Source organism: Sphaerotilus mobilis (assembly GCF_004216565.1).
In the GTDB taxonomy this organism is placed as follows: domain Bacteria; phylum Pseudomonadota; class Gammaproteobacteria; order Burkholderiales; family Burkholderiaceae_C; genus Sphaerotilus; species Sphaerotilus mobilis.
In genome coordinates this window covers 113191-154592 of record NZ_SGWV01000013.1, presented here as the reverse complement: position 1 = coordinate 154592, position 41402 = coordinate 113191, and the positions used below count along the sequence as shown (strand labels likewise).

Annotated in this window: 41 protein-coding genes (1 of these 41 running past the window's edge); 17 read left to right on the top strand and 24 right to left on the bottom strand. The window is 68.8% G+C overall.

Annotated features, from left to right (window positions below):
* The first annotated feature begins 225 nt into the window (after positions 1-225).
* Entirely contained in the window at positions 226-582 is a 357-nt protein-coding gene (locus EV685_RS19675) for a phage holin family protein (RefSeq protein WP_130483772.1), read from the top strand.
* Between the two features lie 24 nt (positions 583-606).
* Here EV685_RS19675 and EV685_RS19670 read toward each other — a convergent pair whose 3' ends face one another.
* Complete coding sequence (locus EV685_RS19670) at positions 607-2211, bottom strand: M48 family metalloprotease (RefSeq protein WP_242615687.1); 1605 nt, start codon at positions 2209-2211, stop codon at positions 607-609.
* 83 nt (positions 2212-2294) lie between these two features.
* Between EV685_RS19670 and moaC the strand changes: the two genes are divergently transcribed.
* Positions 2295-2825: a cyclic pyranopterin monophosphate synthase MoaC gene (gene moaC, locus EV685_RS19665; RefSeq protein WP_130483770.1), complete on the top strand. Its 531-nt coding sequence runs from the start codon at positions 2295-2297 to the stop codon at positions 2823-2825.
* A gap of 24 nt (positions 2826-2849) precedes the next feature.
* Here moaC and EV685_RS19660 read toward each other — a convergent pair whose 3' ends face one another.
* Positions 2850-4688 (bottom strand): PglL family O-oligosaccharyltransferase, encoded by a 1839-nt coding sequence (locus tag EV685_RS19660; protein WP_165396875.1) that lies wholly within the window; start codon positions 4686-4688, stop codon positions 2850-2852.
* 59 nt (positions 4689-4747) lie between these two features.
* Between EV685_RS19660 and EV685_RS19655 the strand changes: the two genes are divergently transcribed.
* From EV685_RS19655 to EV685_RS21240, 4 genes are all read left to right on the top strand, one after another.
* Positions 4748-5101: a hypothetical protein gene (locus EV685_RS19655; protein ID WP_130483768.1), complete on the top strand. Its 354-nt coding sequence runs from the start codon at positions 4748-4750 to the stop codon at positions 5099-5101.
* 82 nt (positions 5102-5183) lie between these two features.
* Positions 5184-6884, top strand: a complete 1701-nt coding sequence (locus EV685_RS19650) for a tetratricopeptide repeat protein (RefSeq protein ID WP_165396874.1) — start codon at positions 5184-5186, stop codon at positions 6882-6884.
* Between the two features lie 15 nt (positions 6885-6899).
* Positions 6900-8771 (top strand): tetratricopeptide repeat protein, encoded by a 1872-nt coding sequence (locus EV685_RS19645; RefSeq protein WP_130483766.1) that lies wholly within the window; start codon positions 6900-6902, stop codon positions 8769-8771.
* A 115-nt stretch (positions 8772-8886) separates the two neighbouring features.
* Complete coding sequence (locus EV685_RS21240) at positions 8887-9300, top strand: pilin (protein ID WP_130483765.1); 414 nt, start codon at positions 8887-8889, stop codon at positions 9298-9300.
* A 96-nt stretch (positions 9301-9396) separates the two neighbouring features.
* Here EV685_RS21240 and EV685_RS19635 read toward each other — a convergent pair whose 3' ends face one another.
* Together EV685_RS19635 and EV685_RS19630 are read right to left on the bottom strand one after the other, a co-directional pair.
* A complete protein-coding gene (locus EV685_RS19635; protein WP_165396872.1) occupies positions 9397-11070 on the bottom strand; it encodes a methyltransferase domain-containing protein in 1674 nt (557 codons plus the stop codon).
* Positions 11067-11744, bottom strand: coding sequence for a glycosyltransferase (locus EV685_RS19630; RefSeq protein WP_130483763.1), 678 nt, complete (start codon positions 11742-11744; stop codon positions 11067-11069). The genes EV685_RS19635 and EV685_RS19630 overlap by 4 nt, the downstream gene beginning before the upstream one ends.
* A gap of 143 nt (positions 11745-11887) precedes the next feature.
* Here EV685_RS19630 and EV685_RS19625 point away from each other — a divergent pair, with 143 nt between their 5' ends.
* From EV685_RS19625 to EV685_RS19605, 5 genes are read left to right on the top strand one after another with little or no spacing between them, the layout of a single operon-like run.
* On the top strand, positions 11888-13468 hold the full coding sequence (locus tag EV685_RS19625; RefSeq protein WP_130483762.1) for an ABC transporter substrate-binding protein: 1581 nt from the start codon (positions 11888-11890) through the stop codon (positions 13466-13468).
* A 27-nt stretch (positions 13469-13495) separates the two neighbouring features.
* Positions 13496-14476 carry an ABC transporter permease gene (locus EV685_RS19620; protein ID WP_130483761.1) on the top strand — a complete coding sequence of 327 codons (981 nt, stop codon included), beginning with the start codon at positions 13496-13498 and terminating at the stop codon, positions 14474-14476.
* A 46-nt stretch (positions 14477-14522) separates the two neighbouring features.
* Entirely contained in the window at positions 14523-15431 is a 909-nt protein-coding gene (locus EV685_RS19615; RefSeq protein ID WP_420820843.1) for an ABC transporter permease, read from the top strand.
* A 1-nt stretch (position 15432) separates the two neighbouring features.
* Entirely contained in the window at positions 15433-16443 is a 1011-nt protein-coding gene (locus tag EV685_RS19610; RefSeq protein ID WP_130483759.1) for an ABC transporter ATP-binding protein, read from the top strand.
* Entirely contained in the window at positions 16440-17471 is a 1032-nt protein-coding gene (locus tag EV685_RS19605) for an ABC transporter ATP-binding protein (protein ID WP_130483758.1), read from the top strand. The genes EV685_RS19610 and EV685_RS19605 overlap by 4 nt, the downstream gene beginning before the upstream one ends.
* Positions 17472-17583: 112 nt before the next feature.
* Here the strand turns inward: EV685_RS19605 and groL are convergent, their stop codons facing one another.
* From groL to EV685_RS19560, 9 genes are all read right to left on the bottom strand, one after another.
* Positions 17584-19227: a chaperonin GroEL gene (gene groL / locus EV685_RS19600; protein ID WP_130483757.1), complete on the bottom strand. Its 1644-nt coding sequence runs from the start codon at positions 19225-19227 to the stop codon at positions 17584-17586.
* Positions 19228-19365: 138 nt separating this feature from the next.
* A complete protein-coding gene (locus EV685_RS19595; RefSeq protein ID WP_130483756.1) occupies positions 19366-19656 on the bottom strand; it encodes a co-chaperone GroES in 291 nt (96 codons plus the stop codon).
* Between the two features lie 190 nt (positions 19657-19846).
* Positions 19847-20923 carry a DNA polymerase III subunit delta gene (gene holA / locus EV685_RS19590; RefSeq protein ID WP_130483755.1) on the bottom strand — a complete coding sequence of 359 codons (1077 nt, stop codon included), beginning with the start codon at positions 20921-20923 and terminating at the stop codon, positions 19847-19849.
* 13 nt (positions 20924-20936) lie between these two features.
* Positions 20937-21497 carry an LPS-assembly lipoprotein LptE gene (locus EV685_RS19585; protein ID WP_130483754.1) on the bottom strand — a complete coding sequence of 187 codons (561 nt, stop codon included), beginning with the start codon at positions 21495-21497 and terminating at the stop codon, positions 20937-20939.
* A 12-nt stretch (positions 21498-21509) separates the two neighbouring features.
* A complete protein-coding gene (gene leuS, locus EV685_RS19580) occupies positions 21510-24212 on the bottom strand; it encodes a leucine--tRNA ligase (RefSeq protein WP_130483753.1) in 2703 nt (900 codons plus the stop codon).
* Positions 24213-24334: 122 nt separating this feature from the next.
* Positions 24335-24775 carry an ExbD/TolR family protein gene (locus EV685_RS19575; protein ID WP_130483752.1) on the bottom strand — a complete coding sequence of 147 codons (441 nt, stop codon included), beginning with the start codon at positions 24773-24775 and terminating at the stop codon, positions 24335-24337.
* Between the two features lies 1 nt (position 24776).
* The gene (locus EV685_RS19570) at positions 24777-25448 is read right to left on the bottom strand and encodes a MotA/TolQ/ExbB proton channel family protein (RefSeq protein ID WP_242615686.1); all 672 of its coding nucleotides are present in this window, start codon (positions 25446-25448) and stop codon (positions 24777-24779) included.
* A gap of 2 nt (positions 25449-25450) precedes the next feature.
* Positions 25451-26260 carry a 4-hydroxy-tetrahydrodipicolinate reductase gene (dapB, locus tag EV685_RS19565; protein ID WP_130483751.1) on the bottom strand — a complete coding sequence of 270 codons (810 nt, stop codon included), beginning with the start codon at positions 26258-26260 and terminating at the stop codon, positions 25451-25453.
* Between the two features lie 55 nt (positions 26261-26315).
* Entirely contained in the window at positions 26316-26858 is a 543-nt protein-coding gene (locus EV685_RS19560) for an outer membrane protein assembly factor BamE (RefSeq protein WP_130483750.1), read from the bottom strand.
* A 126-nt stretch (positions 26859-26984) separates the two neighbouring features.
* Here EV685_RS19560 and fur point away from each other — a divergent pair, with 126 nt between their 5' ends.
* Positions 26985-27416: a ferric iron uptake transcriptional regulator gene (gene fur, locus EV685_RS19555; RefSeq protein ID WP_130483749.1), complete on the top strand. Its 432-nt coding sequence runs from the start codon at positions 26985-26987 to the stop codon at positions 27414-27416.
* Between the two features lie 19 nt (positions 27417-27435).
* Here the strand turns inward: fur and hprK are convergent, their stop codons facing one another.
* From hprK to hpf, 3 genes are all read right to left on the bottom strand, one after another.
* Entirely contained in the window at positions 27436-28401 is a 966-nt protein-coding gene (gene hprK, locus EV685_RS19550; RefSeq protein ID WP_130483748.1) for an HPr(Ser) kinase/phosphatase, read from the bottom strand.
* Positions 28402-28435: 34 nt separating this feature from the next.
* A complete protein-coding gene (locus EV685_RS19545) occupies positions 28436-28906 on the bottom strand; it encodes a PTS sugar transporter subunit IIA (RefSeq protein WP_130483747.1) in 471 nt (156 codons plus the stop codon).
* A 293-nt stretch (positions 28907-29199) separates the two neighbouring features.
* Complete coding sequence (gene hpf, locus EV685_RS19540; protein WP_130483746.1) at positions 29200-29547, bottom strand: ribosome hibernation-promoting factor, HPF/YfiA family; 348 nt, start codon at positions 29545-29547, stop codon at positions 29200-29202.
* A gap of 346 nt (positions 29548-29893) precedes the next feature.
* Between hpf and corA the strand changes: the two genes are divergently transcribed.
* Entirely contained in the window at positions 29894-30868 is a 975-nt protein-coding gene (gene corA / locus EV685_RS19535) for a magnesium/cobalt transporter CorA (protein ID WP_130483745.1), read from the top strand.
* Between the two features lie 4 nt (positions 30869-30872).
* Here the strand turns inward: corA and EV685_RS19530 are convergent, their stop codons facing one another.
* Genes EV685_RS19530 through EV685_RS19495 form a run of 8 tightly spaced genes read right to left on the bottom strand, consistent with a single transcriptional unit; the run spans position 30873 to position 38089 of the window.
* Positions 30873-31310, bottom strand: a complete 438-nt coding sequence (locus EV685_RS19530) for a nuclear transport factor 2 family protein (RefSeq protein WP_242615685.1) — start codon at positions 31308-31310, stop codon at positions 30873-30875.
* A 34-nt stretch (positions 31311-31344) separates the two neighbouring features.
* On the bottom strand, positions 31345-32118 hold the full coding sequence (locus EV685_RS19525) for an SDR family NAD(P)-dependent oxidoreductase (RefSeq protein WP_130483743.1): 774 nt from the start codon (positions 32116-32118) through the stop codon (positions 31345-31347).
* A 12-nt stretch (positions 32119-32130) separates the two neighbouring features.
* Entirely contained in the window at positions 32131-32673 is a 543-nt protein-coding gene (locus EV685_RS19520) for a DUF3833 domain-containing protein (protein WP_130483742.1), read from the bottom strand.
* Positions 32670-34049 (bottom strand): MFS transporter, encoded by a 1380-nt coding sequence (locus tag EV685_RS19515; RefSeq protein WP_130483741.1) that lies wholly within the window; start codon positions 34047-34049, stop codon positions 32670-32672. Before EV685_RS19515 ends, EV685_RS19520 begins: the two co-directional genes overlap by 4 nt.
* On the bottom strand, positions 34049-34660 hold the full coding sequence (locus tag EV685_RS19510) for a chalcone isomerase family protein (RefSeq protein WP_130483740.1): 612 nt from the start codon (positions 34658-34660) through the stop codon (positions 34049-34051). The genes EV685_RS19515 and EV685_RS19510 overlap by 1 nt, the downstream gene beginning before the upstream one ends.
* On the bottom strand, positions 34657-35907 hold the full coding sequence (locus EV685_RS19505; RefSeq protein WP_130483739.1) for an SAM-dependent methyltransferase: 1251 nt from the start codon (positions 35905-35907) through the stop codon (positions 34657-34659). The genes EV685_RS19510 and EV685_RS19505 overlap by 4 nt, the downstream gene beginning before the upstream one ends.
* A gap of 59 nt (positions 35908-35966) precedes the next feature.
* Positions 35967-36761 (bottom strand): DUF1365 domain-containing protein, encoded by a 795-nt coding sequence (locus tag EV685_RS19500; protein ID WP_130483738.1) that lies wholly within the window; start codon positions 36759-36761, stop codon positions 35967-35969.
* The gene (locus tag EV685_RS19495) at positions 36758-38089 is read right to left on the bottom strand and encodes an NAD(P)/FAD-dependent oxidoreductase (RefSeq protein ID WP_130483737.1); all 1332 of its coding nucleotides are present in this window, start codon (positions 38087-38089) and stop codon (positions 36758-36760) included. The genes EV685_RS19500 and EV685_RS19495 overlap by 4 nt, the downstream gene beginning before the upstream one ends.
* 475 nt (positions 38090-38564) lie before the next feature.
* Between EV685_RS19495 and EV685_RS19490 the strand changes: the two genes are divergently transcribed.
* The 4 genes from EV685_RS19490 to EV685_RS19475 form a co-directional block, all read left to right on the top strand.
* Positions 38565-39506 carry a MerR family transcriptional regulator gene (locus EV685_RS19490; RefSeq protein WP_130483736.1) on the top strand — a complete coding sequence of 314 codons (942 nt, stop codon included), beginning with the start codon at positions 38565-38567 and terminating at the stop codon, positions 39504-39506.
* 144 nt (positions 39507-39650) lie between these two features.
* Positions 39651-40238, top strand: a complete 588-nt coding sequence (locus EV685_RS19485; RefSeq protein ID WP_130483735.1) for a cytochrome b — start codon at positions 39651-39653, stop codon at positions 40236-40238.
* Positions 40239-40270: 32 nt separating this feature from the next.
* Positions 40271-40855, top strand: a complete 585-nt coding sequence (locus EV685_RS19480) for a YceI family protein (protein ID WP_130483734.1) — start codon at positions 40271-40273, stop codon at positions 40853-40855.
* Between the two features lie 64 nt (positions 40856-40919).
* On the top strand, positions 40920-41402 hold the 5' portion of the coding sequence (locus EV685_RS19475; protein ID WP_130483733.1) for a YceI family protein. It continues 87 nt past the right edge of the window; only the first 483 of its 570 coding nucleotides appear in the window; the start codon lies at positions 40920-40922; its stop codon lies beyond the right edge, outside the window.

Sequence of the window (41402 nt, the reverse complement as noted above, 5' to 3'; positions counted from 1 at the left end):
CTTCACCATCACCCGCAACCCGTCGGAGATGGGCCGGCTGCTCAAGGGCCTGCTCTGATCGATCTGGATCAGCCTTGATCCGATGAGGCGGATCACCCGGTCCGCCTCATCCGTCACGAGGGCCCCGCGCTGCAAGGCGCGGGGCCCTCGGCGTTGGTGGGGCGGCGACCGGTCGACGGTCCATCGCCCACAATCGCGCCTCACGCCACTGCCCGACCTCACGCCATGATCAAGCTCCTCGTGCGCTGGTTCCTGCTCGCGGCCGCCCTGCTGCTGGTCGCGAACCTCGATGTCGGCGTCAGCGTCGGCAGCTTCCGCTCGGCCCTGCTGGCCGCTTTGGTGCTCGGGCTGCTCAACGCATTCGTGCGGCCCATCCTGCTGCTGCTGACCCTGCCGGTCACTTTGGTGACGCTGGGCTTGTTCCTGTTCGTCATCAACGCGCTGATGTTCTACGGCGCGGCCTGGCTGCTCGACGACCTCACCGTCGCGAGCTTCGGCTCGGCGCTGCTGGCCTCGTTGATCTACAGCGTCTGCGGCATGGTGATCGACGCGGCGCTGTCGCGGCTCTTCAGCGAGGCCTGAGGCCCAGCGCACCGCACCGCGGGTTCACTCGCCGCGCCGCTCGTCCTGCAGCTGCTGGCGACGGCGCTGTTCGACGACCTTCAGTCGGGCGTCGATCACCGCACCCTCGATCGGGTCCTGCGCCGACTGGCGCTGACCAGCTCGCAGCCGGTCCGCCGCACCCTGCCAGTCCCCCACCGCCGCATGGGCCTCGGCATCCGCGCGCAAGGCAGCCAGCGTCTGGCCCCGTGCCCGCTGCAGCTGCGACAGGTGGTCCCAGGCGCCGGCATCCTCCGGGTGTCCGGACACCCAGACCTGCAGCGCGTCGACCTGGCGGCGCAAGGGCTCGTCGGCCAGCGGCACCTGAGGCCGGGCCGCGATCAGCACCTGCGCCACTTCCAGCATGCCGGCGCGGCTGCCGTCGTCGATGCGGGCGCCTTCGAGCGACTGCAGCAGCGCGATCGCTCCGGACAGGTCGCCACGCGCGATGAGCGTATCCAGCCTCAGGACGACCACCGCGCGGCTGGCCGACTCGTGCGGCGCGGCCAGCTCACGCGCCCGGGCAAGGGCGAGGTCGGCACGCCCCCACAGCTTGAGCCGCGTGGCCGCGAGCGCCACGGCACTGGCGGTCGCCAGCGAGGCCGGCTCGCGTGTCGTCGGCAAGGCCTGGCTGGCCAACTGCTGCTGGGTGGCGTCGCGCAGGTCCATCAAGGCCCGCGCACGACCCTGCATGGCCGCATGCAACCAAAGCGCGGAGGCGCCGCCCGAACCGGCGGTCTGCGTCGGCGCCGCAGCGGCATCGACGCCCAGGCGGTTGCGGGCATCGGCGATGCGCTCGCCAGTCAGCGGGTGCGAGCGCAGGTAGGGAAAGGCGTTGCTGTCGGTCAGGCGGGAGGCGCTGGCCATGCGCTCGAACATGCCGACCATGCCGATGCCGTCGTAGCCGGCCGCCTGCAGGATGCCCGAGCCGATGCGGTCCGCCTCGCGCTCCATGTCGCGCGAGAAGTTGAGCTGGCCCTGGATCGCGACGGCCTGCCCGCCGAAGACCAGCGCCTGCGCCGCGTCCGGGCTGCGCGACAGCGCCATGATGCCGAGCACCGTCGTCGCCAGCGCCAGCATGGAGCTGCGCCGGCTGCTGCTCATCATGCGGGCGATGTGACGTTGGCTGACGTGCGACAACTCATGCGCCAGCACGGAGGCCAGCTCGTCACGCGTCGACGTCATCGCAACCAGGCCCATGTGCACGCCCACATGCCCACCGGGCAGGGCGAAGGCGTTGATCGTGCGGTCGCGCACCACGAAGGTCTGCCAGGCCAGGTGCTGAGCCAGGTCTTCCGGGACGTCGCCACGCGCCTTGGCGGCGGCCAGCAGCGGTGACCAGAGGCGCTCGATGTACTCGACCAGCAGCGGGTCGTCGACCACGTCCGGGTCACGGCGCAGCTGCTGCATGATGCGTTCGCCCAGCCGGGCCTCGGCCGGCACCGACAGCTCATCACCGGCCTCGTCGCCCAGGGCGGGCAAGGCGGAACCGTTCGTGACCTGTGCCATCACGGGCTGCGGCGCGGGCAAGGCCAACAGCACGGTCGTCAGCACGGTCGTCAGCAACGTCGTCAGCAAGGGGGCGATCGCGGCAGTTCGGGAAGTCGGCAAGGGCATGTCCGGGCGGGGCGCGAGCCCGTCAAAAAGGTCCGCACCTATGATGCACCGGATCCAAAGCACGGTCGTTTCCACCCATGTCCGCATCCTCGTCTTCCCCCTCCCCGGCCGCCTTGGCCACACCGCCCGAAGCGGGCGCGCTGACCCACTTCGACACCCAGGGCCAGGCCCACATGGTCGACGTCGCCGCCAAGGCCGTGACGCACCGCGTCGCCACCGCCGGCGGTTCGATCCGCATGTTGGCGACGACGCTGGCCCTGATCACGCAGGGCAATGCAAAGAAGGGCGACGTGATCGGCATCGCCCGCATCGCGGCGATCCAGGGCGCCAAGCGCACCTCTGACCTCATCCCGCTGTGTCACCCGCTGCCGCTGACCCGCGTCGCGGTCGATTTCCGCATCGACGCCGACCTGCCCGGCGTGCACTGCACGGCCACCGCCGAGACGCTCGGCCAGACCGGCGTCGAGATGGAGGCGCTGACCGCCGTGCAGGTCGGCCTGCTCACGATCTACGACATGTGCAAGGCCGCCGACAAGGGCATGGTCATGACCGACATCCGCCTGCTGGAGAAGCAGGGCGGCAAGAGCGGGCACTGGAAAGCGGCTTGACCGACCCGACCGGCTGACGCGCGATCAGGGACGCAGGTCCCGGGCCGTCAAGGCTGGATCGGGGCCGCACGGGAAGGCCGTGGGGTCGCCCGCCGTGCGGTCCTCGCACGGGGCGAAGAACGCGGCCGCTGCCGGGTTGCGGAACTCGCGCAGCCGGGCCGCGACGTGTTGGGCCCGGGCCTCGTCACCCCGCCCGTGCAGCGCCCGGGCGTAGGCCACCATCAGTCGGGTGTCGAGCAGGTGGAAGAGCGGGCGCTCGAAGTCCTCGAACACCTGCTCGGGCTGCGGCGCCATGGTCACCCGGGCGTAGTCGGCGTGATGGCCGAAGAGCACGCTGCGCTGGCCCTGGGCGATGCGCTCGGCCAGCGGTCCGGGACGCCCGCCGGGCACCAGGCCGGGGTCGAAGACAACGGCGACATCGTGGTACTGGCGCGCCGCCTCGATCGCCCCCAGCAGGGCCGTCGCCGAAACCGCCAGCAGCAGCAGCCTGGCCATGCGCACCGGCAGCGTGGCAGCGGCGGGCACGTCGCGCGAGGTCGAGCGCGGCTCGGCCTGAGGCGCCAACCCGGCCAGCCAGCCGGCGATCAAGGCGGTGGGCAGCAGGAAGTAGACGTACCAGAGCGGGTACTCCAGCAGGCTGTGCACCAGCACCAGGACCAGCAGGAAGGCGGCGCAGCGGGCCGACTGCGCGCGCAGCGCGTCGGCCTGCGTCAGCGCGCCGCGCAGCCGCCACACGAACAGCGCCGCCAACGCCAGCACCAGCAGCAGAAAGGGCAGGCCCAGGTCGACCGCCAGCTCCAGCACGATGTTGTGGGTGTGGTCGAAGAAGGCCACCGGGCGATCCGGGAACGGCGTCATCGACCAGGCGAAGTTGAAGGTCCCGGCGCCAACGCCCGTCCACGGGTGCTGGGCGATCAGCGCCAGCGTGTTGGCCCAGATCTTCCCGCGCGAACTGCTCGCATCGCCGTGCAGCGTCTTGCGCAGCTGGTCGTCGCCGTAATACATCTGGCCCTGCAGCTGGGCCCATTGCTCCATCGCCCACCAGCCCAGCAGGTAGACGGCGATGCCCGCGACCATCGCCAGCCGCACGCCCCGCGACAGCCGCCGGTCGACCACGCCCCAGATCGCCAGCAAGGCGACGCCGACCATGCCGGTGCGCGAGGCGTTGAGCACCTCCGCGCCGACCAGCAGCGTCAGCAGCAAGGCCGTCACCGGCCAGCGCCAGCCATGCCGGTGCGACAACCAGACCGCCGCTGCGCAGGCCCACAGCAGCAGCGTCGACAACTGGTTGGGCTGGCGCATGTTGCCGATCGCGCGCCCTGGCGTGGTCGTCGCCGCGACCCAGCGGCCGTCGGCCAGATCGGGCGCGAAGACCTGCACGAGCGACACCAGCACGCTCAGCAGCCCCGCCACCAGCAGGCCGACCAGCAGGCCATGCCACCAGAGATCACCCGCCCCATCGGCCTCGCCCGACCCGGCCCAGGTCCGCGCGCTGCGCCCGGCGATCCAGGCCAGCACGGCGGCCAGCAGCAGCGTGGCGATGGGGATCAGGCGCTGGCCGAGGGGCGCGTCGGTCCAGCCCTGACCGACGGCCAGCAGCAGCAGCAGCGCGATCAGCACCTGCAGGGCGTTCCAGCGTGCGCCACGCGTCGCCCGCGACATGACCACGTCATGCCGCACCGCTTGCCACGACAGCCGCCAGACCAGCAGCACCAACGCCAGCCCGGCGAACGACAACCACTGGTTCAGGAAGGTGGTGGTCGGCGAGAAGCTCGGTGCGCACAGGAAGGGCAGCGCAACCGCACCGGCCAACAGCGGCATCAACGGGTCGGTCGCCGGACGGCTCTGGGACAGGGAACTCATGGGCGGCCATGCTATCTTCATCGCCCCTCCTCACACTGCGGGCCACGCGCGCCGAGACCATGCCGCTGAACTTCCTGCGAGGCCTGTTCGGGTCCAACGAGATCAAGTCCCTGGCGCAATCCCTGGCCACCGAGCTGGCCCGCCGCTACCCGCCGACGATGGCCAGCGGCCAGGGTCGCAAGCTCTCGCCGCAGGCGGTCACCAACATCCTCGAAAGCGTCATCACCAAGGCCGTCACCAAGACCCAGGAATGGCGCCTCGGCGTGGTCGGCAAGGCCCGCCTCGGCAACGCGCTGCGCTGGGAGATGAAGGAACGCGGCTACCCCGAGCCCTTCATCGAGATGGTGACCGAAGCGCTCGTGGTCTACATGACGCGGCGCGCAGCGGGACCGGTTTCGGACGGCAAGCGGTGAGGGTGAGATGGGGTTGTTGAAGTCGCTGGTGCAGGACGTCTTCGGGCGCGGAAAGCGCCCAGAGGCCGTCGTCGAAACCGCCTTGCAACGAGCCGATGAACACGCGAGATCGGGCGACGAAGCCCTGGCACAGGGTCGTACCGACGACGCCGAAACCCACTTCCGCGCCGCACTCGCCGCCAAGCCTGAACATGCGCGTGCGCAAGAGGGCCTGGGCCTGACCCTGCTGAAGAAGCGTCGTCTGGACGACGCCTTCTTGCACCTGGAGATGGCCCACAAGCTCGATCCGATGAATGCCGAGATCCTGGTGCACTGGGGGTTGGTGGAACTGGAGATGGGCAACTTCGAACTGGCCAGCCGCCGTTTCGGACATGCGATCGAACGCTCCCCGGGCAATCCTCACGCCTGGCTGAACCTGGGACTGGCGAGCTTCAAGCTCGGGCAGTTCGCGAACAGCGTCACCCAGTTGGAGCAGGCCGTCACCTTGAGCCCGGACCATGCCCTTGCCTGGAGCAACCTGGCCCTTGCAAGACGGCAGGCGGACGACGTGCAAGGCTCCCTCGACGCTGCTCGCCGGGCGATCGAGCTTCGGCCCTCGCAAGGGCGCTTCTGGGTGATCCAGGGCGACCTCCAGGCCGATGCCGGTGACTTCGCCGCCAGCGATCGATCCTTCGAACAGGCCCGCGTCCTGTCGCCCGGATCTGCAGAGACCGAGATCGGGCTCGGAAAACTGCGCATGTCGCAAGGTCGTCCCGCCGAAGCAGAAGCCGCCTTCCGGCTGGCCTTGTCGCGTGAACCGACCAACGCGGATGCCGGCGGCGGCCTCGGCCAGTTGCTGCTGCAGCAAGGACGTTGGGCGGAAGGCTGGACACACTACGAAGCCCGCCGCAGGACGATTCCGGGTCCCGTGCGATCCGTGCCCGTGCCGGATTGGGATGGCCAAACACGCGCGGGCGAACGTCTGCTGGTGCATGCCGAACAGGGTCTGGGCGACATCATCCTGTTCGGCACCTGCCTGCCTGACCTGATCGCGGCCGGCGTCGATGTCATCGTCGATCTGCCGGCCCGACTGGCGCCCTTGTTCCAGCGCTCCTTCCCGGCCGTGACGATCTGTCCCGACGATGGTCGACACAACGGCGACACATGGCTTGCGCGCTTGCCACCGTTCGATCGGCACGTGCCCATGGGCACCTTGCCTCGTTGGTTGCGGGCATCCGACCCGCAGTTCCCAACCGAATCGACCGGCTACCTCCGCGCCGACCCGATCGCCGTGCAGCGCTGGCGCGAACAGCTCGCGCACCTGCCCAGACCGATCATCGGCCTGAGCTGGCGTGGCGGCTTGTTGTCGACGGCCGGGCGGCAACGTTCGCTGGATCTGGTCGAGATGATCGAAGGCTTGAAGCACACAGGCGCCAGCTTCGTCTGCCTGCAATACGGCAACGTCGCCGACGAACGGGCCCACGCCGAGGCCGTGACCGGCATCCGGGTGCACCCAGGCATTTCCGGCTATGGCGACCTGGACGACATGGCGGCCCTGAGCTGCGCCGTCGACACCGTGCTGACCGTGTGCTCGACCCAGGCCCATCTGTGCGGCGCGCTCGGGCTGGACGCGACGGTCCTGGTCCCCGTCAATCCGAGCTGGCGCTACGGTGCCGAGAGCCCTCGCATGGTCTGGTATCCCAGCCTGACCTTGATCCGACAGACCGAAGCGGGCAACTGGCAGGGCCCCTTGGCCGAGGCGGGTCGAGCCCTCGCTGCCAAGTCCGTCCGGCACCCGGCGTGATCGGATGTTGCCCAAGTGAACCGACTGCTCCAGCAGCTGCGCCGTGCCTTCGGCAAGACGTCATCCGCAGTCCCATCGACGAAGGAAGACGCCGAGTCCAGCCATCCGTCACTGCGCGGTCCAGATCCCGTGACGCTGGCCGCCCTGGCCAGCGCCAGCGGGCACGCGCCGGGATCTGATGCCAACGGAACCGTGCTGGACGACCTGCTGAGCGACTGGCGCAAACAGCATCCGGACGAGGCGGACGATCGGCATCTGCGGCTCTTCGACGCTGCAAGCCTCAGGCTGCGGGGCGAGCTCGACGAGGCGCATCGACGCTGCGATCTCCTGATGTCAGACCCTGACGTGGCACCCGCTGCGGTCCAGCTCGAACTGGCCTTGATCGCGCTGGCTCGCCACGACCTGTCGACCGCGATGGATGCACTGAACGTCGCGGTCACCCTGGATCCCGATCTGGGCGTCGGCTGGCTGAAGCTGGGGGAAGTGCAGATCCGGCTGGACCAGTTCCAGGACGCCGAGACCACCTTGCAGGAAGCGGCGCGCTGCCTGGTTGGCGAGCCCCAGGCGGACGCCTGGTACCTGCTGGGTGAAGCCCACCGGATGCGCCGACGCTACGCCGAGGCAAGCGCCGCCTACGAGGCCAGCCTGGCCATTCAACCCACCCGGCGGCAGGCATTGATCGCGCGCGGTCATGTTCACTTGATGGCGGAAGAAGAAGGACAAGCACTGGCCTGCTACGAGGAGGCGCTGCGGCTGTCGCCGCAGGTTCCGCCCGACGTGAAGCTCAACATGGGGTCGATCCGACAGAACCTGGGCGACTTCGACGGTGCGCGCGCCATGTTCGAACGTCTGCTGACGGAGCGGCCCGGTGACCATGCTGCACGTTGGTACCTGAGTCAGCTGGACCTGCTGCAGGGCCGCTGGGTGGCTGGCTGGGCCAACTATTCGGTCCGCTTCCGGGCCGGTGCCGTGCCCTATCGGCCCATGCCCTATGCCAACTGGGATGGCCGCCCCCTGGCGAACGAGACCTTGCTGGTGCTGGCCGACCAAGGGCTGGGCGACGAGATCATGTTTGCGTCGTGTCTGCCGGACCTGCAAGCCCGCGCACCCAAGACCATCGTCGAGTGTGAACCGCGACTGCTGGCCCTGTTCAAGCGCTCGTTTCCAGGCCTGCACCTGATCGCCACCGAACGCGAGAAGAGCACCGACTGGCTGATCGGGTGTCCAACCCCGACATGGCAGATCAGTGCGGGCGACTTGCCTCGGTTCTTCCGGCAGTCAGACGCTGACTTTCCTCGCCACGAAGGCTATCTGAAAGCAGACCCGGCGCGCGTCGAGCACTGGCGTCAACGCCTGCGGGCCAGCAGCCAGGGCCGGTCTGTGATCGGCATTTCCTGGCGAGGCGGCCTCGTCGGCACTCGGACCCAGGCGCGCTCGATCAGCGTCAACGAGTGGCGGCCCATCTTGTCCTGTCCCGGCCTGCACTTCGTCAACCTGCAGTACGGCGATTGCGGGGCCGAACTGGCCGAACTTCAGGCCACACACGGCATCACCATCGACCACCACCCGGACGTCATCGCCGACTACGACGAGACGGCCGCCCTGGTCTGTGCACTGGATCTGGTGGTGAGCGTGTGCACGTCGATCATCCATTTGACGGGGGCTCTCGGACGACCGGTCTGGGTGTTGACGCCCCACTCGCCGGGTTGGCGCTACACGGCCGATCGGACCCAGCTGCCCTGGTATCCCAGCAGCCGGATCTTTCGACAGCCGCGCGCCGGTGACTGGGGCAGTGCCTGCCACGAACTGTCAGTTGAATTGCACGCACTGACGAGAAGTGTCAGTCCCGACCTCGACAAGGGGCCGGAAGTCGGCGCCCAAAGTTGAATTGATCGGATTTCCACCCCCAGATTGCGGGATCTGCGCCGGGTACGGGGCTTGCTGTCCACTCCATCACGACCGGGGCGTCCCGGACCCGATTCCCTAGACCGGAGGAAATGTCATGAAGTCTGTCCAACGAGGTTTCACCCTCATCGAACTGATGATCGTGGTTGCGATCATCGGCATCCTGGCCGCGGTTGCGCTGCCTGCCTACCGCGACTACACGCTGCGCGCGAAGGTCTCGGAACTGCTGCTGGCCGCCAGTTCGACCCGCACCGCCGTGACCGAGAACTCGCAGAACGCCGGTTTCACGAACGGTTCGGGCATCACTGCGCCGGGCGCAGGCGGCAAGGTTGCCAGCGCCTCCGTGGGGGCCAGCGGCTTGATCCGGATCGAAGGCGTCTCGGCCGAATTCGGTGCAAACGCTGTTGTCGTGTTGCTGACCCCGAGCTGGAACGCCGGTGCCTCAACGGTCGTCTGGACGTGCGCCGTGTCCCCGACCAACCTCGAACCGTCGTCCTGCCGCCAGGACTGATCCAGCCGCTCGAAGGCTGATCACGCGGCCCGCGATTGGCGGGTGCGCGTCCACAGACGCCCCTCTGGCAACAGCGGGGCGTTTTGCTTGGTGGGTTCAGTTCTCAGGGCGTCGGCCGATCATGCGCACGTCCCGCTCGGGTCGATGCGTGCGCGGGAGCTCATCGACGATCGACACCAGCCCGACCCGTTCCAGCAACTTGCGCAGCTCGTGCTTGGAATAGCACCAGCGGTGCAGCATGGCCTCGTTGCGGTAGCCCGGGTCGCCAAACAGCCCGAACAAGGTGAGTTGCATCGGCGCCGGCGTGCCCTGGGCGATGTGGTGCTGGAAGATCGCCAGGATCTTGTCCAGGCAAGGCATTTCCAGCACCAGCGCACCGCCCGGCTTGAGCACGCGCTGCCATTCCCTCAGGCAATCCTCGACCGCCCAGCGCGGCAGATGCTCCAGCACGTGATAGGCATGGACCTCGTCGGCGTGGCCATCGGGAAAGGGCAGCGGGCCGGTCACGTCGGCGATGACGTCCGGCGACAGCCCCGACCAGTTCTGGTCCAGATCGACGTTGACGAAGCCGGGCCATATCTTGGCCCCGCAACCCAGGTTGAGCCGGATCCGCCCCTCGTCGCGATACACGGCGAGTTCCAGGACCTCACGGCTGGCCAAGCTCGCTGCCGGGTCGGTCTGGAAGGCTTCAAGCCAAGCCTGCGCCACCGCCGGCACACTGCAACGCTCCTCCACCACACGCTGACCGGCGACCAGCGCGGCCTCGACGTCGTCGGGATGGCTGCGCCAATGGCGCAGACCGTCGATCGGGTCGTCGACCAGGCTGACGTGTGCGGCCCAGGGCCGGTAGGCCGGCAAGGGGCTGGCGACGACCCAGCGGCCGGCGTGCAGCGCATCGGTCAGGCGGTTGGCGGTCTTGACCGCCTTGCGCGGATCGTCCGGGTCCGAGGGGATCAGCACGATGTCGCAGCGCTCCAGCGCGGCCCATTGGGTCGCCTCGTCCCACGCCAGGCAACGGGCCTGCAGTCGACCTTCGCTGCGGCGTGTGACGGCCGTCAGCGCCTCGACGATCTGTGGCAAAGGCTGGGTGACGACCTCCAGCGACATCGGAACTTCCGCCGCTTGGCCGACCAGCGCCGGCAACCAGTTCGCCATCGCCGGCCAGTTGACGGGGTGCCCGAACCACAGCAGCTGGAGGCGCTCACCGGCGGCCTCGCTGCCACGCCACCAACGTGTCAAGGCCGATCCTCCCGGCACCGCGAGATGACGCACGCGCGGCCGGTCATGGGGCGAGCCCAGCGGGTCGCCCACGACCTGGGCGACACCGCCGCAGACCGCGAGCAGGCGGGCCTTCATCGCCTCGGACCCCACCACCCGGACCTGCGCCACGTCGGCCAGGCCGCGCCAATAGGTGCCCATCTGCGGGTGATCGAAATGGTCGTCGTTGAAGTCAGCCACGACGCGGGCACCCTGCCCGGCCGCGACGCGGGCCTGGTCAAGTAGCTGGGTGCCGCGCTGCTGATACCGCGCGAGATCCCGCCCGGGCAGAAACTTGCCGATCACGACGATGTCGGCATCGCCAGGACGATCGGTGGCCAGCCAGGCATCGAGTTCGACGAAGCGGACCTCATGGCCGAGGTCGCGCAGGCCCTCGGCCGGCAGGATGACCCGGTAGCGATAGGACGCCAGCGGCGAGGTGTGGCCGCCCTGTCCGTCGTCCTGCAGGCCTTCGATCACCCAGATGATGCGCATCGATGCGTCCACGTTCACCCCCGCTGATCCACCCGCAACATCGCCTCCCGCTCCGCCCGCCATGCCGGCCCGTGCTCGCAATCCACGTACTCGTGGAAGTAGGGCCCGCCGATCGTGAAGTGAACGTTGGCGGCGTCCTCGCGCGGGGCGTCGTAGCCGACCAGGTGGTTCCAGGTGGCGGGCAGCGGGCCGATCTCGGCGTCGTCGGACAGCCACTTGAACTGGTGCAGTTCCAGGCCGCTGGCGGTGTTGACGAACTCGGGGGTCAGGGCGCGGCAGCGGGCGTTGTTGAACAGCATGACGCTGGACCAGTTCTTCTTGCCGTAGGCCGACTGCGGAGCGCCAAGGAACTTGACGGTCTCGGCCGGGCGGTGGTCGTGCTGCACGCACATCACGGCATAACGTTCGTCGCGTTGGGCCCAGAGGCGGGCGATGTCCTCGCGCACCAGCATGTCGCAGTCCATGAACAGCGACCAGCCTTCGTACCCACTCAGGTGCGGCACCAGGAAGCGCGAGAACGAGAAGTCGGTCGACTGCAGCGGATTGCGCTCGCGCCACATCAGGCCCTGCAGGTTGTCCAGCGCCAGCGGGACGAAGGCGACCGGCTGGCTGGATCGCGCCAGGATGCTGTGCGTCAGCACATGCCAGGCAACCGTCTCGCGGGGGTCATAGCCGATGAAGATGCGGATCATGGTGCGGCTCTTGCTCAGGCTCTTGCCGAGGGTGTGGGCGTTGAACGACCACTCTAGCAGCGTCAATCCGGCCGGCCCCCAAGGCTGATCCAGGGCGCGCTGGGTATCCTCGCCACTCGATCATTGACCTGGGATAGACGACCATGACGTTCCGCTTCGCTCTGATCGCTGCCACCGCCGCAGCCGCCACGCTGGCCTCGGCCGGCCTGCAGGCCAAGACCTTCAAGTGGACCAGCGCCGCCGACATCCCGACATGGGACGTGCACTCGCAGAACAACGCGCTGGCCAACGGCATCCATGCCGCTGTCTACGAATCCCTCGTCTACTACAACAGCCGCACCTTCAAGCCCGAGCCGGTGCTGGCGACGGCCTGGAAGCAGCTCACGCCCACGCAGCTGCGCCTCACGCTTCGCAGCGGCGTCAAGTTCCACGACGGCTCGGCCTTCACCGCCGACGACGCGGTCTTCTCGATCGAGCGGGCCATGAGCAAGACCTCGAACTTCGCGGTCTATGCGCAGGGCATCGACCGCGTCGTCAAGGTCGACGCCGGCACGATCGACATCTTCACCAAGGACCCGAACCCGGTGCTGCTCAACCAGCTCACCGAACTGCGCATGATGAGCAAGGCCTGGGCCGAGAAGAACAACTCGGTCGCGCCCAAGGACATCAAGACGCCCGAGGAGAACTTCGCCCACCGCAACGCCAACGGCACCGGCCCGTTCCAGCTGGTTTCCTGGCAGCCCGACCAGAAGCTGGTGCTCAAGCGCAACACGGCCTGGTGGGGCAAGGCCGAGGGCAACGTGACCGAGGTGGTCTACACGCCGGTCAAGTCGGTCGCCACGCGCATGGCCGCGCTGCTGTCCGGTGAGGTCGACTTCGTGCTCGACCCGAGTCCGCAGGACCTGGCGCGGGTGCGCGGCGAGTCCTCGCTGAAGGTGATCGACGGGCTGGAGAACCGCACCATCTTCCTGGGCATGGACCAGTCCCGCGACGAACTGCCCGGCAGCGACGTGAAGGGCAAGAACCCTCTGAAAGACCAGCGGGTGCGCCGCGCGCTCTACCAGGCCATCGACATGGACAGCATCGCCCGCGTGACGCTGCGCGGCCTGGGCCAGCCCACCGGCACCCTGATCGCCCCGCAGGTCAATGGCTGGACCAAGGCGCTGGACAAGCGCCTGCCCTTCGACCCCAAGGCCTCGCAGAAGCTGCTGGCCGATGCCGGCTACCCGAATGGCTTCGAGGTCGACTTCGCCTGCCCGAACAACCGCTACATCAACGACGAACAGATCTGCCAGGCCATCACCGCGATGTGGGCCCGCGTGGGCGTCAAGGCCAAGCTGCGCACGCAACCGCTGGCAACCTACTTCCCGATGATCCAGCGCTACGAGGCCAGCATCTACATGCTCGGCTGGGGCGTGCCGACCTTCGATGCGCTCTACAGCCTGCAGTCGCTGGTGCGTTCGGTCGGTGCCGGTGGCGACGGCAACTACAACGTCGGGCGCTACTCGAACCCGCAGGTCGACGCGATGGTCGAGCGGACCAAGAAGGAGACCGACCTGAAGCTGCGCACCGAGCTGCTGACCAAGGCGCTGCAGCTGCAGGCCGATGACGTGTCGCACCTGCCGCTGCACAACCAGGTCATCCCCTGGGCGATGAAGAAGAACATCGACGTGGTGCACCGGGCCGACAACCGGCTCGACTGGCGGCTGGTCAAGGTCAACTGAAGCCGGCCCCGCCACGAGCGCGCGCCGATGCTGGCCTTCATCCTGCGCCGCCTGGCCCAGGCCATCGTCGTGATGGCGGTGGTCTCGGCCGTCGCCTTCGCCTTGTTCCAGTACGTGGGTGACCCGGTCACCTTCCTGCTGGGGCAGGACGCCACCGCCGAAGAGCGCAACCGCATCCGCAACGAGCTGGGTCTGGACCAGCCGGTGCTGGTGCAGTTCGGCCAGTTCATCTGGAACGCGATGCGCGGCGAGTTCGGCATGAGCCTGCGACAGGGCGTCAAGGTCTCGCAGCTGATCGCCGAACGCCTGCCCGCCACGCTGGAACTGGCCTTCGTGGCCGCCGCGCTTGCCTTGCTGGTGGGCGTGCCGATGGGCGTCTATGCGGCGCTGCGGCGGGGCAGCGCGCTGGCGCAGGTCTTCATGACGATCTCGCTGCTGGGCGTGTCACTGCCGACCTTCTTCATCGGCATCCTGCTGATCCTGGTGTTCGCGGTGAACCTGGGCTGGTTCCCGAGCTTCGGCCGCGGCGAGGTGGTCGACCTGGGCGGCTGGAAGACCGGTCTGCTGACCCTCAAGGGCTGGCACCACATCACCCTGCCCGCCGTGACGCTGGCGATCTTCCAGCTCACGCTGATCATGCGGCTGGTGCGCGCGGAGATGCTGGAAGTCCTGCGCAGCGACTACATCAAGTTCGCCCGCGCCCGCGGCCTGAGCGACCGCGCCATTCACTTCGGCCACGCGCTGCGCAACACGCTGGTGCCGGTCATCACCATCACCGGGCTGCAGCTGGGCGGGCTGATCGCCTTCGCCATCATCACCGAGACGGTGTTCCAGTGGCCCGGTATGGGCCTGCTGTTCATTCAGGCGGTGTCCTTTGCCGACATCCCGGTGATGGCGGCCTACCTCTGCCTGATCGCGCTGATCTTCGTGGTCATCAACCTCGTGGTCGACCTGCTCTACCTGGCGGTCGACCCGCGCCTGCGGCTGGACGGCCGCAGCGCCCACTGATGCCCGGCCCGCCACGCATGACGACCCGACAAGGAACTCCCACGTGATCGCGCCCCTGCGCCGCTGGCTGGCCGGCGACATCGGCCACAGCTTCAGGTCCACGCCCAGCGCCATGCTGGCCGCGCTGCTGGCCTTGGCCTGCCTGGTCGCCGCCTTCGGCGCGCCCTGGCTGGCGCCGCACGACCCCTTCGACCTGAGCACGCTGGAACTGGGCAATGCGCGCCTGCCGCCGGCCTGGCAGGACGGCGGCAACACCGCCTTCGTGCTGGGCACCGACGACCAGGGCCGCGACATCCTGTCGGCGCTGATGTACGGCGCGCGCATCTCGCTGGTGGTGGGGCTGGCCTCGGTCGCCCTGTCGGTGCTGATCGGCGTCACGCTGGGCTTGCTGGCCGGCTTCCTGGGTGGCTGGATCGACGCGCTGCTGATGCGGCTGTGCGACGTGATGCTGTCCTTCCCCGCCATCCTGGTCGCGCTGCTGATCGCCGGTGTCGGCCGGGCGCTGTTCCCGAACGCGCCGGGCAGCCTCGCCTTCGGGGTGCTGATCCTGTCGATCACGCTGACCGGCTGGGTGCCCTATGCCCGCACGGTGCGCGGCTCCACGCTGGTCGAGCGGCAGAAGGAATACGTGCAGGCCGCGCGTGTCACCGGCGTCGCGCCGCTGGCCATCATGCGACAGCACGTGCTGCCCAACGTGATGGGACCGGTGCTGGTGCTGGCCACCATCCAGGTCGCCACGGCCATCATCACCGAGGCCACGCTGTCCTTCCTGGGCGTGGGCGCGCCGCCGACCTCGCCGTCGCTGGGCACGCTGATCCGCATCGGCAACGACTACCTGTTTTCGGGTGAATGGTGGATCACGCTGTTCCCGGGTCTGGTGCTGGTGCTGATCGCGCTGGCGGTCAATCTGCTGGGCGACTGGCTGCGCGATGCGCTCAACCCTCGCCTGCGCTGACATGACGGCCACCCTCAACCCCCCTGCCCCGCTGCTCCAGGTCGAGAACCTGGTGGTCGAGTTCCCTGGCCGGCGCGGCACGCTGCGGGCGCTGGACGGCGTCTCCTTCTCGATCGCGCCGGGCGAGATCCTGGGCATGGTGGGCGAGTCGGGCGCGGGCAAGTCCTTGACCGGCGCGGCGGTGATCGGCCTCTTGGAGCCGCCCGGTCGCATCGCTGGCGGGCGCATCCTGCTGCATGGCGAGCGCATCGATGACCTGCCGCCCGAGCGGCTGCGGCGCATCCGCGGCAAGCGCATCGGGGCGATCTTCCAGGACCCGCTGACCTCGCTGAACCCGCTCTACACGGTCGGCCGCCAGCTGGTGGAGACGATCCAGACGCACCTGCCGCTGAACGCCGCTCAGGCCCGCGAGCGCGCCATCGAGTTGCTGCGCGACACCGGCATCCCGGCGCCCGAACAGCGCATCGACCACCACCCGCACCAGTTCTCCGGCGGCATGCGCCAGCGGGTCGTGATCGCGCTGGCGCTGGCCGCCGAGCCCGAGCTGATCGTGGCCGACGAGCCAACCACCGCGCTGGACGTGTCGATCCAGGCGCAGATCATCGGCCTGCTGCGCACCGTCTGCCGCCAGCGCGGCGCGGCGGTGCTGCTGATCACGCACGACATGGGCGTGATCGCCGAGACCTGTGACCGGGTGGCGGTGATGTACGCCGGTCGGGTCGCCGAGATCGGCCCGGTCGCCTCGGTCATCCACCGCCCGGCCCATCCCTACACCGCCGGCCTGATGGCCTGCATCCCCGACATGGTCCGTGACCCACGCGAACGCCTGAACCAGATCGACGGCGCGATGCCGCGTCTGGACGCCATTCCGGGCGGCTGCGCCTACCACCCGCGCTGCCCGCACGCCGGCGACGATGCCCGCTGCACCACGCAGCGCCCGGCGCTGGTCGCCGCGGGTGCCACGCAGGCGGCCTGCTGGCGGCATGACGTCCGCTGGGGGACGTCAACATGACGCGCACGCCACCCGCGCAGGAGCAGGACACGTCGGCGCTGGTCTGCGCCGTCGACCTGACCAAGCGCTTCGAGGTCTCCGCGCCCTGGCTGGACCGGGTGCTGAGCGGCCGGCCGCGCCAGTGGCTGCAGGCCGTCGACGGCGTCAGCTTCGAGATCGAGCGCGGCCGCACGCTGGCGCTGGTCGGCGAATCGGGTTGCGGCAAGAGCACGGTGGCGCGCCTGCTGGTCGGCCTGTACGAGGCCACGCGAGGACGCCTGGTCTTCGACGGCCAGGACGCGCAGGCCGCCTATGCCGGACCGCCCGATGCGGCACGCGCGCTGCGGCGGCGCATCCAGATGATCTTCCAGGACCCCTACGCCAGCCTCAACCCGCGCTGGCGGGTCGAGGACATCGTCGCCGAGCCGCTGCGCGTGCACGGCCTCGGCGGGGACGATGTGCAGAGGCGCGAACAAGTCGGCGCGCTGCTGACCTCGGTCGGCTTGGCGGCGGCCGATGGCGTGAAGTACCCGCACCAGTTCTCGGGCGGCCAGCGCCAGCGCATCTCGATTGCGCGGGCCATCGCGACGGCGCCGGACTTCCTGGTCTGCGACGAGCCCACCTCGGCGCTGGACGTCAGCGTGCAGGCCCAGGTCCTCAACCTGATGAAGGACCTGCAGCGTGCGCGTGGCCTGACCTACCTCTTCATCAGCCACAACCTCGCGGTGGTGCGCCACGTCAGCGACACGGTCGGCGTGATGTACCTCGGCCGGCTGGTCGAGCTGGCACCGCGCGACGCGCTGTTCGAGGACCCGCGCCACCCCTACACCCGCATGCTGCTGGCGGCCATCCCGACGCTGCACGACACCGGTCGGGCCCGCACCCCGGTGCTCGGCGAGGTGCCCAACCCGCTCAACCCGCCCAGCGGCTGCACCTTCCACCCACGCTGCCCGCAGGCCGACGCACGCTGCCGCAGCGAGCGGCCCGAGCTGCGCCCGGTCACCAGCGGGCGGGCGACGATCCGGATCGCCTGTCACCAGGCGGCCTGAAGCCCCCACAAGCAAAAGGCCCGCGACATCGCTGTCGCGGGCCTTCTTTCTGGCGCAGAGGCTCAGGCGATGAGCCACCGATCGGGTCAGACCCGGCCGGTGGCTCCGGACATCACATGTCCATGCCGCCCATGCCGCCCATGCCACCCATGCCGCCCGGCATGGCGGGGCCGTCTTCCTTCGGAGCCTCGGCCACCATGCACTCGGTGGTGAGCATCAGCGAAGCGACGGACGCGGCGTTCTGCAGCGCGGTGCGGGTCACCTTGGTCGGGTCCAGGATGCCCATCTCGATCATGTCGCCGTAGGTGTCGTTGGCGGCGTTGAAGCCGTAGTTGCCCGAACCGGCCAGCACGGCATTGATCACCACGCTCGGCTCGCCACCGGCGTTGCCGACGATCTCGCGCAGCGGGGCCTCGATGGCCTTCAGGACCAGCTTGACGCCAGCGTCCTGATCCGGGTTGTCACCGGCGATCTTGCCGGCGGCCTGACGGGCACGCAGCAGGGCCACGCCGCCACCGGCGACGATGCCTTCTTCGACGGCGGCACGGGTCGCGTGCAGCGCGTCTTCCACGCGGGCCTTCTTTTCCTTCATCTCGACTTCGGTGGCAGCACCGACCTTGATGACGGCAACACCGCCGGCCAGCTTGGCCACGCGCTCTTGCAGCTTCTCGCGGTCGTAGTCGCTGGTGGCTTCCTCGATCTGGATGCGGATCTGCTTGACGCGGGCTTCGATGTCCGCGGCAGCGCCGGCGCCGTCGATGATGGTGGTGTTTTCCTTGCCCACTTCGACGCGCTTGGCCTGACCCAGGTCAGCCAGCGTGACCTTCTCGAGCGACAGGCCAACTTCCTCGGCGATGACCTTGCCACCGGTCAGGATGGCGATGTCTTCCAGCATGGCCTTGCGACGGTCGCCAAAGCCCGGCGCCTTGACGGCGACGACCTTCAGGATGCCGCGGATGGTGTTGACCACCAGGGTCGCCAGCGCTTCGCCGTCGACTTCTTCGGCAATGATCAGCAGCGGACGGCCAGCCTTGGCCACTTGCTCCAGCGTCGGCAGCAGATCGCGGATGTTGCTGATCTTCTTGTCGAACAGCAGGACAAACGGGTTGTCCAGCAGGGCGACCTGCTTCTCGGGGTTGTTGATGAAGTAGGGCGACAGGTAGCCGCGGTCGAACTGCATGCCTTCGACGACATCGAGCTCGTTGTTCAGCGACTTGCCGTCTTCGACGGTGATGACGCCTTCCTTGCCGACCTTGTCCATGGCCGAGGCAATGATCTCGCCGATCGAGTCGTCGCTGTTGGCCGAGATGGTGCCGACCTGGGCGATTTCCTTGGACGTGGTGGTGGCCTTGGAGGCCTTCTTCAGCTCGATCACCAGGGCGGTGACCGCCTTGTCGATGCCGCGCTTCAGGTCCATCGGGTTCATGCCGGCGGCCACGTACTTCATGCCTTCGCGCACGATGGCCTGGGCCAGCACGGTGGCGGTCGTGGTGCCGTCACCGGCGTTGTCCGAGGTCTTGGAAGCGACTTCCTTGACCATCTGGGCGCCCATGTTCATGAGCTTGTCCTTGAGCTCGATCTCCTTGGCGACCGAGACACCGTCCTTGGTGACGGTGGGGGCGCCGAACGAGCGCTCCAGAACCACGTTGCGACCCTTGGGGCCCAGGGTGACCTTGACCGCGTTGGCCAGGATGTTCACGCCTTCGACCATGCGGGCGCGGGCGTCAGCGCCGAAAACGACGTCTTTTGCTGCCATGTGAATACTCCGAATTCTTGGGTGGGTTCGTCGCGGAGAGAGCCGGACCGCGTCCAGGCTTCCCGGACAGGTCCGAGCCCCCGCGAGGGGAATGACGAGGATCGCGGCACCGCCACGACCGCCGCCAGGGGACTCAACTTACTTTTGCACCACGGCGAAGAGGTCTTCTTCGCGCATGACGAGCAGTTCTTCGCCATCGACCTTGACGGTCTGGCCGCTGTACTTGCCGAACAGCACGCGGTCACCAACCGCCACGTTCAGGGCGACGAAGTCACCCTTGTCGTTGCGCTTGCCCGGGCCGACGGCCAGGATCTCGCCCTGGTCGGGCTTCTCGGCGGCGTTGTCGGGGATGATGATGCCCAGGGCGGTCTTGGTCTCGTTTTCGAGGCGCTTGACGATCACGCGATCGTGCAGGGGACGAAGCTTCATTGCATCTCCTTGGAGTCGTACAGGGTGCGGTGGGTCGGTGCGCAGGACGCGAACCGGGGTAACGCGTTCGACGGCGGGACGGGGCCGCGAGGCTGTCCGCCATCGCTAGCACTCACCGATGTCGAGTGCTAACGGAATCAGATTATAGGAACGGTCCCCGCCGTTTCAAGAGGCCCGCGTGATCTAACGATCAGAGGTGCAAGGCCAGCGGCCGGGCGCTGCGGCCGGACTGGACCGCGTCGATCGTCATCAGCACCAACTGCCGCAGAGCGCCGTAGGGCTCGCTCGGCCAGCCAGGCTGGCGCAGGCCCTTGACGATCCCGTCACAGGCGTGTGCGGCCCGCACCAGCGCGTCGGCACGGGCCGGGTCGAGCTGAGGCGCGATGCGCTCGAACAGCTTTTCCTTGACGCCCCAGACGCGCGCCTCGCGCAGCGCCATCGGCAGCGGCCGGCCGCCCCGCAGCGCGGCGGCGACGCGGGCGAGCGCGCGCAGGTCCTCGGCCAGCGTCCAGTGGACCAGCACGGCGGCCTCGCCCTCGGACTGCAGCCCTTCGAGCATGCGCAGCGCGCGCGCGGCCTGACCGGCCAGCACCGACTCGCCGAGCTTGAAGACGTCGTAGCGGGCGACGTTGAGCACCGCCGACTCGATCTGCTCGAAGCGGAGCACGCCGGGCGGGTGCAGCAGCGCGAGCTTGCGGATCTCCTGGACGGCGGCGAGCAGGTTGCCTTCGACGCGGTCGGCGAAGAAGGCCAGCGCGCGCTGGCCGGGCTCGCCGTCCTCGACCCGCTGCTGCTGCGCGGCCAGGCGCTGGGCGATCCACTGCGGCAGCGCGCGGCGGTCAACCGGCTCGACCTTGACGCTCACGCCGGCGCCGTCCAGCGCGGTGAACCAGGCGCTGGTCAGCTGGGTGCGGTCCAGCCGGGGCAGGCTGATGACGGTGACGGTGTCCTCCGGCAGCGCCTGGGCATAACGCTGCAGCGCCTCAGAGCCGTCCTTGCCGGGCTTGCCCGAGGGAATGCGGATCTCGATCAGCCGCCGATCGGCGAACAGGCTCAGCGCCTGGGCCTCGCCCAGCAGGCCGGACCAGTCGAAGTGCGCGCCCGCGACGGTGTGCACGCTGCGTTCGCTGTGGCCAGCGGCGCGGGCGGCCGCGCGGAGGGTGTCAGCAGCCTCCTGCACCAGCAGCGGCTCGTCGCCGTGGATGACGTAGAGCGCACGCAAGCCACGTTGCAGGGCGGCTTCGAGCTGGTCGGCGCGCAGTTGCATGGTCGTGATCCGTTCAGCGCGGCGCCGACGCGGGAACGGCAGGTGCGGCAGGCGCGGCGGACGTGGCCGGCGTGTCCGCCGTCAGGGCCGCCAGCCGGCGCAGCACCTGGCGGGCCATGTCCTGGTGCATGGTGCGGACGAGGAACTGCTGCTCGTGCGCCTTGGCCAGCGCGTCGTTCTCGGCATAGCTCATCTCGCGCGACTGCATCAGCGCGGTCGGTGCGATCAGCTCCGCGCCGTCGGGCCGGCGCACGCGGAAGGTGAAGGACGCACGCAGCGTCAGCTCGCGCACCTGGCCGGCGGCGGTGAGCGTCGCCACCACGGGCAAGGACTGGTCCAGCACCGATTCAAGCACCAGGTCGGAGGCGACCGGCGTGGCCGCGAGGCTGGCTCCGGGGCTCATGCGCAACTGCCGACGCAGCTCGTCGGCCAGCGCCGAGTCATGCCCGAAGCCGGCCAGATGGACCCGCTTGAGCGTCAATTCGGGCGGCCGGCGCAGCTGGAAGCCGCAGCCGGCCAGCGCCACGCCGGCCAGCCCCGCGATGCCGGTCAGACAGGCACGGCGCGTGTTCATCGGCCTGCGGGCTCAGGCCACGACGTTGACGAGACGGCCCGGCACGACGATGACCTTCTTGATCGGGCGGCCCTCGGCGAAGCGGGCGACCTCTTCGGACGCACCGGCGATCGCCTCGATCGCCGCCTTGTCGGCGCTGGCCGGCACGGTGATCGCGCCACGCGTCTTGCCGTTGACCTGCAGCACCAGCTCGATCTCGTCGCGCACCAGCGCGGCCTCGTCGACAGCCGGCCACGGCGCGTCGAGCAGTTCGCCCAGACGGGTGTCGTAGCCCAGCTCGTTCCACATCACCTGGGCGATGTGCGGGCAGGCCGGGTAGAGCGCGCGCAGCAGCACCGAATAGCCCTCGCGCATGACGGCGGCGCTGGCCGCGCTGGCGTCAAGCTTCGCGCCTTCGAGCGCATTGAGCAGCTTCATCGCACCGCTGACCACGGTGTTGTATTGCATGCGCTCGTAGTCATGGCTGATCTGGCGCAGCACGGTGTGGACCTCGCGGCGCAGCGCCCGCGCGTCGCCGGCGATGTCGGCGGCCACGGAGGCGATGTCGGCCGCGCCCTGAAGCACCGCCTCGTGTTTCGCGCCATAGCCCCACACCCGCTTGAGGAAGCGCTGCGCGCCCTCCACCGCCGAGTCGTTCCACTCCAGCGTCTGCTCGGGCGGCGACGCGAACATCACGAACAGGCGGGCGGTGTCGGCGCCGTGGGAGTTGATCAGGTCCTGCGGGTCGACGCCGTTGTTCTTGGACTTGGACATCGTGCCCACGCCCTGGTAGTCGATCGCGCTGCCATCGGCCTTGAGCGTCGCGCCGATGATCTTGCCGGTGGCGTCGAGCACGTTGTCGACGTCGTGCGGCCAGAAGTACTCGATGCCGCCCTTGTCGGTGCGGCGGCTGTAGATGTGGTTGAGCACCATGCCCTGCGTGAGCAGGCGGGTGAAGGGCTCGTCGACCTGGACCAGCTTCAGGTCGCGCATGACCTTGGTCCAGAAGCGCGCGTAGAGCAGGTGGAGGATGGCGTGCTCGATGCCACCGATGTACTGGTCCATGCCGCTGCCGCCAGCGGCCTGGCCCGATCCACGCATCCAGTAGCGCGTGCCGTCGCCCACCATGGCGTCGCTGTTCTGCGCATCGCAGTAGCGCATGAAGTACCACGACGAATCGACGAAGGTGTCCATCGTGTCGGTCTCGCGGCGTGCGGGCTTCGCGCAACGCGGGCAGGCGACGTTCAGGAAATCGCTGCGCAGACGCAGCGGATTGCCGCTGCCATCGGGCACGCAGTCGATCGGCAGGACAACGGGCAGGTCCTGCTCGGGCACCGGCACCGGGCCGCAATCGTCGCAATGGATGATGGGGATGGGCGTGCCCCAGTAGCGCTGGCGGCTGATGCCCCAGTCGCGCAGGCGCCAGGTCGTCTTCTTCTCGCCCAGGCCAAGCGCGCCGAGCAGCTCCGAGACCTTGGCCACCGCCTGCTTGTGGGTCAAGCCGTCCAGCACGCCGGAGTTGACGCAGACGCCGCGCTGCTTGTCGCCATAGGACTCGGCCCACGCATCGGTCGAGTAGGCCTCGCCTTCGATGGCGACGACTTGCTGGATCGCCAGCCCGTACTTCTTTGCGAAGGCGAAGTCGCGCTCGTCGTGCGCCGGCACGCCCATCACGGCGCCGTCGCCGTAGCTCATCAGCACGTAGTTGCCGACCCAGACCTCGACCTGGGCACCCGTCAGCGGGTGGGTGACGAACAGGCCCGTGGCGAGGCCCTTCTTCTCCTGCGTGGCGAGTTCGGCCTCGGTCGTGCCACCCTGAGCGCATTCGGCGATGAAGGCCGCCAGCGCCGGGTTGCTTGCCGCCGCATGGGTGGCGAGCGGGTGTTCGGGCGCGACGGCGCAGAAGGTCACGCCCATGATGGTGTCGGCACGGGTCGTGAAGACATGCAGCTTGCCGCCCTGGATGGGCAAGCCGTCCGCGCCGCGGATGTCGTGCGGGAAGGCGAAGCGCACGCCCTCGCTCTTGCCGATCCAGTTCTCCTGCATCAGCCGCACGCGCTCGGGCCAGCCGCTCAGGTAGCTCGGGTCGTCCGGGTTGGCCACGGCCGACAGCAGCTCCTCGGCGTACTTCGTGATCGCCAGGTAGTAGCCGGGGATCTCGCGCTTCTCGACCACCGCGCCCGAGCGCCAGCCCTTGCCGTCGATGACCTGCTCGTTGGCCAGCACGGTCTGGTCAACCGGGTCCCAGTTGACGACCTGGGTGCGGCGCTCGGCGATGCCGGCTTCCAGCATCTTCAGGAACAGCCACTGGTTCCACTTGTAGTAGCTCGGGTCGCAGGTGGCGACCTCGCGCGACCAGTCGATCGCCAGGCCCATCGCCTGCATCTGGCGCTTCATGTAAGCGATGTTCTCGCGCGTCCACTTCTCTGGCGGCACGCCGTTCTTCAGCGCGGCGTTCTCGGCCGGCAAGCCGAAGGCGTCCCAGCCCATCGGCATCAGGACGTTGTGGCCCTTCATGCGCAGCTGACGGGTCAGCATGTCGTTGATGGTGTAGTTGCGCACATGGCCCATGTGCAGCTTGCCGCTCGGGTACGGCAGCATCGAGCAGGCGTAGAACTTGGGCTTGAGCTGGCCCGCGGCGTCGCGGGCGTCCTCGACGACGCGGTAGGCATCGGCCGCTTGCCACTGCGACTGGGCAGCAGCTTCTACGGCGGCGGGATCGTATTTCTCGTTCATGGTGCGCGGACTGGCAAGAGGAGGCGGAGCCGATGGGGGCGAGCCGGGGCGGGTCGGCGAAAGCGGCGGATTATCGACGCCGAGGTCGCCCCGGAAGGGGTCTGTCGGCCAGTGGCGGGCGGTCAGCGGCTGGCCGCCGCCGCGACGGGCTCGGTGACGAAGGCGATGCGGTTCAGGCCGGCCTGCTGCAACTGGCCGATCAGCTGGGCGACGAGGCCATACGGCGTGGCCTGGTCGGCCCGCAGCTGGACCTCCGGCCGCTCGGACTCGGCCCGCTGGCCGAGCTCGGCGATGCGGCGGGCGAAGGCGGCGTCCTCGACCCGTTCCTCGCCGAGGTAGAGCGCGCCATTGGCCTGCAGCCCGACCTGGATCGCGGCGGGGGTCTCGACCTGCGGCTTGGCGCCGTCGGCCTTGGGCAGGTCCAGCTTGAGGCTGGCGCCCATCAGCGGCGCGGTGATCATGAAGATGACCAGCAGCACCAGCATCACGTCGATCAACGGGGTCATGTTGATCTCGCTCATCGGCTGCGGCTGGCTGCGCCGCTCCAGACGGCCGAGGGCCATGTCAGTCGTCCTGCCCGGTCGACGACGCCGAGCCGGGTGCGAACAGCTCGCGCAGGTCGTGGGCCCAGCCTTCGAGATCGGCTTCACAAGCGCCCAGCCAGCGGCCGAACAGGTTGTAGGCCAGCACGGCCGGGATGGCCACGGCCAGACCGGCGGCGGTCATGATCAGCGCCTCGCCGACCGGGCCGGCCACCTTGTCGATGCTGACGCTGCCCGAGGCGGCGATGCCCACCAGCGCGTGGTAGATGCCCCAGACGGTGCCGAACAGGCCGATGAACGGGGCCGTCGCGCCGATCGAGGCCAGCACGACCTGACCCTGTTGCAGCTGCGCGAGCACCGCATGCAGGGCGTCGCGCAGCCGGCGCGTCAGCTGAGCAGGGGCTTGCGCGCCAGCGGCCAGCGAGCCACCCGACGGCGTCGCGCGGGCGGCCTCCAGCATCGGCAGCAACACGGCCTCGCGGTCACGTTCGGCCAGCAGGCGGGCACCGGCGGCGAGGTCGGGCGCGTCCCAGAAGGCCGGCACGATCCGACCCAGGTCGCGGCGCGCGCGCTGCAGCACCCAGGTCTTCCAGAAGATCAGCACCCAGGCGCTGACCGACATCACCAGCAGCAGCAGCGCCACCGCACGGCTGACGCCGTCGCCCTGGGACCAGACGAGCTGCAGCGCGTTCACGGTCAGGCGAAGCCGAGCACGTCGTTCATGCCGTACAGGCCACTGGCCTTGTCCGACATGAAGCGGGCGGCGCGCAGCGCGCCTTGGGCATAGGTCGAGCGGCTGGACGACTTGTGGGTGATCTCGATGCGCTCGCCGATGCCGGCGAACAGCACGGTGTGGTCGCCGATGATGTCGCCGCCGCGGATGGTGGCGAAGCCGATGCTCGACGGATCGCGCTCGCCGGTGATGCCCTCGCGGGCGTAGACGGCGCAGTCCTTCAGGTCACGGCCCAGCGCCTGGGCCAGCACCTCGCCCATCTTCAGCGCGGTGCCGCTGGGCGCGTCGACCTTGTGGCGGTGGTGGGCCTCGATGACCTCGATGTCGTAGCCGTGGCTCATCGCACGGGCGGCCATGTCCAGCAGGCCCAGCACGACGTTGACGCCGATGCTCATGTTGGGCGCCAGCATGATGGCGATGTCGCGCGAGGCGGCCTCGATCTCGGCCTTCTGCGCGTCGCTGAAGCCGGTCGTGCCGATGATCATCTTGACGCCCAGCTCGCGGCAGACGGCGAGGTGCGCCATCGTGCCTTCGGGCCGGGTGAAGTCGATCAGGACGCGTGATCCGGCCAGGCCGGTCTTCAGGTCGGAGGTGATCGCCACGCCGCTGTCCTGGCCCAGGAAGGCGGCGGCGTCTTGCCCTTCGGCAGGGCTGCCGGCGCGGTCCAGCGCGCCCGACAGGCGGCAATCGTCGGCAGCCATCACGGCCTCGATCAGCATGTGGCCCATGCGGCCGGTGCAGCCGGCCACGGCGATCGGATATTGGTCGGTCATCAGGGGTCCCCGCAGCCACACGGCAGGTGGCCAGAACAGTGGGTGTAGATCGGGATCAGCGAGCCGGCAATGGCTCCAGAGGGGGATAGGCACGCGCCGGCGCACTGGCCCCGGCGGCGGGCGCGGCGATCGCCGCCGCCGGTTTGGGCAGGGGCAGCGCACGCAGCTGATCGTCGCTGAGCGCCAGCGGAACGGCCTTGCCATCGACCTTGGAAACGTCAATGGCGTCGACGAACTCGCGCTCGGAGGGCAGCTGCGGGGCCTCGAAGCTGGCGACCTTGTCACCCTGGAACAGCACGGTGACGTGACGGCGCTGCGCCGCCGCACCCTGCCGGCGAATCGTGAAGACGTAGTCCCAGCGGTCGGCGTGAAAGATGTCAGCCAGCAGAGGCGAACCCAGCAGGCTGCGGACCTGTTCGCGGCTCAGGCCTGGGCGCAGTTGTGCGGCCATCTCCTGCGTCACGACATTGCCTTGCACCACCTCCATGCGATAGGGGGTGATCAGGCCGGCAAAGCGCCGATCGGGGTCGGCGGAGGCGGCGCAGCCGGCCAGGGTGACGGCGGCCAGCAGGGCAGCGCCGGCGGGTGCGAAACGCATCGATAGGGACCGGATCACGAGAGCCTCAGGGTGGTTGCCGGCCTGGCCGTCGGGGCCGGTTCATGCCGATATGATCGACAAATTCTAACGAGGCGCGTCCGCGCGCCCCTCCCGACCTGCCGACCCATGACCAACGCGGATGAACTCAAGAGCTCGGGCCTGAAGGCCACGCTGCCGCGCATCAAGATCCTTGAGGTCTTCCAGCGCGCCACCGAGCGCCACATGACCGCCGAGGACGTCTACAAGCTGCTGCTCGCCGAAGGCTCGGACATCGGCCTGGCCACGGTCTACCGCGTGCTGATGCAGTTCGAGCAGGCCGGCATCCTCTCGCGCAACCACTTCGAGAGCGGCAAGTCGGTGTTCGAGCTCAACGAGGGCCAGCACCACGATCACCTGGTCTGCATGGACTGCGGCCGGGTCGAGGAATTCTTCGACCCGCAGATCGAACGCCGCCAGCACGAGATCGCGCTGGAGCGTGGCTACCGCCTGCAGGAACACTCGCTGGCGCTGTACGCCCAGTGCACCAAGGTCGACTGCCCCCACCGCGCCTCGAAGTAAGGCTGGGCGCTCGCCCGCCTCAGAGTCCGGCGTCGCCCTGGTCCATCAGGTCGCGGTGGCGACGGATGAATTCCTGGTAGGTGTCGATGCCGCGTAGTTGCAGCACGGTGTTGCGCACGGCGGCCTCCACCAGCACGGCCAGGTTGCGGCCGGCGTCCACCGCGATCACCACCTTGCGCACGGGCATGCCGAGGATGTCCTCGTACAGCGGCTCGTAGGGAATGCGCTCGAAGTCGCGGTCCAGCGTTTCCTTGCGCACCAGATGCACGATCAGCTTGAGCCGCATCTTGCGGCGCACCGCCGTCTCGCCAAAGATGGCCTTGATGTCGAGCAGGCCGATGCCACGCACCTCGAGCAGGTTGCGCAGCAGTTCGGGACAACGCCCTTCGACGGCGGTCTGGGCGACGCGGTAGAGATCGACCACGTCGTCGGCCACCAGGCCATGGCCCCGCGAGATCAGCTCCAGCCCGAGTTCGCTCTTGCCCAGGCCGGACTCACCGGTCAGCAGCACGCCCAGGCCAAGGATGTCCATGAAGACACCGTGGCGCGAGGTCCGCTCGGCGAAGTGCTGACCCAGGTAGCCGCGCAAGATGTCGATGCAATGCCCGGCCGATTCCTGCGTGCAGAAGAGCGGGATCTCGGCGCGTTCGCACATCGCCACCAGCTTCTCAGCGGGCACGCATCCATCGGCCACGATCAGCACCGGCGGCTCCAGCGTGACGATGCGCGAGATGCGCCGGCCTTGGCGTTCAGGATCGCTGTCCACGTGATCGAGGTAGGACACCTCGCGCCGGCCGAGGATCTGGACGCGGTAGGGATGGATGTAGTTCAGGTAGCCGACCAGGTCGGCGGCGGACTGCGCATCGCGCACGGCCACTTCATCGAAGCGGCGCTCGGGCGCGGCGTGGCCGGCGATCCATTCCCACTTCAGCGCGACGCGGTGGGCATCGAACAGCGCCTCAGCGCTGATGACGGTGGGTTTCACGCGCGGGCCACGGCGGAGTGGTCGGCGAGGTCGGTCAGGCGACCGACTTGAGGGGTTCCCAGCGGCTGATCAGCTCGTGGACCTTGGCGGCCTCGGGCTCGGTCTTCAGTCGCTCGCGCAGGTCGCGGTCGGACAGCAGCTCGGCGATTTCAGACAGGATCTCGAGGTGGCGCTGCGTGGCCGCCTCAGGCACCAGCAGAAAGATCATCAGGGAGACCAGCTCATCGTCCGGTGCCTCGAAGGCAATGGGCTGTGCCACGCGAATCACGGCAGCGAGCGGATTCTTCAGGCCCTTGATGCGCCCGTGCGGGATCGCCACCCCATGCCCCAGCCCGGTCGACCCCAGCCGCTCGCGTGCGAAGAGGTTGTCGGTCACGGTGGCTCGGGCCACGGCGTGCTGGTTCTCGAACAGCAGACCAGCCTGTTCGAACGCGCGCTTCTTGCTGGATGCGTCCACCTGCACGAGAACATTGCTGGCGGGCAGGATGGCGGCGAGTCGGTTCATCGGGATCGAACGCCGGTTTGGGCCTGGGCCTTGGCGGGCGTCTCGGTGGGGACAAGGAAAATGATTATAGGAATCGACACCCCCGGCGGGCGGGTGGCATCCCTCACGTGCTCAGGCGTTCAGCGCAAGGTTGCCGCGTTGCAACAAACGTTTGCAACTGGACTGGGAAAAGCATCACACCCTCGGCCCTGAGGCCATGCAAAGGCGTCCGGACATGAAAAAAGGGCCCGAAGGCCCCGCAGTCGTCAGGGTTGCCCGGCGTGCCTGGAAGGCCCGCCGAACCTGCGCCGCACTCAGATCACGTCACCGGTCGCATCCAACCGCTTGGCGGTGGCGTGGTGGTGATCCTGGAGCTTGTCCTTGTGGCGGACAACCTGGCGATCGAGCTTGTCCATCAGCTGGTCGATCGCGGCGTAGAGATCCTCGTGGGAGCTCTCGACGAAGATGTCCTTGCCCTTCACATGCAGCGTCACTTCCGCCTTCTGCCGCCTTTCCTTTTCCTTCAGTTTCTCGACCGTCAGCAGGACGTTCACATCCACGACCTGGTCAAAGTGCCGCGTGACCCGGTCCAGCTTGGTGAGAACGTACTCACGCAGGGCCGGGGTCACTTCCAGGTGATGTCCACTGATCGTCAGGTTCATGAGGCCTCCATAGAGGGGTGGTGGGGGAATCTCTGGCGGGACCCCTGCGGCGCGGGCCCTCGCCTTGCCTGTCTTGTGTGACTTGAGTGTGACCCCAACACCTGACCCTGGCAAGGTCGGAAACCGGTGCCGCACCAGCCCTGTGCGGGATTGCACTGGGCGCACTTCTTTCGCGCTACGCTCCGTGTTTGCGAGCATTCAGCGACCCTCGAAAGTGCGCTGGCAGGCCTTGCGGCCACCCTGCCGGACCATGCCCGGACAGGGTCGGTTTCAGGCGGTCACGATGCGATACTCGCCGGCTTTGTGCGGGGTCCGGCAACGCCACAGGTCGCCCCCAGGAGCCTGCATGCTCAACGTCTTCACGCTGGTCAATGGCCGGCTCTACCAGGTCGAGATCGAGGCCGCGATCGACAAGCCCGAGGCCACTGCCACGCTGGCGCCGGTCTGGGTTGATCTTGAGGCACCGACCGAACAGGAGAAGTCCTGGGTCGAGCAGCGATTCGGCCTGCGCACGCCGGCCACCGAGGTCGGCGAGGACCTGGAGGAATCGGCCCGCTACTACGAGGAAGACAACGGCGAGCTGCACATCCGCTCGGACTTCCTGATCGACGACGACGACACGCCGCGCAACGTGCGCGTGGCCTTCATCCTGTTCAACAACGTGCTGTTCTCGGTCCATGCCGAGGACCTGCCGGTGTTCCGCCTGCTGCGCCTGCGCGCGCGCCGCATCCCGGCCCTGATCGAGGATGCCAAGGACGTGCTGCTCAAGCTCTACGACGCCGATGCCGAGTATTCGGCCGATGCGCTCGAGGGCATCTACGACAACCTGGAGCGCGTCAGCGCCGGTGTGCTCAAGCAGGAGATCGACGACCGCGCCGCCGGCGAGGCGCTGGCCGCGATCGCGCGCGAGGAAGACCTCAACGGCCGCATCCGTCGCAACGTGATGGACACGCGCCGCGCGATCAGCTTCATGATGCGCAGCCGCATGCTCAATGCCGAGCAGTTCGAGGAAGCGCGCCAGATCATGCGCGACATCGACTCGCTGGACTCGCACACCGCCTTCCTGTTCGACAAGATCAACTTCCTGATGGACGCCACGGTCGGCTTCATCAACATCAACCAGAACAAGATCATCAAGATCTTCTCGGTCGCCTCGGTGGCCCTGCTGCCACCCACGCTGATCGCCAGCATCTACGGCATGAACTTCGAGTTCATGCCCGAGCTGCGCCAGTCCTGGGGCTACCCCTTCGCGCTCGGCCTGATGGTGGCCTCGGTGGCCGCGCCGCTGATCTACTTCCGCCGCAAGGGCTGGATGCGCTGAGCCCTCAGCGCGACGGCGTCGCCAGACGGCGGCGCAGCCAGCGCATCAGCGCGCCGATCAGCGGCAGCTTCTCGTGCAGTTCCTCGGCCGCGTCCCAGTAGTCGCGGTGGACCGCGATGCGCCCGTTCGCGTCGAGCTTCAGGTGTGAGGCGCCGCGGATGCACTGGCGCGCACTGCCGTCCGGCGCGCGCCGCAGGGTGGTCGACTCGAACACAAAATCCCAGGTCAGGAAGGCGTCGTCGCCCTGCACCACCGCATCACGCACGATGAAGCGCGGTGCGGTCATGGTGTCGAACATGTGGCCGAAGATGGCGGCGATGGCCGGTGGGCCGCGGACCTCGTTGAACGGGTCCTTGAAGACCGCATCGGGCGTGTAGATGGCGTCGATGCGCGCCAGCTCGGCGCGGCTCAGTTGCTCGAAATAGCCGATCAACACGGCCATGCGTGGATCCGGGTGGCGTGCAGCGGCGCTCATCTCACAGTCCCGTCGCCTTGCGGATGGCCTTGAAGTACAGCCCCGGCGGCAGCAGGCCCAGCAGCTTGAGCGTCCAGGTGAAACGCTTGGGGAAATGGATCTCGAAGTCGCCCCGCGCCCAGCCGGCCAGCATCGCATCGGCCGCAGCGGCTGGCGAGATCAGCGCGGGCATGCGGAACTCGTTCTGCGCGGTCAGCGGCGTCTCCACGAAGCCCGGGTTGACGACCGACACGCCGATGCCGCGGTCGCTCAGGTCCAGGTAGAGGACCTCGGCCAGGTTCTGCAGCGCCGCCTTGGTCGGACCATAGGCCAGCGCCTGTGGCAGGCCACGGTAGCCGGCCACGCTGGAGATCAGGCTCAGGTGTCCGCTGCCCTGCTGCAGCAGCACCGGCAAGACGGCATCGAGCAGGTGCAGCGCGCCCACGTAGTTGACCTGCTGGTGGCGCAGCATGTCGGCCAGGTCGAACGCGGTGGCCCGTTGCGCACGGTAGGTGCCGGCGCAGTAGACGACCAGGTCGATGCGGCCCCAGCGGGCCCGGATGGTGTCGGCCGCACCGGCCAGCACGCCCGGCTCGGTGACATCCAGCGGCAGCACCAGCGCGTCGCGGTGGCGCTGCCCGAAGGCGGCCAGCGCCTCGCCATCGCGGGCCGACACCGCCACATGTGCGCCGCGCTCGGCCAAGCGCTCGGCACACGCCCGGCCGATGCCGGTGGAGGCGCCAACGAGCCACACCACGCGGTGGCGCCAGTCACTCATCGTCGGGTTCAGGGCCATCGCGTCGTTGCCTCAGGGCTTGTAGAAGGACAGGGTGACGTCACCCAGGTGGATGCCGAACTTGCTCATGGCGGCGCGGTTGAGCATGACCTGCCGATCCATCAGGTACATCCAGTCGTCGAACTGCACATCCCAGGTGCTGCCGTCGACCTTGAGGCGCAGCGTATACCGCCAGCGCAATGCGTTGCCGGCGGACTCGCCCTGCGCCTCGCCAACGACATCGTCGGCCCGGCCGATGTAGCGGCCCTCGGCGGTGCGCTGAAGGCGCCAGACGCGCCGTTCCTTCTCGCCGTCGCTGTAGACGAAGTCCTCTTCCAGCACGCCCTGGTCGCCTTGCCAGGTGCCCTTGAGCTGGACGACGAAGCGGCGTTTGACGGCGCCCGAGCGGTCGGTGAACACGCCGTGCGCGACCAGGTTGCCGTTGAAATAGTCGCGCAGATCCAGCGCGGGCGTCTCGCGGGCGTAGTCCTGCACCTGGGGTCCGGCGCAGCCCGCCAACGCCAGTGCGAGGATCAGCAGCCATCGGCGGCCCAAGGCCAGCAAGGTCGTGTTCATCGGGTCTCCAGAGAGATCAAGGGGGGTGTCGGTGGATGGATCGCCGCCGCGCAACGCCACAACAGCGCGGCAGCGGCCAGCTTGAGCAGGCAGGGCAGGACGGCGTAGGCCAGGCTCAGGGCGGTCAAGGCCGACGCATCGGTGACGCCGGGCCGGTAGCCGGCCAGGTCCAGCGCCGGCAGCACCAGACCGGCCGACAGCGCCAGGTTCATCTTGGTGGCGGCGTTCCACCAGCCGAAGCAGGCGCCCTCGCCGGCCACCTCGGCGCCCCGGTCGGCAGACCCGCCCACCGGGGGGTGGCTCACCGGCTGAGCCCGTCGTGCCACACCGGCCAGCAAGGCGCCGGGCACGGCCAGGTCGGCGCCGAGTGCCAGGCCACTGGCGGCACAGACGGCCAGGAAGCCGGCCACGTCGCCGGCACCGAGCAAGGCCGCGCCCGCAAAGGTCGCCACCGCCAGCAGCATGCCGGCCAGCCAGGCGCTGACCAGGCCCTGCAGGGCCACCAGGCGCAGCCACAACGGCAAAGACAGGGCGCCGGCGGCGAAGTAGATCGCCAAGAAGGCGCCTTCCCAGGCCGGCGCCTGCAGCCGGTCGCGCACGAAGAACAGCACCAGCGTCGCCGGAATCGCACTGGCAATGCCGTTGAGCATGTAGACCGCCAGCAGCGGCCGGAAACCTGCCAAGGCCCACGGAGAGGCCGGCTTGCCGCCGCTGGAACCTGACCGGGCCGCAGGGCGGACGGCGCTGGGCACGTCCGGCACCGAACGCAAGGCCCACCAGCCACCCAGCAGCAGCAGCGCCAGCAGGCCGGCGGTGACGTCCAGCCCGGCCAGGGACGGCAGCACGCTGGCCACCATCACGCCCAGCAGCGCCGCGCCCTCTCGCCACGCGACCCGCCGGGCCTGCGCCAGGTCACTGCCGCCGAGCCGTGCGCCCCACGCCTGGTGGACGATGCTGGCTAGGCTGTAGGCCAGGTAGGTCAGCACGAGGCCCGCGCCGCACCAGAGCAGCAAGCGGGGCACGCTGGCGCCAGACGGTGCGTGGAACAGGGCCCAGAAGCCGGCCGCCATCAAGGCCGCACACAGACCAATGACCTGCCAGGCGCGCCGGCCCGGCTGGTCAAGCAGCCGGTCTGCCAGCCGACCGAGCGCCGGGTCGAGCACCGCGTCGGCCAGCCGCACCGCCAGCAGCAGCAGGCCCAGCGCCGCCAGCGGCACCGCATGCCGGTCGGCATAGTGGTGCGGCAGCAGCACGTAGAGCGGCAGGGCGATGAAGGCCAGCGGCAGGCCCAGCAGGCCATAGCCGAGGCCGGTCCGCCGTGCGGTCGGCGCGGTCCGCTCTTGCTGCTCTTCTGGCTCTTTCGGCTCTTGCAGCATCAACGCGACGCCGTCTCAAGCCCGAGGAGCTGCGCGCGCAGCACCGGCTCGCGGCTCGCCGAGGACAGCCAGATGCCGAAGAACAGCCGTGCGAAGCGCCGCTCGCCGACCTCACCGGTGACCCGTCCGTTGTGCAGGAACTGCACGCCACGACCCGGCCGGTGCAGGCCGACGAGGCGGTCACCGGGCGCGACATCGGGGAAGGCCACGCGCATGGCCTGCAGCCACTCCTGCCCCTCCGCCGCCGAGACCACCTCCAGCCGCCGCATCTCGTCGAGCGAACGCTCGGCGATGGCCTTGCCTTCGAGCCGGCGCGCATAGGCCAGCTCCAGCGCGTAGGGCCGGCTGGCCAGGTCGTCGTCCTGGCGCAGCGGCGTGCCGCTCCACAGCCGCGCGTCATAGACATGCAGGCCGAACCAGCGAAAGCGCATGCCACCTTGCAAGCGAGCGTCCGGCAGGGCGTCGCCGATTTCGATCGGCATCACCGGCGGCGTGTTGGCGAACGCCGGCATCGGTCGGGTAACAGCGGCGACAGCGGCGACAGCGCCGAGCAGGGTCAGCGTCTGCAGGGCGCGTCGGCGGTCGACACGCAACGAGGTCGAGCGGCTCACGACGGCCGCCGCAACGTGAACTGGACGACGTCGGTGCTGCCCGCGTCGAAGGCGGCCTCGCAGTAGGCGAGGTAGAAGTCCCAGGTCCGGATGAAGCGGGTGTCGAAGCCGAGGCTGCGGACCGCTTCATCTTCGGCCAGGAACATCGCCCGCCAGCGCCGCAGCGTCTCGGCGTAGTCGGGTCCGAAGGCCATTTGCTGCTCCACCACCAGACCCGCCCGCTCGGCCGCGAGCCGGAACTCCTTCGGGCTGGGCAGGAGGCCGCCGGGAAAGATGTACTGCTGGATGAAGTCGGTCGAGCGCACGTAGCGGTCGAACAGATCGTCATGGATCGTGATGCTCTGGATGCAGGCACGGCCACCCGGCTTCAGGCAGCGCCGCACGGTCTCGAAGTAGCTCGGCCAGTAGTCGCGGCCGACCGCCTCGAACATCTCGATGGAGACGAGCGCATCGAAGGGCTCGTCGGTGATGTCGCGGTAGTCCTGCAGGCGCAGGTCGGCGCGGCCGGCCAGTCCTGCATCGGCCAGGCGGCGTTGGGCCCAGGCCAGCTGCTCGGTCGACAGCGTCACACCTGTCAGCAGTGCGCCGCTGCGTGCCGCCGTCTCGGCCACGGCGCCCCAGCCGCAGCCGATTTCCAGCACGCGCGAACCGGGCACGACACCCGCCTCGTCGAGCGCCCGGCGCATCTTCGCCTGCTGGGCGACTTCCAGCGACTGGCCAAAGCCCTGCGCGAACCAGGCGCTCGAATAGTTCATCGACCGGTCCAGCCAGCGCTCGTAGAAGGCATTGCCCAGGTCGTAGTGGGCGTGGATGTTGCGCCGGCTGCCGCGCCGGCTGTTGCGGTTGAGCAGGTGCTTGAGGCGGTACAGCAGGCTGCCCCAGCGGCTGCCGTAGACGACCCGCTCGATGGCCTCGCGGTTGACCAGGAAGAAACGCAGCAGGCCGGGCAGGTCACGCGTGGCCCACCGTCCGTCGATGAAAGCTTCGGCCAGGCCGATGTCGCCCGACTTGAGCACCGAGGCGCAGACCGACCAGTCGTGGATGCGCAGCGACGCGTGAGGCGCCTCGCCGTGGCCAACCCGCAGCAGCTGGCCATCGGGCAGGTGCAGCTCGATCGAGCCATGGCGGATCTGGCGCAGGCAGCGCAGCACCGTGCGTGCGGCCAGCGGCAGGCGCGGCAGCAACGTGTCGAGGTCGATGGCACGCGGCGGGGCGGCACGGTCGGCGGTCAGGGCGGTGTCGAGCATGGCGGGTTTCGGCGAAGGCAAGGGCGGGGGCGGGCGGGAGGGGAGCGCTCGGTCAGGCCTCAACGGCTGATCGGCATCGACGGCGGTTCGGGCTTGCGGAAAAAGGGCACCTGCTTGAGCCACAAGCGCAGCGCCTGCCAGTGGATGCGCGCCATGACGCCCAGCGTCAGCAGCGGCATCGCCAGCCAGGCACGCCAGAGCTGGCGCGGCGTCAGCGGCAACAGCTCGCCACTGATGCGGGTCTCGATCAGCGGGCCCTGGGCGTCGTCGTGGTCGACCCGGGCGATCAGGCGGGCGGGCCGCGACGGCTCTTCCGCGCTGCGCAGGAAACGGAAGCGGTAGTGGCCTTCCACGGCACAGAAGGGCGAGACATGGAAGACCTTGCGCGCCGTGACCTCGCGGCCCCAGCCCAGGGTCTCGCCCTGCAGCAGGTAGGCATGGCGTTCGCCGAAGGTGTTGTTGACCTCGGCCAGCACGGCCACCAGCCGTCCATCCGCCGCATGGGCGTACCAGAAGCTCACCGGCTTGAAGGTGTAGCCAAGCACACGCGGGTAGGTCTGCAGCCAGATCTCGCCGCCGTCGAGGTCGGCATCGGCAATGCCCTCGCGGCGCAGCAGCGCGTCGATCCACGCCAGCGCATCGCCATCGCCTTCGCCATGGTCGGCATCGCGAAAGCTCATCAGCGCGGCGCGGTTGCGGGCGATGGCACCACCGGGGTGGCGGGCCCAGGCGCGCAGCGGCAGCATCAGCATCCAGGTCGGGTAGCGGAAGCTGTGCAAGGTCGGCCGCAGCCGTGTGTGCGTGACCTCGCCGCGCAACAGCAGGGGCGCGTGGCGGGGCACCGCCGTGGTCATGCGGCCAGCCTTTCGGCCGGGGCTGCACGCGCCGGATCGATCGTCGCGCGCAAGGCGCCGGCCACCGCCAGGCCGGACTTCAGGCCGTCCTCATGGAAGCCGTAGCCGGTCCAGGCACCGCAGAACCAGGTGTGGCGCTGGCCTTGCAGCGACGGCACGCGGCGCTGGGCCTCTATCGCGGCGAGGTCAAACACCGGGTGCGCATAGTCGTAGGTGCCCAGCACCTGATCGGGACGCGGCGGGCGCACCGGGTTCAGCGAGACGATCACCGGCTGCGCGAACGGCAGGGGCTGCAGGCGGTTGATCAGGTAGTGCAGACAGACCGCCGAGGACTCGCCGCCGTCGCCACCGTGTTCGTAGTTCCAGGCCGCCCAAGCCCGCGGACGGCGCGGCAGCAGGGACACGTCGGTGTGCAGCACGGCCCGGTTCGGGTGGTAAGCGATGGCACCCAGCACCTCGCGCTCGGCGGGGCTGGCGTCGTCGCCCAGGATGCGCAGGGCCTGGTCGCTGTGGCAGGCGAACACGACCTCGTCGAAGCGTTCACTGCCGTGCGCGCTGTGCACCTGCACACCGCCGGCATCCAGCCGTCGCACCGCCTGAACCGGCGTTGCCAGCCGGACCGTGCCGAGTTGCGCACGCATGCGCTGCACGTATTCGCGCGAGCCGCCGCTCACCGTGTGCCACTGCGGCCGGTCGTTGACCTGCAGCAGGCCGTGGTTGTGACAAAAGCGGATCAAGGTGCCGATCGGGAAGCGCAGCATCTGCTCGGTCGGGCAGGACCAGATGCAGCCGATCATTGGCAGCAGGTACCAGCGCCGGAATGCATCGCCGAAGCGGTTCTCGTCGAGGAAGTCGCCGATGGACTGGGCCAGCGTCTGGTCGCCACCGCCCTCGGCCAGCGCCGTCGTCAGGCGGTTGAAGCGCAGCAGTTCCCGAAGCATGCCGAGGAAGGCCGGCCGCAGCAGGTTGCGGCGCTGGGCAAAGACGCCATCGAGGTTGCTGCCGCTCCACTCCAGCCCGTCAGCCACCGACTGGACCGAAAAGGACATGTCGGATGCGGCCAGCGGCACTTGCAGTTGGTCGAACAGGCGGACCAGGTTCGGATAGGTGCGCGGGTTGAAGACGAGGAAGCCGGTATCGACGCCATGCGTGACCGGCCGCCCGCTGGCGTCGGGCAACGTCACGTCGACCGTGTGGGCATGCCCGCCGAGCGTTGCGCCGGACTCGAACAGCGTGACCTGGAAATCAGCCCGGCCGTCCGGTCCGCCCAGTTGCCAGGCGGTGGCCAGACCGGAGATGCCGGCGCCGACGACGGCGACGCGCCTCATCGGGCGCCCCCGCCGGACATGAAGGCAACCGTGCAGCAACCCGAAGCGAACGAGGGAGGGAGGGAGGAGGAGAGACGCTTCGAGCGGGCCATCGGCAGGGCCGACCGTCTGCACGGTTGAAAACGAAAGGGTGTGGCCGTCATGAAGGGGCTGTACGCAGCGACCGTCCTGACGGATGCAGGCGAACCCTCCTCGGCGCGCCCTACCCTGTCGATGATTCGTCCATGCATGGGAAGTTCCCTCGTGTTGCGTTTCGTTGGGTTTTCATCGTCTGCCGATGATCCTGACAGGGCCCGTCAGCTTGGACAAGCCGGCCGGATTCGGGACAACGACCAGCTTTTGTCCTGGTCAGATTGGTCTCTGGTGGCTATATTAGGCAGGAATCGAAGGTCTTTCAATGGATTGTCCAAGACATTTGAAGACCACTTTTCGCGCAGGCGCAGCTTGACGCCCCACCTCATCCGAGACGCCGACCATGAGCGCCGAACTCAGTCCCCACCGTCTGTCCATGACAATCGCAGCCGTCGAGCGCGACACCCGCATCGGCAAGGACACCCTGCGGGTCTGGGAGCGCCGCTACGGCTTCCCGCAGCCGGTGCGCGACGCCAACGGTGAGCGGCTGTACCCGCCCGAGCAGGTCGAACGGCTGCGCCACATCAAGCGCCTGCTGGACGCCGGACACCGGCCCGGGCGCATCGTCGGGCTGGGTCTGGAGGACCTGCTGCTGCTGGGCGGCAACACGGGCGCGACCGCCCTGCGCAGCATCGGTGCCGAGGACCGCGACCCGACCGATGTCGAACGCCTGATCGCACTGCTGCGCCGCCACGAGATCGGCGCGCTGCGGCGCTCGCTTGGCCAGTCGCTGCTGCGGCTGGGGCTTGAACGCTTCGTGCTCGACCTGGTTGTTCCGATGCTGTCGGAGATCGGCCACGCCTGGTCGCACGGCCAGCTGGAGATCTTCGAGGAACACATCGCCAGCGAGGTGCTCGAGACCGTGCTGCGCTCGGCCATCGCCGCCGGGCCCGATTCCGGCGTCAGCGCCCGGCCACGCGTGCTGCTGGCCACCGCTTCATTCGAGAACCACGGCCTGGGCTTGCTCATGGCCGAGGCGGTCTTCCTGGTGCGCGGCTGCTTCAACATGAGCCTGGGCCGGCAGACGCCGATGCGCGACATCCTGCTGGCGGCCCAGGCCCATCAGGCCGATCTCGTGGCGATGAGCTTCAGCGCCGCCAGCAACCCCAATCAGGCCCTCGACTGCCTGGCCGAGATGCGCAAGATGCTGCCGCCCCAGATCGAGATCTGGGCCGGCACGCCGCTTCAGGCCATGCAGCGCCGCAGCCCGGACGGCATCGTCACGATGGGCCGACTGGACGCCCTGCCGATCGAACTGGACCGCTGGCGGGCCGAACACCTCTGATCGTCCTTCCGGACCGCTGGGCCTGCCTGCCACGGACGTTCAGAGTTTTCCAACGGTTGCGTCAAGGTCGGTGAACTGCGTGGTGGGTGCACGCACCTAAGCTTCAGTTCATTGAAGCCTGCGTTTCGACGCGCCATTCCCGCCATGTCCGTTGCCACCGCCACCTCTGCCCCGCCGACCGCCGGTCGCACCGGACGTTACGGCTTGGTCGCCATCGCACTGCACTGGCTGCTGGCGCTGGCCATCGTGGGGGCCTTCAGTGTCGGCGTGTACATGACCGACCTGCCCTTCTCGCCTGCCCGCCTGAAGCTCTACAACTGGCACAAGTGGGCGGGGGTCACGATCCTGGCGTTGTCGGCGCTGCGGCTGCTGTGGCGCCTGATGAACCGCCCGCCGGAACTGCCGGCCAGCGTCACCGCAGCCATGCCCGCCTGGCAGCAGAAGGCCCACCACGGCACCCATCACCTGATGTACCTGCTGTTCTTCGCCGTGCCGCTGACGGGCTGGGCCTACAGCTCGGCGGCCGGCTTCCCGATCGTCTGGTTCGGCGTGCTGCCGCTGCCCGACTTCGTGCCGGTCAGCAAGGAACTGGCCGAGCTGATCAAGCCGCTGCACAAGCTCGCCGCCGTCAGCCTGGCCGCACTCGTCGTGTTGCATGTGGCCGCCGCCATGAAGCACCAGATCATCGACCGCGACCGCCTGCTCGGTCGCATGGGCATCGGCCCGGTCTGAACCGGCCCACGGCCCACCACACAGGAATCGCCATGACGTCCTTGCGCCTCTTCACCTCGCTCACCGCCGTCGCCGCGTTCGGCGCCGCCACCCTGATCGCCATGCCGGCCGAGGCCGCACCGGTGGTCGACGCCGCCAAGAGCGACGTCAGCTTCGCCATCAAGCAGATGGGCGTGCCCGTCGAGGGTCGCTTCAAGAAGTTCGATGCCCAGCTGGCGTTCGACCCGAAGAAGCCCGAGACCGGCAAGGTCGCCTTCACCATCGACCTCGGCAGCGCCACGATGGGCTCGCCCGAGACCGACGTCGAACTGCCTAAGGCCACCTGGTTCAACACGCCGAAGTTCCCGCAGGCAACCTTCCAGTCCAGTGCCATCAAGGGCCTGGGCGGCGGCAAGTACGAGGTCGCCGGCAAGCTCAGCATCAAGGGCGCCACCAAGGACGTCATCGTGCCCGTGACTCTCAGCGCCACCGGTGCCACCGCCACGGCCACCGGCACCTTCGCCATCAAGCGCCTGGACTTCAAGATCGGCGACGGCGACTGGTCCGACACCTCGATGGTCGCCAACGACGTCACCGTCAAGTTCAAGCTGCAGATCAGTGGCCTCGGCGCGCTCTGATCCACGCCTTCCAGATTCCCTGCTTCTCCTCTCCCGACCAACCCCAGCCTCCCCGGAGTCACCGATGAAGAAAACCCTCCTTGCCCTCGCCGCCCTGGCCCTGTCTGGCGCCGCCCTGGCCGCCCCGTCGACCTACGCGATCGACCCGAGCCATACCTACGTGACCTTCGAGATCGGTCACTTCGGCACCAGCACCAACCGCGGCCGCTTCGACAAGAAGGAAGGCACCGTCGAACTCGACCGCGCCGCCAAGACCGGCAAGGCCGACATCACCGTCGACGTCACCTCGGTCAACTCGGGCTTCGCGCAGTTCAACACCCACCTGAAGAGCGCCGAGATCCTGAACGCCGAGAAGTTTCCGACCGCTCGCTTCGTCAGCGACAAGTTCGTCTTCAACGGCGACAAGGTCACCGAGGTCACCGGCCAGTTCACGCTGATGGGCAAGACCCAGCCGATCACGCTGAAGGCGTCGCAGTTCAACTGCTACGACAACCCGATGCTCAAGCGCGAAGTCTGCGGCGGCGACTTCACCGCCGACATCAAGCGC

Bases quoted from the DNA above. Each gene is read 5' to 3' on its own strand.
- EV685_RS19480 (WP_130483734.1), top strand. From the start codon at position 40,271: ATGACGTCCTTGCGCCTCTTCACCTCGCTCACCGCCGTCGCCGCGTTC.
- EV685_RS19490 (WP_130483736.1), top strand. From the start codon at position 38,565: ATGAGCGCCGAACTCAGTCCCCACCGTCTGTCCATGACAATCGCAGCC.
- EV685_RS19575 (WP_130483752.1), bottom strand. From the start codon at position 24,775: ATGGCCCTCGGCCGTCTGGAGCGGCGCAGCCAGCCGCAGCCGATGAGC.
- EV685_RS19630 (WP_130483763.1), bottom strand. From the start codon at position 11,744: ATGATCCGCATCTTCATCGGCTATGACCCCCGCGAGACGGTTGCCTGG.
- EV685_RS19620 (WP_130483761.1), top strand. From the start codon at position 13,496: ATGCTGGCCTTCATCCTGCGCCGCCTGGCCCAGGCCATCGTCGTGATG.
- EV685_RS19500 (WP_130483738.1), bottom strand. From the start codon at position 36,761: ATGACCACGGCGGTGCCCCGCCACGCGCCCCTGCTGTTGCGCGGCGAG.
- EV685_RS19605 (WP_130483758.1), top strand. From the start codon at position 16,440: ATGACGCGCACGCCACCCGCGCAGGAGCAGGACACGTCGGCGCTGGTC.
- EV685_RS19545 (WP_130483747.1), bottom strand. From the start codon at position 28,906: ATGAACCGACTCGCCGCCATCCTGCCCGCCAGCAATGTTCTCGTGCAG.
- EV685_RS19610 (WP_130483759.1), top strand. From the start codon at position 15,433: ATGACGGCCACCCTCAACCCCCCTGCCCCGCTGCTCCAGGTCGAGAAC.
- EV685_RS19595 (WP_130483756.1), bottom strand. From the start codon at position 19,656: ATGAAGCTTCGTCCCCTGCACGATCGCGTGATCGTCAAGCGCCTCGAA.
- EV685_RS19585 (WP_130483754.1), bottom strand. From the start codon at position 21,497: ATGAACACGCGCCGTGCCTGTCTGACCGGCATCGCGGGGCTGGCCGGC.
- EV685_RS19485 (WP_130483735.1), top strand. From the start codon at position 39,651: ATGTCCGTTGCCACCGCCACCTCTGCCCCGCCGACCGCCGGTCGCACC.
- EV685_RS19560 (WP_130483750.1), bottom strand. From the start codon at position 26,858: ATGCGTTTCGCACCCGCCGGCGCTGCCCTGCTGGCCGCCGTCACCCTG.
- EV685_RS19530 (WP_242615685.1), bottom strand. From the start codon at position 31,310: ATGGCCGTGTTGATCGGCTATTTCGAGCAACTGAGCCGCGCCGAGCTG.
- EV685_RS19515 (WP_130483741.1), bottom strand. From the start codon at position 34,049: ATGCTGCAAGAGCCGAAAGAGCCAGAAGAGCAGCAAGAGCGGACCGCG.
- dapB (WP_130483751.1), bottom strand. From the start codon at position 26,260: ATGACCGACCAATATCCGATCGCCGTGGCCGGCTGCACCGGCCGCATG.
- moaC (WP_130483770.1), top strand. From the start codon at position 2,295: ATGTCCGCATCCTCGTCTTCCCCCTCCCCGGCCGCCTTGGCCACACCG.
- leuS (WP_130483753.1), bottom strand. From the start codon at position 24,212: ATGAACGAGAAATACGATCCCGCCGCCGTAGAAGCTGCTGCCCAGTCG.
- EV685_RS19525 (WP_130483743.1), bottom strand. From the start codon at position 32,118: ATGGCCCTGAACCCGACGATGAGTGACTGGCGCCACCGCGTGGTGTGG.
- EV685_RS19520 (WP_130483742.1), bottom strand. From the start codon at position 32,673: ATGAACACGACCTTGCTGGCCTTGGGCCGCCGATGGCTGCTGATCCTC.
- holA (WP_130483755.1), bottom strand. From the start codon at position 20,923: ATGCAACTGCGCGCCGACCAGCTCGAAGCCGCCCTGCAACGTGGCTTG.
- EV685_RS21240 (WP_130483765.1), top strand. From the start codon at position 8,887: ATGAAGTCTGTCCAACGAGGTTTCACCCTCATCGAACTGATGATCGTG.
- EV685_RS19660 (WP_165396875.1), bottom strand. From the start codon at position 4,688: ATGAGTTCCCTGTCCCAGAGCCGTCCGGCGACCGACCCGTTGATGCCG.
- EV685_RS19505 (WP_130483739.1), bottom strand. From the start codon at position 35,907: ATGCTCGACACCGCCCTGACCGCCGACCGTGCCGCCCCGCCGCGTGCC.
- hpf (WP_130483746.1), bottom strand. From the start codon at position 29,547: ATGAACCTGACGATCAGTGGACATCACCTGGAAGTGACCCCGGCCCTG.
- groL (WP_130483757.1), bottom strand. From the start codon at position 19,227: ATGGCAGCAAAAGACGTCGTTTTCGGCGCTGACGCCCGCGCCCGCATG.
- EV685_RS19495 (WP_130483737.1), bottom strand. From the start codon at position 38,089: ATGAGGCGCGTCGCCGTCGTCGGCGCCGGCATCTCCGGTCTGGCCACC.
- fur (WP_130483749.1), top strand. From the start codon at position 26,985: ATGACCAACGCGGATGAACTCAAGAGCTCGGGCCTGAAGGCCACGCTG.
- EV685_RS19675 (WP_130483772.1), top strand. From the start codon at position 226: ATGATCAAGCTCCTCGTGCGCTGGTTCCTGCTCGCGGCCGCCCTGCTG.
- corA (WP_130483745.1), top strand. From the start codon at position 29,894: ATGCTCAACGTCTTCACGCTGGTCAATGGCCGGCTCTACCAGGTCGAG.
- EV685_RS19655 (WP_130483768.1), top strand. From the start codon at position 4,748: ATGCCGCTGAACTTCCTGCGAGGCCTGTTCGGGTCCAACGAGATCAAG.
- EV685_RS19625 (WP_130483762.1), top strand. From the start codon at position 11,888: ATGACGTTCCGCTTCGCTCTGATCGCTGCCACCGCCGCAGCCGCCACG.